We start from the raw sequence: 57,671 nt of genomic DNA on the forward strand, positions 1-57,671 counted from the left end.
GTCGTCATGACAGCTCTATGGCGACCTTTTTCGCTTTGCTTGGTTCCATGAAATCTTTGTTAGCCGCTTCACCGAGTTTCGTCTACGATATTCAATTATCTCCCCTGCAAAAACCAAAAGGAAAGGACACTCCCCAATGAAGTGTCCTTCCCTTTCTGCTATTTAGACGCAACACTGCCCTGAAAAACTCGATTTAATGCATCTGCCGCCTGCTCAATGGATTTTCTTCCCTGCTCGAGAGCTCCCGGCATCCAGAAGAAGCCATGAATCATGCCGTCATAGCGTTTCGCTTCGACTGGTACCCCTGCTTCTTTCAGGCGCTGTGCATAGGCTTCGCCCTCATCGCGGAGCGGGTCGAATTCCCCTGTGAGAACTAATGCAGGAGGAAGTCCGCTTAGGTCTTTTGCTTGCAGCGGTGAGGCATACGGATTCTTTCCGGCCTCTTCATCTTGTAAATAATGGTTCCAGAACCAGACCATGCTGTCTTTCGTTAACAGATAGCCATCTGCATTTTCAGTATAAGACTCAGTTGCATAGGAGTGGTTGGTTACTGGATAGATGAGCATTTGATAAGCAAGTGAAATTTCACCTTTATCTCTTGCCATCAAGGCAACAACCGCTGCGAGGTTTCCGCCGGCACTGTCGCCGCCTACTGCAATCCGGCTCGGATCTACAGCAATCGAAGCTGCATTTTCCGCCACCCACTTGGCTGCTGCATATGAATCATCTGCCGCTGCCGGGAATTTATGCTCTGGAGCCAATCTGTAATCCACTGAAACTACCACACAATTGGCCAGATTTGTTAATAGCCGGCATGGCACGTCGACTGTTTCCAGGTCACCAATGACCCAGCCTCCGCCATGATAGTAAACTAGTGCGGGAAATGGTCCTTCCCCTTTTGGCGTATAAATCCTGACCGGGATGTCTCCGCCTGGCCCCGAAATTTTTTTGTTTTCAACCTTTCCTACTTCCTCAGGCTCTCCTGCCAGCGCACTAAAATCTGTAGTCTGCCTTGCTTCTTCTGGTGTAAGAGAGCTCATTGGCGGCGCACCCATTGCCTCCATTTGTTCCAATAAAAATTTTGCCTGCGGATCTAATGCCATATTCTTTTTCCCCCTTAAATATTTATTAGTTATGGGTAAGGCTAAAGCTTGCCCTATCCATGATTCCCTTAGTTCACAGCGCTTTTCTCTGCGCTAGTCAAGGTGAAACCTTCATAGCCTTTTTCTGCCACTTCATCACAGATGTTCCGGTATGTCCCAACTCCGCCAAGATAGATTTGGAAGCCCCGCGCTTTTCCTTCAATATTTGCACCCATATACCAGGAGTCCGTTTTGGTGAATAGGGTTTGGTCGGCGATTTCCCGGCAATGCTTGCTCCAGGTATTTTCCGCTTCTTCCTTAACCTCAATGACCGCCTGGTTATGGTCGTGTAAATAGTTAATGCAATCGGATACCCATTCCACATGCTGCTCAATGGATACCATCATATTGCTCAGCACGGATGGGCTCTCAGGTCCAGTCAGCATGAACATGTTCGGGAAGCCTGCTGTACCAAGCCCGAGGTATGTCCTTGTCTGGGAACCCCCCGCCCATTTTTCTTTCAGAGAGACGCCATATTTTCCGCGGATATCCATTTTAAACAGCGGGCCGGTCATGGCGTCAAACCCTGTGGCAAACACAATCATGTCAAGCTCATATTCAGCATCTGCAGTCCTCACACCGGAAGCTGTGATCTCCTGGATCGGCGCTTTTTTGACATCAACCAGCGACACATTATCACGGTTATACGTTTCAAAATAATCGGTATCAATAATCGTGCGTTTCGTGCCATAATAGAATCTTGGAAGTAGTTTTTCCGCCACCTCCGGCTTTTGGACTGTTTCCTGGATTTTCGAGCGGATGAACTCAGCCACAATTTCATTTGCTTCTGGAGTTACGGACAAGTCATTATATGTGTAAGTCAGGGAAAGAAGTCCTCCTTTTTGCCAGGCTTCTTCAAACACCCTATGCCGTTTTTCTGGGGTTTCGTCAAACACTGAGATATTTCGAGGGGTTTCAGGTATGCCGGTTATGGAATGACGCATTTTTTCTCTGATTTCACTGTAATTTTTGCGAATATCTTTCAGGTATTCAGGATCGTTCGGCACATTTCTGGCTGGGCTGCTATACTGCGGAGTTCGCTGAAATACTGTGAGGTGCTGCGCTTCCTTTGCAATGACTGGTATGGCTTGTATGCCACTGGAGCCGGTTCCAATAATACCAACACGTTTTCCGTTAAACTCGACTTTTTCATGAGGCCAGTGGCCAGTATGGTACCATTCACCCTTAAATGATTCCAAACCTTTAAATTTAGGTACATTGGACGCTGACAAGCAGCCTACAGCTGTAATAAAATATTGAGAAGATACAGTTTCACCATTATTTAACTGGACATTCCATCTGTTTCTCTTTTCATCAAATTGGGCTGAAAGCACGCGAGTATTGAACTGTACATCTTTACGAAGAGCAAACTTATCTGCCACAAAATTTATGTAGCTCAAGATTTCAGGCTGTTCTGCGTACTTGGCGGACCAGTTCCATTCCTTCAGAAGCTCTTCAGAAAAAGTGTAATTATAATAGATGCTTTCAACATCACAGCGGGCACCGGGGTATCTGTTCCAATACCATGTTCCGCCTACATTATCGCCTGCTTCAAACACACGCGCTGAAAAACCTGCCTCACGCAGACGATAAAGCATATACAGTCCTGAAAAGCCTGCCCCTACGATTACTGCATCAAGATCCGTGAGAGAGTTCGATTTTTGATTGGATGACATACGTTCTACCTCCTCATCTTTTTAAGCGAGCTTGTTTCCACCTTTGAATCGGACATTAAGCAACTCTCATCTTTGTAAGCGATTACATTTTTTCGTGAAACTTGCCAGGTCCTTGCGATCCTCCTCTCTAAGAATAAGTATTGACTCTAGTTAAAGCTTACTACTTTACTTTTAATTTGAATATTCATAATTTTCTATATATAATATCCCTATAAAGAAGGTGATAATATGACAATTGATCCTACCTTTTTGGATAATATCCAGATTTTAGAAGAGGTGGACACGCATGAAGAGAAGCTGTATAAAATTCTTGAAGTTTATATGAATACCTTCCCTGTTAAAAACGCCTATTTATTCAGGTACTCCCCTTTAGGGTTCATAGGAGAAGGAATTATTGCAATCACTTCTATCGGATTAATGCATATCAGGGATATCCGGGATGATATCCGGTCCCTGCCGCTCATTTACTCAGCTCTTTATGAAAGAAAAGCCAAATATTGTTCAGGGCTTGAGTATCTTAAACAAATAAACATTAAATACATAACCACCTCCAATGTGAATTCATTCCTGGCAACCCCCATATGTTTTGGCTCCGTCGCAATCGGATACATTTGTACAAATGAGTTTGACGATGGTGTAAACATAACGGATCAGCTGGTTGCCTCTTTTACCAAATATGGGCGCCAGGTAGGAAAGATACTCGAAAAAACAAATGGCCCGGAAGATCCGCAGCTATTAAGCCGAAGAGAAATGGAAGTCATGAAGAGGATTTCCTGGGGGGAAAGCATAAAAGAAATGGCAGATTCGATGTTTATCAGTGAAGTCACCATCAACCAATATATAAAAACAGCCATCAAAAAATTAGGTGCGCAAAACCGGACACAAGCAATTGCAGAGATGTTTCGGAGAGGGATCATTTCTTAAGGTTACCAATAAAGGGCGGACTAAAAATTTTAATACCTAATTCTTTTTCCAAATAGTTTGTTCTGGCATTACTTCAGTTTTGAGTCCAAAAAAGCCCTAAAAGAGTCAAACTCTTTCAGGACTTTTTGTCATTTTTTTAAATTAAAAGAACTCGTTAGTTTCATAAGAAAGCCATCTTGATTAAAAACCATAGGGTATGGGCCAGGTACCAATAATTCAAATCGATCATTCTTTTTCAACTCGTTCCATAATGCTTCTGAAACCTCAATTTCTGCGAGCTCAAGTGTATTTTTTATCCTAACCATTCTAATTTCATCTGCTTTTTTGGGCTCGACAAACTTTAGAGCCACATCCATAAGCTCCCTATCGTTTTTTAATGTAATCGGAACTTTAGCAAGCTGTGGGAAAGCGGCAGTAATTACATTGGTATATGTATAGTCAAAGTTGATTTTGCCGGTTAGCCTGCGAGTGGTCAAATCAGCATAACCAATGCCTATAGCATTCCCATTCGTTTCTTCAGTCAAATCAAGAACACCTATAAAACGGATATCAGGAGAATCAGGCTCCTCTTGTCCCCTAACATATATACGGCCAATAATATTCGTATCCATCCCGGTCCCGCTTATATTTTTACCCATCTCATCCACTATTAAAATATCAATGTTATCAGATGGAAGGCTGGCCATTAGTTCCTTTGCTGTTAAAAGCAGCTTCTTCTCGGTTTCCAGCAATTTTTCAGCCTCAATCGCCTGTATATAGGCAGTTTCATCATAAGCGTTTTCAATAATAGCAATTCCGAAAGAAATTGGCATTTTTTCAATGAGCACTTGACTCATCTCCGGAATGAGATTCTTCAAACCATAAATACCGAAACTGTGAATATGTGATGCACCTATATGTTTTCCTAAACCGATTGTCAGCATTTTACAGATACCGCTTTCAATTTCACTTTTGAAATTGGTATGCGGTTTAATTCGATTCACAACAATCACGGCATCTGCTTCTGATGCAAATTTATCAATATAGACGGGAATGCTGTCCCGAGTCCTTCCAATTTCAACTACTTCCATAGAAGAACAAATGGGTGCTCCAACCTTTTCAGGAGTAATCCCATAACTGTGCAAAACCTCTTCCTGCCCCTTATCTGTAGCGCCTCCATGACTTCCCATAGCAGGAATAATAAACGGATTCGCACCTGCCTCTTTTACTTTTGTTACTATTGTCCTCACCACTGTCTGTAAATTGGCAATTCCGCGGCTGCCAACCGCAATGGCAACATTTGCACCTGGACGAATACGTTCTGATATCTCTTTGCGGTTTAATTCTTTGGCTGTTTCTGCTTCTGCATTCTCAATTTTTGGAGCGTAAAATTTCTGCCTGATTTTTATTAGATTGGGATATTCCTTCAATTCACTTCATTCCTTTTTAATTTTATTTTTGAAAGACTCTTTTCTAAAAGACTATTGTTCTTGTATAGCAAAAAAGGTTGGTTGATTGGAGCGCAAGGTGCTAATCCCGCGAAAATTCATTCGCATTTCCTTCGTGCAGTGATGATTCGAAGATGCTTATTCAAAGTCCAACGGGAGAAGTGGGACAGGCGAGACCCCACAGGCGCTTTTGTCCAGTGGGAGGCTCACACCGCCCACCCCGCGGTTCGCTGAGCATCCTGGAGCGGAAGTCAACCACTACCAACCACGTTGTAATTAGCAAGAATGTTTGCGGAAACAGCCTTTTGAAAAGATGTTATATAATTCCGGACTTACCCAAAAGCATTACATTATAGAAGCGGCCTTTACACAAAATTCTTTTTGATAAATATTTGCTGAAACTTTTTAACGTGTATAGGCTTATGGATCTAAATGTGTGAAACTTAGTGAACTTATTTTTCCATCATTAATTTCAAAATTAATTCGTCTGTATGATGAGTTCCTTCATTTCCGAGCTTGCAAAAACTTTCGATACTTTTTTCCACATCATCATGAATAAATCCATCTGTGGACTTAATTTCTTGATTGTTTAGTGCAAGCAAAGCAGATTGTACGGCAGCGTTTGAACAGGTGGATACTTTCATGGCGCATCCAGCCTTGGCTCCGTCACAAATCATTCCAGACACGTTCCCAATTGTGTTTTGAATCGCCGCTTTGACTTGCTGCAGGTGTCCATCCAGCAAATAGACAATAGCTCCGCTTGCTCCCATTCCTGCTGCTGTAACACCACATAACGCGGAAAGACGGCCAAACTTTGATTTTATATGAATTGTAATAAGATGGCTGAGTGCAACCGCCCGAATCATCTTCTCCTCCGTAACCTGCAATTTCTCTGCGACTGCAACAACTGGAAGGGTGACGGCTATCCCCTGGTTGCCACTCCCGGTGTTTGCCATGACAGGTAGAGTAGAGCCTGCCATTCTAGCATCTGACCCAGCCGCTGCCAAGGACATCGCGGCAGTGGCAATATCATCTGATAAAATGCCTTTCTTTACATTTTCCCTGATTGTTTTTCCGACCTTTAGCCCGTGCTCTCCCGTAAGGCCTTCTCTTCCTATGATTCTATTTAGCTCAATACTCTTTTTCACAAGAGATAAGCAGCTAAGATCGGTGTCATGAACCCATTCATAGATTTCATCAATTGAGAGAGAGATTAATTCCTCTTCATCCGACTGGATCCCAATATTCTCGCATCCCCCCTGGTAAATTAACTTACCATCAGCCTCTATTAAGGAAATATTACTATGGTTATCAGAAATAACAACTCTTGATGTATGCTTATCTGTTTTAAGACTCACTTCGATATAAAGTCGTTTCGGCGTGTCAGCCTGGCAGGAAACTACTTTGCCATCTTCTATTAGTTTTAGCGCGGTTCGCTCACCTTCAGGGCTAACTCCATTTAAAACCTCAAGCTGTTTATTAGGATCTCCAGCAACCGCCCCGATGGCAGCCGCGAAATCCAATCCGCTCGAAGTCATGCCAGGAATCCCGACGGATTTAGCATTTTTGATAATATTACCGCTGGCTTTTAAGCAAATCTTTATTATTTGCCCTTCTGCATAGCTCCTAGCCGTAGCTGCTGCTAAAGCAATCGCAACAGGTTCTGTACAGCCAAGGGCAACTACTAATTCTTTTTCCAGTATTCTTAATATCTTGTGCTTCGCCATTATGCTCAACCTCTGCTTTATCATATTTAAAATTGAGAACAGACTTTTTGGGAATAACTAATTTTGCAGACCTTATCTTAGTCTAAGCCTGGTCAAATTTTGAAGTTATTAAACTCCATTTATTATAAGGCAATTTAATATAAAAAGAGAGATGCAATATTTCCTATGCAAACGACCAACATAGCGGTCTGCACATTTTCCGGAGCTGAAGCCTTACCCGCCTAAAAATAACTGTCAAAAATCCCATCTCCATGCATATATAGATATAGATGCATTGGTGAGGGAGATGTGATGCGAATGAATGATCGTTATATCGTTCAGCCCGGAGATTCGTTATATACAATAGCGCTAAAATACAAAACAAATATTGATGGCATTAAAAATGCTAATCGCCTATCGACAAATACCATTTATATTGGCCAGTCATTGGCGGTTCCAGTACACAATGAACGAAATACTTATATGGTTCAGCCTGGAGACAGCTTGTACACGATTGCAGCGAGATTTGGTGTTACCATTGAAGAATTAAGAAGAGCGAATCAACTGCGGACTAATATCATTTATGTTGGAGAAAATTTCGTTATTCCAGAAGCAAAAAATGGTGAAGAAAGACAAACGGAATATGTGGTTAAAGCCGGAGATTCTTTATATGAAATAGCCCGGAGGTACAATACCACTGCCGAGAGTATTGTGGTTTTGAATAATTTAGAAAGCGCGGATTTGTCAATCGGCCAAAGACTCAGGATCCCGGTATATTCGGAGGTGGTCGTCAGTGCAGACAACGCGAATGTAAGGCAGCGGCCAGGCACTGCTTTTAATACCATTGCCCAGATGGACCGCGGAGCAAGGCTGCCACTGCTTGGTGTTCAAGGAGATTGGTATAAGGTTGCTTTATTCAATGGGGATCCCGGATGGATTTCCAAAACTGTATCCACCTTAAGAGCATTTGATGGCTCTGAGCCCACTTTACAAATTTTAGGTTATTACACCTTATCAGAAGGCCCTACATTGCCAAGTTCTTATGAGTCCTTTGTGGCAAACACAGCGAATATCTCTCAGAATGGATTATTCTTATTTAGGATCAGCAAAGATAATCCAACAACCATTGAAAAGTTTGGGGAATTCACCGATGAAGAAGTACGGCAGCTAGTCCGAATCGGCCATCGCAATAATGTAAAAATGCTGGCTACTGTCCATAACCTTTTATATGAAGAAGGAGTTGAACTGGCAAAGCAGGTTGTTCATGAACTGGTTTCATCTGAACAGAATATGAATGCTTTTGCTTTAAATTTAGCCAGATTAGTTGAAAGATATGGCTTAGATGGTGTCGATATTGATATCGAGGATGTCCTGGAAGAGGACCGAAATCGCTTAACGCGGTTATACCAAATCATCGGCCGCGTTTTTGATGAACGGGGGTATTTCTTCTCAACCGCTGTACCATCCAAAACAGGACCAGAGGATCCGAGTGTTTTTGCGAAGCCATTTGATTATCCAAATCTTCATAAGCCAACTGATCAATTTGTCATTATGCTTTATAACGAGCATGGCTGGCCTGGAAGCGGTCCGGGACCGGTTGTGTCTATCGGGCGAATGGAGAGAGTCCTGCGCTATGCGATGACCGTCATGCCGAAAGAAAAAATCGTGGCGGCTGTGTCTGTATTCGGTTTTGATTTTAACCTTGAAACAGGCCGTGCTGCCTATGCATCATTTGACCGTGCGATGGCACTGGCGGAGCAATATAATAAAGAAATTATTTTTGATGAAGAAACACAAACCCCGATGTTCGCCTATACAGATGCAAACGGGGTTAATCATGAGGTATGGTTCGAAAATCGGGCAAGTATTAAAGCCAAAGCTGAACTTGCAGACCGCCTTGGCATAAGAGGCCTGGCACTTTGGAGATTAGGAATGGAAGATGAAGGCATGTGGGATATGCTTGAAAATGAAGCAGTCGTTAAAAAGCATGGATTAGAGCAATAAAATCTTTACCAAAACAGATCAGCCCAGGAAAAGGCTGATCTGTTTTTAATCGGGTTACTTTTTTCTGTTTATACAAGCTCTGACAAATGCATGAAAAATGGATATTGACGTACCATCTTTCTTTTGGGTCATGCATTCAGGGTGCCATTGCACACCTAAGACGAAGGTATGCTTTTTACTCTCAAAAGCTTCGATAACTCCATCATTTGATATTGCACACACTTCGAAGTTTACCGGCATTTTTCTAACAGCCTGATGATGATAGCTATTCACCTTAAATTTTTCTTTTTGGGCAATTTTGTACAATAGTGAATCTTTGTTTACATTTACATAATGGGTAGCATGCCATTTAGGAGATTTTTGGGAATGCTGCAGCAGAGTTCCGTCCAGCTGTGTATAGATATCCTGATACATATCTCCTCCAGCAGCAATATTAAGGATTTGACAGCCTCTGCATATGGCTAAAATGGGTTTATCAAGAGTAAGCATTTTATGAATAATGCTTATTTCGAAAGCGTCTCGTTCGGGACAGATATTTCCAAGTTTTTGATGTGGTTCTTCTCCAAAAAGGATCGGATCAATATCCCCTCCCCCAGTAACAAGCAGACCGTCCATTGTTTCAGTTAATTGATCTGCATTCTCTTCATCCAACAGATTGGGAAGCACAATAGGAACAGCTTCAGCGTTTATTAATGAGATTATATTATCCATTGAAAGGGAAAGAAGCTGGTCATGTAAATCAGAAGTAACACCAATTACGGGTTTCATTTAGCACCTCATATCCACTGTTTTTAATCTTTCCTGAAAATGGAGCTAAGATTCTTTAAAGTATACAATCGACCGGCCATCATGAATAAGCTGTTATCATTTCTTTCTACATACTCATCAATAATGCTCAGCCCTTTTTTAAATTGATTCACTAAATAATGCGTGTACTTTTCATCCCAGGTAAACCGATTAATTCTTATCAGCTCATCTGCCAGAATATGAAACTTATAATCCTCCACAATCAGCTTGATTTGATATAATTTATCCCTATCCATAAAAAAGATATTGTTCTCCAAATTTTTATGGATGAAGCCTATAAAATCCTTTATATTTTCCGCCAGCAGATTCGCTTTTTGCATTTCGAAATTCATTGCCCCACCACCCCTGCATTTCTTTAAAAAATGTATGATGTGAGAGGACATTTTAAAACCTGCAGTACCAGAAACTTTATACTGCTTTATAAAAGAGGGCCTAAACGCATGTGCGGTTTAGGCCCCCTTTTATATTTTCATTTCTTTGTTCATATATGATTGGATGCAGCTCCTAACCTTATTGTTTATGATCTCTGGCTGAATCCCCCAAGCTTTGGATCATTTTACTTAACCCAGTCTTAACGCGAGCCGCTTCCTTTTGCCAGAGGCAGCCATTTTGATATAAAGCTGATTCTAGCAAATTCGATTTTTTAGAAGGTCGGAGGATGTGGCCTTTGGGAGTAGAAAGATTTTTCTGAAGCATTTCAGTAAGCAGATCTTTCGTGTTAGACTTCTCTTTCACCCATACTTCACAACCTTGAAATGGATTTGCAGTACCAAGATAGAGATTGCCATTTTCGGAGACAAACAGATTGCGGCATCCATAGTTTTTCGGGTTGCCAAGGCCATTTATCGTAACGGGGAACCAGTGAATACCATCCGGTGATTTCCATAGAGAGAAGCCAAAGGTCAAACGAGTTGCCGGAGAAATTAATGCAAAGAAGATGTCAGACAAACATTCGATCGGTATTAAATTTAAAAGAGGATATTCATTTACGAAGCTTTTGAGCACTTCAGGCAGAAGCGGCGGAATAAGATCTGTCCAGTCCCATGTTCCAAGATAAAGCGAGCCATTATACTCTTTAAGCTGCCAGCAATAGCCATTAGCTATATTGCCAAAGCCTGATGGCCATCCGCTGATTGCCGGACCACGTGTACCTGTTTCCGGATCTGCCGGTTCAACAGGCGCGCTGCCGATGACAAGTTCCCAGTTATCATCTTTGTCAATTCTGATTAAGTCAAATCCCTTTGGAGTTACAAGTCTATCATTCGGGTCTAGGCTGAAGATTCCAAAATAAACTGCTGTTCCAAGGTACAGGTGATTTTTATAGATTTCCAAGCTTAAAGGCACTTCATTCCTCGCATCGCCTGCTCCCTTGTCAACAACTTTTATCCAGCTGTTTGCTCTAGGATTTTCATCTTCTGAGCGCCAGAGTTCGAATCCTTCAGGCAGGGCTGTCCCAATATACAATCTATTATTATAGCTAGTCATGATAATTCCATTGCCTTGAGGATTTCTTTCAGGATCACCTGTTAAATCAATTTGCTCCCAGCCATCTTTCTCAGGATCTTCACTTACATATAGCAGCGTATTGGATATATTCAGCTCATTCCCTGGCAGTGCAGCCAAATATAGCTTATTGTTATGAACGACCATTGTTCTAGTTGACCCGCCCGCTAATAAAGCTGGCAGCGGACGCCAACCTTCCTCATCCGTATACTTCAAAACAAGCAAATTCGGACTAAAAGTGGCACAGCCCGCATATAGAGCTGTTTCTCCTGAAGGTGATTGGTAGGTAATCATAAACCTGAAGCCGATAACACCAAGTGACGGATCTTTAAAGACCCGCTCCCACTTTTCGCTTCCATCTTTCTTATAACGCCAAATCTCACCGCTAAAATCAGGATTCTTTGGGGTCAATTCCTCTGGCACATCAATATCGCCAATTACTGCACCGCTCGAAAGCACAGAATACACTATATTACGGCCTGTCCCAACATAAAGGTATTCTCCAAATTCAGCAACAGACCATGCGTAATTATTTTGCATGGCATTGTCTGGATCGGCCTTATCAAACCCATTTACCGGGGTAATCTTCTTAAACCCAGTTACATTCAAACCCAATATTTAACACCCCTTTCACTTTTATTAATAGATTATGCGAACGCTTATAAAGCGAAGGGGCGTATGACATGGACAAGGAAAGGAAATAGTTTATTGCCCTTTTATATAACAGGTATTTACTAGAATTCCATAAGGAAAACCGTTTGGACTCTTTCCAAACGGTTTCTCCATTACTAATTCAGCAATCCTTCTTTTTCTAAAAACTCTCTGGCAGTTTCTTCAGGACTTGCACCATCAACATTTACTTTATAGTTCATTTCACGCATTTCTTCATCGCTTATTTTCCCGCCAAGCTGGTTTAAGGCTTTTACCAATTTCGGATAATTTTCTGCAGTTTCTTCTCTTAACATAGGTGCACCTTGATATGGCGGAAATAGATTTTTATCATCCTCTAATACAGTAAGGTTATACCTGGCAATTTCACTATCTGTAGAGTAAGCATCCACCAGGTTTATTTCACCTTTTTCAATCGCACCATAACGAAGTTTAGGTTCCATTGTCAGTACGGTTGGAAAATCAAGGCCGTAAAGCTTTTGAATGCCTCGATATCCGTCCTCCCGATCGGAGAATTCAAGTGTAAAGCCTGCTTTAATATTTTGCTCGACAGTCTGAAGATCCGAAATGGTTTGAAGCTGAAACTCACTGGCCATTTGATCAGGTACTGCCAATGCATATGTATTATTAAAGGCCATTGGTTTTAGCAGTTCCATATTAAACTGTTCCTGCATCCCCTTTCTTGCCTGCTCATATACTTCTCCCCGGTCCGTGCTCACGGCTGTTTCTTTTAAAAATTCAGCAATGGCTGTTCCGGTAAACTCGGGATAAACATCGATGCTCCCAGACTTCAGAGCATTAAATACAAACGAAGTCTTCCCTAGCCCAGGCTTTAGCTCTACGTTAAGATCTGTTTCATTTTCAATCAGCAGCTTATACATATTGATAAGGATTTCCGGTTCAGATCCCATTTTTCCGCCTATGACGATATCCTCTTCAGGTTCTTTTGCCAGTAACGGCATGGCTATTAACACTATCATTGCTGCGATGAATACACCCAATGCAGTTAGCGACTTTTTAAAGGACATATGCTCAAATCTGCGCAGAAGCATATCAAAAAGAATGGCCAGTAAGGCGGCTGGTATCGCTCCAAGAATGATAAGGGTTGTATTATTTCTGTCAATTCCAAGCAGTATGAGCTCCCCTAGGCCGCCTGCCCCAATAAGGGCTGCAAGAGTAGCCGTTCCTACTATTAACACCATAGCCGTGCGGATTCCGGCCATAATGACTGGCATGGCTAAAGGAAGCTCTACCTTCATGAGCCGTTTTCGCCTATTCATTCCCATGGCACTTGCCGCCTCTAGGATGGAGGAATCAACTTCCTTAATGCCTGTGTATGTATTTCTTAAAATAGGCAGCAGTGCATATACAACCAGCGCAATAATGGCGGGCACTTTGCCAATTCCAAACAAAGGAATCAGCAGTCCGAGCAACGCTAAAGAAGGAATTGTCTGTAAAACGGCTGTAACCCCAATGATCCCCTCTGCGATTTTTTTCTTTTTTGTTAGATAAATCCCTAGCGGAATCGCTATTAACACGGCGAAAAATAAAGCAATTAAAGAAATTTGAATATGCTCAATCAGAACACTAAAAAGCTGGCCTTTTCTTTCATTAAAAACAGAACTGAGGGTACCCATTTATCTCACCTCTTTTTGCATTTCGCCAGCCAACTGGCGAATGATTGCCTGCCTGTTGATGATTCCAATTACTTTTCCATCTTCTTCAACAACAAGCTCATCATATTCTGCTAATTCTTTAAGTGTCTCATCCATTGAAGTAGATGCGGAAATTGTACGGTCAATTTGAGAAATTTCATTCTCTGATGCTTGCAAAATGAGATTATGTAGATTAAAACCTGACATTGTGATTCCCTGCTCTTCCCCAACGAAATTTCGGACAAATTCATTTACAGGATTGGCAAGAAGGTCCTCTGGAGTACCAATTTGTATGATTTCTCCATCCTTCATCACACATATCCTGTCACCAAGCTTTAAAGCTTCCTTCATATCATGTGTTACGAAAACGATCGTTTTTTTAATTTTCCGCTGAAGATGCAATAGGTCATCCTGAAGCTTTTCCCTGCTCAATGGATCCAGCGCACTAAAAGGCTCATCCATTAGAACAATTGCCGGATTGGCTGCTAACGCCCTCGTCACACCCACTCTTTGCTGCTGTCCCCCAGAAAGCTCGTGCGGCATGCGATCTCGATAGATTTCCGGCTCCAGTCCAACCATCTCCAGCAGCTCATCGATCCGCTTTTGAATTTTATCATGATCCCATTTTTTCAATTCCGGAACGATAGCGATATTTTCCCCAATCGTCATGTGCGGGAAAAGAGCAATCTGCTGGAGGACGTATCCGATATCCCAGCGTAATTCATGAATATCATAATCGCTTACCCTTTTGCCATTGATCAGGATTGTCCCCTCTGTTAGAGGAATAAGCCTATTGATCATTTTTAACGCAGTTGTTTTTCCCGATCCGCTTGGTCCGATAATAACAAAAAACTCGCCTTCCTCTATGTTTAAATTTATTGAATGAACAGCATGAGTACCATCAGGATACTGTTTTGACACATTGTCAAACTGAATCATTACTCCACCCCTTTTTATAAATCACTTCAGAAATATTACCAAAGAACTCTTTGGTAAAGCCATTTTAGATATAGGCTCTTTTCGTATAGATTGTTGTTTTTGGACTATAAAGCTTGCCCGTTGATTTCCGCTCCAGTCACGCAGCGAACCCGCGGGGAGGAACGGGAGCCTCCTNNAATCAACTCAGTAATTAAAACTAGTTTATAAGCATCAAACTTTGCGAAAACAGCCTAGATATATTATTTTTCACAGTTAGACGTGTAACTATAATACATATAGTAAATATGTTTTTCCACTATTTAAGGTTTATGAATGTGCAGGCTGGTCTGATATTAAATAAAGGCGGGGCTTTTATGCAAAATCCTTTTTGAGAAGATGGCATTCTATATGTTTCTTTCCTTTAGACTAAACATAGAGCTGAGCACAAAAAAGGACAGTCTCACTAATACAGAGACTGCCTTTTTTCCTCATTTAAATAACTTCCTATAAAATTGACTTGTCACATTCATTTTTATTTTAAACGCAGCCAGAGGGCAGGTACTAATTTATTGTATAATCCTTTTCAACTGGCAAACTGAACCTTTTTAAATAATCCCGGAAAGTCATTTACGATAATTTTGCGAACATTTCTTATGTCCTTAATAGGGTATGTTTGAACTTTTTGTAAAGTGGAATTAGAATTTCCTTTATATATATTAATGGTCCTTTCAACAAAGCTTTCCTTTTGAAACAGATAATTATCTTTCATTTCAAAAACCTTATTCTCTGTTTGTTCATAAATGATGTAATAGTCTTCCATGATCTCACCACAGAACAATTCCTTGGTTTCAATTACTTCGTATACTTTCATCGTTATCATCCTCCCTTATTTATGGACTATCAATGACCAAACAGGTAATTGACGCAAGCAAGTAATTCTATGTTCGTTCTGGTCCCGATACCAAGCCAGACATCCCAACCGCGGGCGAAAAAATTCTATTATTATTGGTTTACCAAATCACTCTTTAAGATTTCCTTTCGGGCAACTCCTGTTTCCTGGGCAGTCTTCACTACAGCATCTCTAACAGCCGGAACCACTCTACTATCCAGCGGACCCGGTATTACATAATCCGGGGACAATTCACTGCAATCAATTAAACCTGCAATAGCTTCCACAGCAGCCAATTTCATTTCATTATTAATATCGGTAGCCCTTACATCTAATGCACCTCTGAATATTCCTGGAAATGCTAGAACATTGTTTACCTGGTTAGGCAAATCAGAGCGGCCAGTTCCAACAACTGCAGCACCTGCCTCTTTGGCTTCATCTGGCATAATTTCCGGTATAGGATTGGCCATTGCAAAGATGATCGAGTCACGGTTCATCGTTTGCACCATTTCCTTTGTTAATGCCCCCGCAGAGGAAACCCCAATAAATACATCAGCACCTGCAATGACATCCTCCAGCAGCCCTTGGCGTTTCGTTTTGTTTGTGATTCTGGCTACAGATTCTTTAATCGGGTTCATTCTTACTTGCCGGCCTTCATAAATGGCTCCCTTTGTATCACACATAATGATATCCTTTACACCCATAGTTATTAATAGTTTTATAATCGCTATTCCGGCAGCACCCGCTCCATTAACTACTACTTTTTTTTCGCCAGCCTCTTTATTTACCAGCTTTAACGCATTTATTAAGCCTGCGGCGGTTACAATAGCTGTTCCATGCTGGTCATCATGAAAGACAGGTATGTTCATTTCTTGCTTAAGTCGTTCCTCAATGTAAAAGCAATTTGGTGCAGCAATATCTTCTAGATTAATGCCTCCAAAAGATGGCTGCAGCAGTTTCACGGTTTTTATAATTTCATCAGGATCCTTTGTATCAAGGCAAATAGGAACAGCGTCAATCCCCGCGAACGCTTTGAAAAGAGCAGCCTTCCCTTCCATAACAGGCATGGATGCCTCTGGGCCAATATCTCCGAGTCCCAATACGGAAGTTCCGTCAGAAACGACCGCAATTAAATTGCCTTTAATGGTATAATCATAGACTTTCTCAGGAACATTATGAATCTGCCGGCACGGTTCTGCCACTCCTGGGGAATAGGCTAAGCTTAAATCCTTCATACTATTCAGCGGCATTTTCACGTCGATAGATAATTTCCCTTTAAATTTCTCATGCAGTAATAGTGATTCTCTTTGTAAATCCATCTTAACCAGCTCCCTTTATTGTTGATTTGAATATTAATAATTTTCAGTATTCTAATATTGTAGTTTATTATATAATGAGAGTTACCTATAAATGAAATACATATAATCTATATACTTTATTCCTTTTGGTTATAGGGAAAACATAATTAAAGGAGAGAGTTCTGTTGGACATAAGGCATTTAGAGTATTTTGCGGAAGTAGCCCAGCATTTAAGTTTTACAAAAGCATCGCAAACACTGCATGTAACACAGCCTTCTATTAGTAAAGCCATAAAAAATTTGGAAGGCGAATTAGGAGTTCCATTGTTTTACCGGTCATCGAAACAATTAGAATTAACCGATGCAGGTAAAGCGGTTTTAATCAATGCAAAGAAAGTACTTCACGCCTTTAAAAATCTGACTTTGGAGCTAACAGATATTATGGAGCTTAAGAGCGGAGAGATAAGGATTGGCATTCCCCCAATAGTAGGTGCGGCCTTCTTTTCAAAGTTGATCAGCCAGTATAAAGAGAAATTTCCTCTTATAAAGTTTACATTAACTGAAGTAGGAACGAAAAAAATCAAAAAAGGTGTTGAAGACGGTTCTCTGGATATTGGCTTGATTTGCACAGTACCGGCACAAGGCAGCAGTTTTGAAATCATTAATGTCTTAAGGGATCCACTAAAGTTAATTGTGCACCGAGAACACCCTTTGGCTTCACAAAAAGAAGTCCACTTCTCAGAATTAGCAAATGAGCCCTTTATTTTATACCGAAAAGACTTCACACTTTACGACCTGATTATAGAAGAATGCTCGAAAAACAACTTCCAGCCCAATATCGTATGTGAAAGCTCCCAAAAAGACTTCCTGCTGGGAATGGTCGAAGGAAAACTGGGAGTCGCATTATTGCCCAGTAAAATATCCAGTGATATTAACAATAGAGAACTTATTGTGCTCCCTATCTCTGAATCTGCGGTAAATTTGGAGCTAGGCATGATTTGGAAAAAGGATAAATATTTATCGTTTGCAGTCAGGGAGTTTATAGCAGTATCTGAGGATTATTTGGAGAGTGAGGTTTAATGGATGGATCAGCCACGGAATCGGGCTGGTCTTTTTTGTGGATGTAACGAAGAACCACTCTCTCTTTTTTATGTCTTAGGAATAGGTCTTTATTTCTGTTATTGCTGATATTTAACGCATTGGGGCTCAGGCTCAGAACAAGGACATGAAGCGGGTAAAAATGAAGGGCTGCCCTTCAGTCAGATTGACTAACCTTCGCGACAGCCCTTGCATCTTTAGACTATGATTAATATGGATCAGTTTCGTGGCTTTTCTTCACAGCTTCTTTAGTTGCTTCGTTCTCAGCGATTGAACCCTGTCCGTATTTCGATTTTCCAGCTTCACGGCCTGGAATTTTACTTTCAGCGCTCATTTCCTGCAGTTCGTTCATTACTTTTTCGATTCCTTCCTTCACACGGCGGCCATAATCTTCATCAGCTTGTGTGAAGTGCTCAATCATGGCATCTTGAATTCTTTTGTCACATACTGCTTCGGATAAGTTTTTGATTAGTTCATCGCGCTCCCAATCATCAAAGCTGCGGTATGTATGTCCCGCTTGACCGTAGTTGTTTGGGCGATCAATTGGTGCACTCAAGGCTGCCGCATTATACGTTGGATGATGAGGTGAATAGCCTTCTTCAGGAGCTTCCTTAAAGCCGCCTTTCATTGATGGTTCATAGTTAATATGCGGATTCTCTCCAGACTCTTTTGGATCACGAATATCCATTTGACCACGATGCTGGTTCGTGCGAACAGGTGCTTTCGGTGCGTTCACTGGCAGTTTCAGATAGTTAGCACCTATGCGATAGCGCTGTGTATCGGAATAAGAAAAGGTACGGCCTTGCAGCATTTTATCATCAGAGAAGTCCATTCCATCGACTAGAACGCCTGTACCGAATGCGGCCTGCTCAATCTCTGCATGGTAATCCACTGGATTGCGATCAAGTACCATACGGCCAACTGGCAGCCACGGGAACTTATCCTCCGGCCAAAGCTTAGTATCATCGAGCGGATCAAAATCAAGTTCAGGATGGTAATCATCCGCCATGATCTGCACAAAGAGCTCCCATTCCGGATAGTCTCCACGTTCAATGGCTTCAAATAAATCCTGAGTTGCATGACCGACGTTCTTCGCTTGAATAGAGTTTGCCTCTTCCTGTGTTAAGTTACGGATCCCTTGCTTCGGCTCCCAGTGATACTTCACCAGCACGGCCTCACCTTTTTCATTTACCCATTTATATGTATTTACACCGCTGCCTTGCATGTGGCGGTAAGTTGCTGGAATTCCCCATGGTGAGAACAAGAATGTAATCATGTGCGTAGCTTCTGGTGTACGGGATACAAAGTCAAACATCCGCTCAGGATTTGGTACATTTGAAACTGGATCGGCTTTAAACGCATGAATCATATCAGGGAATTTCATCGCATCACGGATAAAGAAAATTTTCAGGTTGTTCCCAACCAAATCCCAATTGCCATCTTCCGTATACATTTTTACTGCAAAGCCACGAGGGTCTCTTGCTGTTTCCGGAGAATCTTTCGCTCCTGCTACGGTGGAAAAACGAACCATTAACGGTGTTCTCTTTCCTGCACCAGAAAAGACTTTCGCCCGGGTATACTTCTCAGCTGCTTCATCTCCAACTTTTCCATACGTTTCAAAATAACCAAATGCGCCAGCACCTCTTGCGTGTACAACACGCTCCGGCACCTCTTCTCGATCAAAATGGGAAATTTTTTCAATAAAATGATAGTTCTCTAATGTCGCTGGGCCTCGGCTTCCAATCGTACGGATATTTTGATTATCTTTTACAGGATGACCCTGCCGCGTTGTCAGTGTTTCACGTTTCGCATCTTGTTCGTTTGAGGAATTCATATCTTTGTTCTCTGCCACAATTAAACCTCCTTAAATTGACTACCCATATTTTACCTCTGTTTTAGAAGTATATATCCGGGTGCTTTCCGTTTTACCATAGCTTCTTTTTTATTTTTGCTTAGTAATCAGGTGGAATAGTTGTCCATATTAACAAATAATTTCCAATGTTATCATACCCTTTGGAAAGGTAATTAAACAAAGGCCTTTCGCAAACTTTGTTGCTTTCAAACAGTAGCGAGGAAAGGTTGATTTCCGCTCCAGGATGCTCAGCGAACCGCGCTGCGGTGAATATCCTTTAATGTAAACAAACCTGCAACAAAAGTCACAACTTGAAAAAACTGCAATGATTATCTTGACTGTCCGAAAATGTCCCTGTTATTCTTAGTCCGTTACAAGGGACACTGCGGACTGGTTTTACGTGGGAATATTCGCATATATAAGACTCGGAGGTTTATTTTGAAACAAGTAAAAAAAACATCTTACCATCAATTCTACTTGTACATCGTTTTGGCACTTTGTATGGCAGCATCGGTTCTATTTGTATATCACAATGAACCTTTCTATGACAGGCCAATTGCTGAAGTGGTAGAAGCTGATCTGATTCACTCGGAAGAGGTAATAGATATTTACGATAATGAGGACAAGCTATATGAACAGAAAATAATAGCCGAATTAAAGAATGGTGAAAAGATGGGGCAGCTGATTCATTTAAAGAATCAATATTCTGCATCTAAAGCTTATGACCAGGAGTTTCATGAAGGGCAAAAAGTATTTGTTTCAATAAGCGAGAATAAAGAAGGTGGAACAGATTTAAATGGAACGATAATAGACCTTAAACGGGATCATTACATATTAATTGTCGGTTGGATCTTTATCCTTATCCTGCTACTTGTTGGAAAAAAACAGGGACTGTTTTCGATTATAAGTTTGGCAGTCAATGCTCTATTGCTCTCTTATGCATTGGATATTTATTTGGTTAATTCTGAAACAAGCCTCTTACTGATATGCAGTGTAGCGGTTATTTTATTTACGGTCCTTTCCTTGCTGCTCGTAAACGGTTTTAATGAAAAGACCTATGCAGCCATTGTCGCAACATTGCTGGCTACATTTTTTTCGCTTTTGGTCACCTATCTTGTCATTTGGGTAACCTCTGGAAAGGGGCTAAGATATGAAGAGCTGCAATTTATCACACGCCCCTATCAAATGGTTTTTTTAGCAGGATTATTTATCGGATCTTTGGGAGCTGTTATGGATGTAGCCATTACCATGTCTTCTTCCCTGTTTAGCTTGTATGAAAAGAATCAAAACATTCCAGTAAAAGCACTTAAGCGTTCTGGAATGGAGGTTGGAAAAGATATTATGGGCACCATGACAAATATCTTGTTTTTTGCCTACATAAGCGGTTCCCTTCCTATGCTTGTTTTGTATATAAAGAATGATTCACCATTAGGGTTTACGCTTTCCATGAACCTTTCATTGGAATTAGCCCGGGCACTGGCTGGCGGCATCGGAATCGTACTAACCATTCCGATCGGCCTTTATATTTCTATATTTTTTATAAATAGAAAGAGGGCAAGAACATGAATGCATTAGTTTTGCTGGCTGCCATATTATTTATTTTGATGACCCTGATCGGCGGAAAAAAAGGAGCAAGATCCTTTTTTGCTATATTCTTCAATTTTGGTATGATTATTTTTGTCCTGTTTTTTATGAACGATCCAAATATTAATCCGATTATCGTCACATTGATTGCATGTGCTGTGATTAGCTGCATCAATCTTTTTTACATAAACGAAGTGAACATTAAAACCAAAACAGCATTTTTGTCTTCGGTCATCACCATTGTAATCTTGATCCTGTTTATTGTCATTGTTACAGAAAAGGCGATGATCCAGGGATTTGGTGAAGAAGAAGTAGAAGAACTGAGTATATTTTCCCTTTATATTGGAGTCGATTTTGTTAAAATTGCCGTATCAGTCATCATCATGAGTACAATCGGAGCCATTACGGATGCTGCCATCGCCATCTCTTCTCCGATGCGGGAAATCCATTATCATCATCCGGACATCAGCAGGAAGGAATTATTTCAAGCTGGCTTAGGCATTGGAAAGGATATCTTGGGAACAAGTACGAACACGTTATTTTTTGCTTTTTTTGGCGGATACCTGGCATTGCTTATTTGGTTTAAAGATCTATCCTATTCTGCAGGAGAAATCGTTAATTCAAAAATCTTTAGTGCCGAGATGCTTACAATCTTTAGTGCGGGAATTGGGGTAACGCTGGTGATTCCAGTCACTGCCTGGATTACTGCAGCATTTTTAGTAAAAAATAGAAATAAAAATGAAACCGTTGAATAGATTTATGAATAACTGCAAACATCCCTTATTTCCATAGTTGAAATAGGGGATGTTTTTTATTCTGGTTCAATGATTAAGTTTGTCTGAAGCCTGTATACTGTCCTTTCTATGTACCAATTTAACGTGAAGCTACTTTTTAATGGTTTAGAAAAGTTTCGTTCATAGTTTGTTAATATTTACGCATTATAATAAGGTTTGTACCCGAAACATCATACAGCCCTTTTTCTTTACCCCTTCAGATCCGGCCGTGTATTTGGCCGGATTTTATATTTTCCCTTTTTCTTTATCCAGGTTTGGTCCTTCCAGAAGCAAAATAAAGAGGAATGCCGACCTCTATTTGATAGAGATCAGCACTTCGTTCATTCGCTATATGATTAACGTGACGCTTTTGGCGGTTGGCACACGTCGCATTTGCGTTGGTTATTATTTTTAAATTTTGTAAATGTTTTTTCAAAATTGCTGCCACATGCACATTTAAATAATAACTTTTGAGAAAAACCGTGATATTCCGTCGTAAGTAATTTACTTTCCGAATTTTTCTCAACAAACTCATTAATTTTGCCGATTGTCCATCGTTTATTCATTCTCTTACACCTCAATTTTTTATCGCTAGGCGGAGGCTTTTCTTGGCATCCGTTTCAAATATGGGCTAAAGTCGTAATTACCTAAGTTTCTCATTATAACATGCAATGGCACACAATTAAAACAGATTGTTATTTTGAACGCTTACTGGGGCTTTTCGAATATTGCATCTACCTTTTTTCTTATATTTCATGAAAAAGGGCCATTAACATTTATAAGAATTGACTGGCATTTATCTTAGCGGAATTTTTTCCCTTAACATGCTTTAACGTCGCCACAATAAGAAAGCTAACAATCACTAATAAGAGCCACGAACTCACCTTTCCTAGATGAACGAGACTCCATGCATCAGTTTGGTTTGGATATTCCCAGGCTCCAAAGAACGTTGCGATATTTTCGGCAATCCATATAAAAAATCCGATGAGCACAAAAGAAAGTGCAATTGGCATACGGTAACTAATCCCATCAACCTCGTATTTGACCCATGATTGCCAAAAGACGATGATGACAAGTCCAGATAGCCACCAGCGAACATCAATCCAATAATGGTGGGTGAAAAAATTCAAATAAATCGCAGCTGCAAGAGGTACAACCACCAAAAACGGAGGCCACTTAACCAGTTCAACCTTTAACCTCCTCCACGCCTGGCAAAGATAACTCGCTACACTTGCGTACATAAATCCGCTAAACAAAGGCACTCCAAAAATCATGAAATAACCTTCCTCTGGATAAGACCAGGATCCCATATGTACCTTAAAAAGTTCTAGAGAAAGTCCAATAAGGTGGAATAATGTGATTACCTTTAGTTCATCCCGTGTTTCAAGCCCGGACCGCACCATCCACCACTGCATCAGAAGGCAGATGATGAGCAGCCAGTCATAACGCGGCAGGAAGGGAAGCGGCATGAATTGTGTAAAAGCCAAAGAAGCAAAAATAACGACAGGAAACAAACAGGATAGGGCCTGGTCCCAGCCAAAACGAACGAGTTGTTTGATTGCTCTTGTGATTTTTGCCTCCAAATTTTGAATGGTTACATTCATATGTAACTCCCCTTTTATCAAAAGTCAGAAAAACCTTTCTTTTCCTATCAATGTTGAATATTCTTGCTTTATTCATCATCACATCGGTATTCTATAATATCTCCGGGCTGACATTCTAATGCTTTGCAAATTGCCTCTAATGTTGAAAACCTTATTGCTTTTGCCTTTCCATTTTTTAAAATAGAAAGGTTCGCCATTGTGATTCCAACCTTCTCAGAAAGTTCTGTTACGCTCATTTTCCTTTTAGCCAGCATCACATCAATATTAATAATAATAGCCATTGTTTTCACCTCAGACCGTTAAGTCATTTTCTGATTTTATATCAATCGCTTCTTTTAACAGTTTTTGAAGAACAGCAGCAAAGACTGCAATCACCATTGAAGCAAAAATAACGACCAATCCGATTACTATAATACCTGGGGCGTCGTCTCTTTCGGCCATAAGATAGAAGAGAGGCATGCCTGCCGCATACAAAATACTGATGGTAATTGCACAATTTTTTATATTCTTTAAAGATTTTACAGATAAGTCCGAGAAGGCTTTATTCTTGTCAATATAGCTTAAAAGTTTAAAGGCTTGATAAAGAGCAAAATAAAAAGGGATCGCCGATGCATACAAATCGATTAAAATGAGATATTTCATATATGCATGTTCCGAATACAGCTCTGCTGCAAAATTTGCTATCTCAGGCACCAAAAAAATGCACAAAGCAAGAATCGGAATTCCAATCAGAATAACAGCTATCTTTAAAAAGAGTGTTGTTCCTTGTTTCATAAAATGCACCTCATTCATTTAATGTATATTGATTATAAAACGATTTTTATCGTTTATCAATAAAAAATTGCTGATTATAATTATATTTTTATCGAGGTTAAAAACTCCCCTTTGTTTTTATGCAATGTGATTGTTTCCATTGATTACAGCGCTATTTATATTTTCTCCCCTCTAACTGAACCCGTTAACATTTTTGCAGGATTTCTTAATACACTTCTTTTAGAGGTGATAAAAATGCCAAGAGTACAATATACAGACAGTGACGTTGCTTTAATGGCAAGGATGATGAGAGCAGAAGCGGAAGGTGAAGGAAAACTGGGGATGCTTATGGTTGGTAATGTAATTGTAAATCGACGAAAAGCTAATTGTCTCGATTTTGAAGGTTTAAGGACAATACCACAGGTGATTTTTCAAGTACAAGGAGGAAATTATTCTTTTGAAGCGGTACAGAAGGGTAATGTTTTTTATAACAGAGCAAGAAGTGTAGAAAAAAGATTAGCCAAACAAACCTTAGACTATTGGAGACAACATCCTTCCAAGTATGCTCTTTGGTATTTTAATCCGTATGCTCCATGTCCACCTACATGGTACGATCAGCCATTTGCAGGACAATTTAAACTACATTGTTACTATGAACCGAAGGCTAATACATGTGAAGGTGCTTATACGTGGTAACAAAAAGAGGGTGTCCCGAAAGTATCGCTTTTGGGATACCTTCTTTTTTCCAAAGCAAATAGCTTAATAGAATTTGCCTCCCCTCACTACTTGTTAAAAAAAGCCACAAAGTTTGCGAAAATAGCTAATATAAATAAACAGGGTGCAAATATCAACTTATCAGCTTGAACACAGCTTTTACATAAAACATATGCAGCAATAATTAATTGTGATTAAATTGAACTAATTAAAGAAAGAGTGGATGAATTGATGGTGTATATATTAAATAAATCTTTTTCGTAAAAGTTTCATTATCCGAGTTATCACCTTTTCAGTACCCCTATAAGCTAGGTGCAACGAAAATAGTTATAAGGAGAAAGCTATGAGATCATTTCAACTTAACGAAATAACAAAAACCTTTTTATCCGCGTACAATCTTTATGAAGAGGATTTTATCCAACAGATTCAGCTGCAGCATCGTTTGAGTTTAGTGGAAGCTTTTAATATTCAAGAAGGAATGCGTGTCCTGGAAATCGGCTGTGGGCAAGGGGACACGACCGCTGCAATAGCAAATGCAGCAGGAGAAAGCGGACATGTAACCGCAATTGATATTGCCAGCCCCGATTACGGATCACCATTAACATTAGGCCAAGCAACAGATCGAATTAAGAAGTCTCCCTTAAGGGAACGTATTACTTTTCATTTTGAAATGGACTTTATGAATTTTTCCGAAACGATTACACCGTACGACATCGCAGTATTATCGCATTCTTCCTGGTACTTTAAGGATCCGAAAGATCTTAAGAATTACTTCCAAAGACTGCGTAAAATGACTAAGCGTATATGCTTTGCAGAATGGGACCTTGATTTTACCAGCATGACTCAGCGTGCCCATTTTTATGCCGTCTCTATTCTAGCGTTGTATTCCAGCTTTGTGAAGAATGATGGAAACATTCAAAACCTGTTTGACAAAACGCAGATTAGACATTTACTTAAACAAGCAAATTTTCAAATTGAGAAGGAGCTTACAGTCGACGCGACATACCTGCAAGACGCACAGTGGGAAAAGGATTATGCAAATATCATCCAAGACGAATTCACTAATACCTCTGCCATGATGCAAACATTAATCAATAGTTACTATGAACTGATGAATCGTTCTAGTGGTAATGAACAATCATTGAATAGTTTCATTCTGTGTGCTAAGTAAACTCGTGAATAATGAGGCATTACTTAACAGCTTATACCTGATATTAAAGAAAATGGGTGCCAGTCCCCTCATTCGCTCATGCCTTAGCGTAACTGGGACTGGCACCCTTGAAAGCAACCCGATAGACTAGCTTTTCTTCTTTAGTTAAAGTTGTATTGCATCATTATCATCCATATTTTGAATGTGGTCTAAGATACTCACGCCGTTCTGTTTGTTCCTATAGTTTACGAGATATGTTATATCCTCTTTAATTAAATTCTTACCCCATGTTCTTTTACTAAAATCTTAGTTTCAATTGATACTCTTTTGACATATTCGGAGGAACGACTACAATAAACGCTTCTTCATTCTCTTTTGAATAACCTTTTTCCAAAACTTTAACGATAGCGGTTGTAGAACTTGTTGTAAGTAAATTATTAGAGATAATGTATAAACTAATTATCGCAATAACTAATAACGACATTACTATTTTTTAATTTCGCATAAAACTCACCTCTTTAATCTCTACAATTTATATCTAGCTTCTTGTAACAGGCAACAAACCTGACCTTTTCTACAACAAATGAAGCCTGGTATGATAACAATGGTATGTAATCACTGGAGACCAAACAGGACTTGTACATCTACATATATAATTTCCAAATAAGCATAATATGAGTAGAATCCCTATTTAAAGGATGAACGTCAATGGAAAAACAACGTATCGAACAATTCGATAATATTGTAAAAATGGGAAAAGAGGGGCAAAAGGCATTAAATGAATATTGGCTCGATTACTTCCTCTACACGTCCTTTGAATATTGGCTGATGGTCTCTTTACTTGTTGTTCCGCTAATTATTCTGTTTTTCCAAATTGATAAAAGTAAAATTTTTTTTATGGGCTTTTACGGGTACAGCATTCATGTTTTATTTGGTTATATTGACCTATATGCAAAAAATTTAGGCTTTTTGCATTACCCTATTCCAATAATTCCAATGATACCAGGATTATCCCTTGATTCGAGCTTTATTCCTGTAACCTTTATGCTTGTATACCAATGGACATTAAATCATAAAAAAAATTATTATTTTTTCTTTGACATCAGCAGTTTTGGCATTTGTTTTTAAGCCCCTTCTTGTAGGTCTGGGACTTTTTAGATTATATGGAAATACAAATTATTTATATCTTTTCTTGGGTATATGATCTTAATCATCTTAGCCAAGTTCATAACTAACGTATTTTTATGGACAGAAAAATATTTTCGTAATAAAGGTACAAAGGCTCCTGTTTAACTGCTACATTCGTTTGGAAAGAAGCTGCAAGTTTTACAGCTGGCTCTTTAATTCCCTTAGTTCAATAATAAAACTTATTTTTTGCTAATTAACCTATATATAAATAAGCCAGAAACTAGAGATAGGGCTAGACCAAGCAAAATCCTAGTAAATGAAACACTAACCGCGTATGTATCATAACTGGTCTGTTCCCCATTAAGAACAGTCCACCAATCAATTTCTGCAGAAAAATAAATAGAGATGAAAAAGCCAAGTGAGAAAGGTTAAAAAAACAAATAAAGTGACAGCTATTTTTTGTTCAAATTTATCCACGTAATTCTCTTGTTTTCTATTTCATTTTTGGAAAGGAAGAGGAGCGTAACCACCCTGGTATAAGCCGATAAATGGAAAGCTCAACTGGAGTATTTACCAGAAGTATTTTCTCCCATTAAATCAATCGTGTAAAGTTCTTATACAGCTCCTTTTCATTAATCGTTATCCTGATCGATAAGTCTTTAGTTCGTAAAACAAAATCTTTAATTCCAATAAATTCGGATTCAGCAATCAAATAAAATTGTGTGCCCTTTTTTAATCCTTTAAAATTATTCTTCAGCTTATATCTCTTCATTATCTTCCCTAGCTACTCCAATACGTTTATTTCAATCTGGCACTTACTGAGGATTTATCGCTTTTACGATTGTGCCAGCTCCATAGTACTGTCTATTACCAAAAATCCCGGTAAAACACTTCACCATCAGCTTCTCATAAAAACCTTTTAAAATCTATTTAAAAAGTGTGCCCACAAGATCAATTATTGAACTTTACAAAAGCAATTCTCAACATGATCCAACTACTATACCAATCAAATGACTGAGGATGAAAACAAATTTTAAAAAATAAACCGCACGAGTGAAAATCACTGTGCGGTTAACTATGAAAAATAGGTGTACTTATCTAACTCACTAATGCTTTAATGAAGTTGGAGGCAGGCACCTATATAAGCTTCTTGAATTAGACCGATCTTCTTCCAAGCCTATAGGACTGCCTAGCGGATTTCATGCTTTCACCAGTCATTGATTTTATTTTGCATTCGCATCTGGCTGATGAATGCCGAAAACATTCCCTTCTGTATCAAGATAGTATCCCTGCCACGCCATTCCGGGCAGAGCATATTTAGGCATGGCGACTTTTCCGCCATTCTCAAGAATCTTTGCTTCTGCTGTATCGTAATCTTCCACTCCCATTGTACAAGCAAATCCATTTAAAGCTTGGTTAGCTTCCGGCGGAGGACTTTGCCGCTGCATCAAAGCACCATTGATCCCTGTTTCATTCTCATCACCGGTCACTGCTCCAAAGTAAGGCATTCCTGCGTAATCACTCCAATCCTGAAATGACCATCCGAATACCTCTCCATAAAACTTCTTTGCCCGCTCCATGTCATCCACATGAACTTCAAAATGAACTAATCTTCCCATGTTTACCTCCTAGTGGTTTATTAAAAATTTTTGCTCTATATAATCGTAATTGTCATGGTAGTCGATTCTTATTTCGACAACTACAAGTAAAAACCTGCCCTATTAGATGAAAAAAAGCCTTCCCTTCACAAAAAATACGGTCAGGCCATTTATGTTTCTATTTATAATATCTAGGTGATGAAAAATATCCTATTCCTTCTCCTGAAATCCTGGATATTGGGTCATGTCTCTATCATCGTATAACGTTTCTCCCCCAAGCTTATTGCTGACAAATACAATACTTCCCTATGAAACCGCTGAACTAGGGCTAATAAAATTCCTGTCATTATATGTACCCCATTTTTTGGATTTTAGGAAACGGTAAATATATTTTTAGATTGGGCAACGGTGAAAGTTTATTCCTCAAAGTAATTATTAGACCATTTGTCGTGAAAATTTATGCGGAAACCTTTGTTCTTAAGCAATAAGCCATAGGATTTTAAGCCTTACAAATATTTCAATATAATAATTTATCGCACAATTTTAAATATTTGTGTTAAACTATCTGATATTGCTGTTGTCAAAAACAGTGATAGGCCATTTTATCTTTTTATCTACTTATTCTAAAGAATTTCGGAGGGTACTTTTATGAAAAATGCAATTCGGAAGTGGAACCAAATTAGCCTTGTCAAACGGATCCTTATAGGTATTGTAATCGGTATTGCCCTGGCTTTAACGGTTCCGGATGCAGCAAAATGGGTCTCAGTTTTTGGTTCATTATTTGTAGGTGCATTAAAGGCGGTTGCACCTGTACTAGTTCTGTTCTTGGTTATGCATGCGATTTCCAAACACAGAAGCGGCCACAAAACAAATATGAAATCCATTGTAGCCCTTTATGGAATTAGTACATTCCTGGCCGGGTTTGTCGCAGTTGTCGCAAGCTTCCTTTTTCCGGTTACCTTATCACTTGCACCAGGTGCTGAAGATGTGACTCCTCCAGGCGGAATTGTGGAGGTCCTTCAGACGCTGCTCTTCAACATTGTGGACAACCCGATCAATGCCCTGTTGAACGGCAACTACATCGGGATCCTGACATGGGCGGTTCTTCTTGGCATCGCCTTAAGAAATGCAGCTGATACGACAAAAAACATGCTGGGCAACATCTCGGATGCGATCTCAAAGTTAGTAAAATGGGTCATTAACTTAGCTCCGATTGGGATCATGGGCCTAGTATTTGAAGCGATAGTCACAAACGGTCTTTCCGCTTTGCTCGACTACGGCAAATTGCTTGCTGTTCTGCTCGGATGCATGTTCTTTATCGCACTTGTTATAAATCCTATTATCGTGTATATCAATATTCGCCAAAACCCTTACCCGCTTGTTCTAAGATGCTTAAGGGAAAGCGGAATTACAGCATTCTTCACACGCAGCTCTGCTGCAAATATCCCGGTAAACATGAGCTTATGTGAAAAACTTGGCTTGGATGAAGATACGTATTCCGTTTCAATCCCATTAGGGGCGACCATCAATATGGCAGGCGCAGCTGTTACGATTTCTGTCTTGACGCTTGCAGCCGTTCATACACTTGGCATTCAAGTGGATTTTGGAACTGCATTGATTCTTAGTATTTTAGCTGCAGTATCCGCTGCCGGGGCATCCGGTGTAGCTGGCGGTTCCCTGTTGCTCATTCCTTTGGCATCCAGCTTATTCGGAATTCCAGATGACATTGCCATGCAAGTGGTTGGAGTAGGCTTCATCATCGGTGTCCTGCAGGATTCTTGTGAAACGGCACTTAACTCTTCATCGGATGCGCTTTTCACCGCTACTGCGGAATATGCTAAGAAGCGTAAGCAAAACAAGGTTGTAAAAATGACTGCATAGATCTACCTTACCCGGCCATATGAAGTGGCCGGATTTTTTATTCCAGGTTTGGCTCTTTTCACTTTTCCTAAAGTTTAATTACCCTCCGTGCTTGCAGCTTTAACAAAAAGGGTTCAGAATGAGACCATTCTAAACCTCTTTTGTCGACAAATTGAAAACCGCATCGCTAAACATTACCGTGCGGTTTTTAAAATACTATTTCAATACGGGTTGCTTGCGTTATCCCTCAATTAAATAATGGGCATTCCGTGGCGTTCTAATGCAGCAGCTTCTAAGATAGACATCCCTTGTTTTTCTGCGAATGCAGCCAGCTTATCTGAAACAGCAGGAGCAAAGGAGGCTGGTGGAGCTGCATAGCTCATCGTCCGCTGGCGTGCAGCATTTCTTCGCGCGAAAGGACCGGTGATCGCAAGCGTAATCCCTGGGCTTTGTATATTAACGAATAGTGTATTGCCATCTGGTGAAAATGCAGGTCCTGCAAATTCAGAACCATTTAATGTATTCTCTGCAAACGTGTAGACATTTCCTTCAGGAGTAAGGCCAATAATTCGGTCATTTCCGCTTCCATCTTCAGCAATCCATAGATCTCCCCAAGGAGTAATCGTTATATTATCCGGCATCTCCAAGTCGTCGGAAGCGGCAGATTCATAGAACAGCTCCAGTGTATTAGTCGCTGGATAGTACCGATATACACGTCCAAGTTTTCCGGTGCCCGCACTGGTATCGTCAAACCAAAGTGTGCCTGCTGCAAACCAGGCTCCTTCTAAGCGGCTAAATCGAATACATCCCATATCACGTGCATCTTCTTTCGCACGCTCTGGATTAATTTTCTTCCAAACGATCCCAAATCCTTGTCCATTACTGAAGGAACTGGCTGATGAAGAAGGCAATTCATCAATCGCTGCCGCTTCAAGAATTCCGCCCTTTTGCAGAGAACCAAGTTTTTGGCTTCGGTCATTTGGAGTAAAACGATATAAAAAGCTTGGATTGCTATCCTCCGTTAAGTACCAAATACCAGTTGATGGATCGACCGCACATGCTTCATGGGAAAAGTAACCCATATCCCGAATAGGAGTTTTTGACATAGCATTTTCGGGATCATGAGCATTTACCTCAAAAACAAAACCATGTCCAAGCTCCCGAGTCTCCTCGCATGTTAACCATGTACCCCATGTGGAAGGTCCTCCTGCACAGTTCCTGATGTTTCCTGAATTCGTCACATACTCGCTAATAACCTCGTTATTTTGTCCAACAACCAGAGCAGTTGTTCCGCCTGCAGCCCCTTTGCTCCATGGATTCTTTCCGTTAACAGGGAAATCAGCATTCGTTCCGAGTTCATGATTCCTCACAAGGACCGTTGTATTTTTTGGACCTTGAAAGGCTGCCATACCATCAAGATTGCCCGGAACCAAATCTCCGTTAGACATTCGATCTCCTGTTTTAGAAATGATTTTGTATTTAAATCCCCGAGGAAGATCCAGAATACCCGCTGGATCTTTGACTAAGGGACCGTAGCCTCCGAAACCGCCAGCAGGATTTGGTGCTGCAGCAAGCGCACTGGAGGCTTCGCCCAATGAAAAAAATCCAGTAGACCCAAGAGTGACTGCCAATGTACTCATTCCGCCAATTTTTAAAAAATCTCTTCTGTTAAGATCCCTGCTTCCAACTAACATAAAATATACCTCCTATTTTTTTGGAGCTGTCTTTCTGCTGAGCTTTTCTATCAAATAGGTTAACAGAATATTCTTAAGAAGAAGTTAACACTTTGTAAAATAAGCATTAACAAAAAAAACAGGAGTTCAGTAGGAGGTTTATTAGCTTGTTAACAGCAAAGATGCAATGTTTATCTAGCTTCTGACCTCTTTAAGAGTAAGATCTTAATAAAAAACGATAAAAGACGGGACTTTGGAACTGCAAGTTTATTTCGGTTCAAATAATAAACGATTATAATTTTATAAATTCTTAATAAGTTTTTTATGACTAAATTTACATTTTTACATATTGTTCACCATATCCTCTATAAGAGAATTTCATAAGAGATTTTAGCCTTTCCTTAGTAGCTATTAATTCTCTAGAGACATCCTTAATACGCTTAATAATGCGTAAGTTAAATGCTTCCGTTTATTAAACCCAACCTTTACCAACATATTAACAAAAAAAGGTGCCTGTCCCTAGCTCACAGCCTTTATAGCCAGCAGGAATCAGACACCTTTAAGTTATATTACACCAGGGACTATACGGATTATTATTGTTCAAGAATGGCTTTGATTTTTTTCAAATCCTTCATGTTTGCTCTTCTCATCATTGGAGCCATGAAAAGGGACATGATCCTACTAAAGCCATTTGGGTTCCCTATATTTCTTAAAGTCATACGAGTATGGTTTTCATTGATAGCTTCCCATTTATAGATGGTCTCCATTGGAAATGGCCCATTAGCTGTTTTCATCACAAATTTCTTTTCAGGAATAAATTCGGCAATTTCATAGACATATGCTAGTTCCCGGCCTAGAAACTCCGCCCTGAAAGCTATTTGGGAACCTAATTTGAGTGGTTTTGGTGTTTTCCACTCAACTGACTTTATATTTTCATACCATTCAGGAGCATGATCAGGGTTTGCTGCATATTCTGAAACTTGTGAAATAGGGCTTTTAATTGTTATTCCTGTTAAAACATCTACCATCTTGGCCTCCTATTTACTTTCCACGTATTTTTTCAGCAGGGTTCCAAGCAGATACTCCCAGCCCTTAGAATGGTCCTCTTCCCATTGCTTCTGAATAACACCAGAGGCTGTATGGGAAAGCTGGAGCAGTGTTCCTCCTTCTTTTTCAAGAAGTCGATACGTATAAGCACTGTTTACCGCTCCCTGCATGCCAAGATGGCCATGCATGCGAATTTCTTCAGGAGCATTTACAAAATAAACATTTCCCCAGATTGCCCCTTCTTTTTCTCCCCATTTTTCAATAAATTGGCCGCCCGGGACAGGATCAAAAGTAAAGTGGGATGTTACTCCATTTGGAGCTATCCGAAACTCCCACCAATCTTCCACCTTTTCGGTTAATGCTTTGAATACTTCTTCGCGTGGTGCATCAAGAAATAACTCCTGTTCAATTCGAAAATCCTTTGTTGATTCCATCGATTCTCCTCCTTTTTCTTCTACAGCCCTCCGTAAATTCAATAGCGAGCTGGCAGTGGATTGCATATATTTACCCACCCAGCGCTCATGCATTTCCTGAAGCGGCACTGCATTAAGAAAATGCCTTTTATATTTTCCTTCTCGCCGTACCACGACTAAATGGCCTTCCTCTAAAATATTTAGATGCTTCATAATGGCATACCTTGTGACTTCAGGAAATTGGTCGTTTAGTTCTCCAGTCGTTTTTGGTGATATCTTTAGAATATCGAGAATTCCCCTTCTGATCGGATGTCCCAATGCTTTAAAAACGGTGGATAGTTCGTCGCCCATTACATCGACCCTTTCGTTAATATGTGACTAAAAAGTAACGTGTTTTAGATGTGACCTTATGGTAACATATCGGTTGTTACCGGTCAAGATTATTAGTTTTTACCTCCATAAAAAAAGGTGCCTGTCCCCTTACATTCGCTAACACTTTACACAGCCGGGGTCAGTCACCTTTCTTTTGTTATTTCTTCTTCTGCCGATACAAATCAACTGACTTATACCCTTGCGATAAAATATCGACCATTTGTGCTTGGCGTTTATCACGTGTTTTCTGCTGCTTAACAGAAAAGATGTAGCGAGCCCAATCCCTTTGATAGCCTGGCGTAAGTTCCTGATAAAATGTTAATGCATTTGGATATTCTTCTAAAATCTTTTCTATATCCTTCACGTTATCTTCGTAATCAGCCACACATTGACTGGGAGCAGATGACTTTTTCTCCTTCTTCTTTTCACGCTTCAATCCAACAACCGTAAAGACATCATCCATACTGACCATCCGCGAGAACTTCACATCACTATGATCCACATACCCATCTTCGCCCACTTTCATCGTTGGGAAAATATCATCTCTATGAACGAAAGAATCATACCGTTTATTTCCTTTTTTCGGATAGGCTAAAAATAAATAGCCTTTTTCAAGCAGCTGTTCCTCATCAATCACTTTTCGAGTATGCTTTGCCATTTCATCTATGGTTTCTACAAAGATGAAAATTGCATCATGCTCGCCTGATAACGTGGTCTTATATCCATTAAATACATCATAATCACTTGGCTGGTTAAGTACAGCCATATTTTTATATTTATTCAGTTTTAATTTTTCAATGATTGTCATAACATACTCCTTTGTTAAACCCTTTATTCTAAAAATATATCACTTAAGAATTGTTAACTGATAAAAATACTACTATACAACCTAGACAATATCTATTTGTCATTGACTTGTATATAACTTATACTTCTAATTAATTCAAACAACATTTTTTGAAACGAGAGGATGATTTAGATGAGTAAGGAACAACAACATACATCGGAGCTCACCCTTAAAGAGAAAGCAGTTTCTTTTCTGCAGCTCGTAGCCTCTGGGGAAGTTCGTGATGCATATCAGCGTTACATTGGCCCTAGCTTTTCCCACCATAATCCCTTTTTCCCTGGCGATGCAGATTCACTCATGATTGCGATGGAAGAGAATGCAGCCCAAAATCCAAACAAGATATTGACCGTTAAACTCGCTATCCAAGAGAATGAAACCGTTGCCGTTCACTCCCATGTGAAGCAGAATCCCGAGGATCTAGGAGGAGCTGTTGTACATATTTTCCGTTTTCAAGATGGCCAGATCGTTGAACTATGGGATGTAGGGCAGCCTATACCAGAGGATTCCCCTAATGAAAATGGAGTTTTTTAAAATACTTCCTATAATGCCAAAAAGGTGCCTCCCCTTTTTACATGTTAACGTAACCGGTCACCTTACTATGGAAACAGCGTCAATCCGGATACAAAAATGGATAAAAAGGCTGAACGTCCTGCGCTAAAGATCATGATTTATCTGTTTGAATGTAACCTTTAGTCTAAAAGAGAGCTCGAAAGAGTGGCAATATCTTAAAGCATGATTAATAGATTTTACTATCGATGTTCTTGTGCGAGCCGTCACAGTTGGGCTTTTTTTGAGATAGTCCACAAGTGCAATCCTTTAGTCCCTTTCCATCGAGAATTTTCGGCATACATTTTACAATCCTTGATTCTCGGGTTTTGGATTGTTTGGGCTGAGAAAAATGAAGAATGTATGCTCTTTGCCGCCCTGGCGTCAATCCTTCAAAAGCAGTTTTCAAGGCAGGGATTTCATTGAGCTTATTTTGAAGTTCATCAGGAATTATGTATTCTTTATGCTCTTTAGTTTTCACTTCCAAACCGGCTTTTTCAACGTCAATGGCTTCATAAATATAGGCTTTCAAGATACTTTCCATTTCAGCAATTTCCTGGACATTGGTGAACCGAATTTGGCGCGCAGCCTGTACATTCTCCGTTTGCTGGATTAGAATCCCATGGGCATCCTTTAACAACGCACCTTTGTGAAACAGAAGCGCACAATAATCTTTAAATCCATGAATTAAAACGATGTTTTTATTCTCAAACGTGTAACAGGGATGCATCCACTTATACTCTTCGGTCAACTCACAGTCAAGAACGATTTTTCTTAACTTCTCATATTCTTCTTTCCACTTTTCGGCTTTATTTAAAAATTCATCAACTTCAGGATTCAATCTGCTAGTTGTCATCAAGAACACCCCACTTCAATTTTTCGATCCGCTGAAAGTTAAGAATGATCATTCTCAGGTTCACCAATTCTTTTGGTCACTTTTTGGCTTTGTTTGAGTATTCATCAACCCTGAATCATTTACCATGATCCGCTTGGCAAGAAACGACGCTCCCCAGTCTGCGAATCCCCTCTGCAATTTCCTTTTCATCCTCAAAACTAAAGGAAAGCCGAAGAAATTCCGTCCCATCCGATTGGTCCAAGAAAAAGTATTTACCAGGAATAAAAGATACCCCCTCCGCAAGCGCCTGCGTCAGCATTTTCGATGTATCGACACCAGGAATCTTCATCCAAACGAAGTAACCGCCTTCTGGCACATACCAGGAAGCTGATTCAGGAAGGTACTGTTCCAGTGCCGAGAGCAGGACGGCGCATTTGGACCGGTATGTGTCTCTCAAGGTTATGAGTCTCTCCTCAAAATTGGTGTTTGTTAAATATACAGCCATGGTGGCTTGAGCAAATGGATGGTTCAGATCTTTTTTAAACCAGTCCGATGCATGAATGATTTCCCTTGCTCCTGCTATCCATCCAATACGCATTCCTGGTGCCACGATTTTGGATAACGAACCGACATGCAGAACTCTAGACTTTTTATCCATAGCTTTCAATGTTGGCACATTTTGATTAAATGATAATTCCCCGTAGGCATCATCCTCAACTATTAAGAAATCATAGCTGTCGGCCAGATCTAATAGGTGCTGCCTGCGTTCTTCTGTCATTGTCGTTCCTGTTGGATTTTGAAAAGTTGGAATCGTATATAGAAAACGCGGCTGAGCTAGCCCTCTTCGTTTCCTTTCTGCTAAAATTCCTTCTAGTACATCAGTTTGAAGTCCATGCTTATCTACAGGAATACTGATTTTACGCTTAGTATAATTTTGAAAAATTTCTAAAGCCTCCATATAGGTGGGAGACTCTACTGCCACGATTGACTCCTCATCCAGGAGAATGCGGGCAATTAAATCGATCGCCTGGCAAGCGCCTGAAGTTATCAAAAGCTCTTCTTCCGAAACAAAAATATCCCGCTCTTTCAATCTTTTTAAGATCTGTTCCTTTAGCTTTAATATTTTGGGACTTCCAATATAGTGGAGCGGCAAATCCTGCTCCTCTTCTAATAGACTGGCAACAGCTGCCTTTACCTCCTCAGCCGGAACAAGGGCAGGTGCTGGATAGCCGCAATGCAGTCGTATACAATCTTCAGGAATCTCCGGAATCCACTCCCCAGGAGGATTATTCTGGAGAGCCCTTTTGATATTCTCAGGAAAAAAAGAAGCAGCATTCACTTCTATCCACACCTTTCTAGTAGCTTTTACTATCGATTATAAACTTCTTGCCTGGGATGCTCCACCAATTCAACAATACCTTAATAAAGCAAGCGTTCTTCGAATTGTCTTTTTACTTTGTCCCACTCTTCCTTTATGACACTATATAGGACAGTATGACGGATAGTCCCTTCTTTTCGTATCATATGATTTCTAAGGATGCCTTCTTTAACCGCACCGATTCGTTCTATCGCTTTTTGCGAACGGATGTTTTTATGTCCGGTTTTAATTTGTACACGGTTAAGGGAAAGTTCTTCGAAGCAATATTTCAATAATAAATATTTACAGTTTGTATTAATATTTGAGCGCCAATAAATAGGGTTCACCCAAGTTGAGCCGATTTCAAGCCGTTTATGTTGGTTTGAAATATCGAGAAACCAGGTTGCACCGATGATCTTCCCTGTATTTTTATTTACAATGACATAAGCAAAATCGGTGCCTTGCTCACGTTTTTGTATAGCATCCTCAACATATTGAATAACCCTCCTTTTGTCAGTTAAATCGACAGACATATGCTCCCATATGCGTTTATCCTGAGACGCTTCATAAATCCCTTCTATATGCTCAAGTCCCATTGGAATTAACTGTACAAAATTGTTTTTAATTTTTTCATAATATCACTCTCCTTGAATCTATTAAAATTGATTTCTGGTATGATTTAAATAACCAAAAATGAATTTTAATATAATACCAAGGAGTGATTATATGGAACTTCAAATTCTGCTTTCGGATCATAAAACAAAATATAAGCAAATCTATGAACAAATACAAAAAGCGATTTTAGATAGAAAATTGCCAGCTCATGCTAAACTTTCTGCAAAGCGGCGTTTGGCTGAACAATTAAACGTAAGCATCATGACTGTTCAAATGGCTTATGAACAATTGCAGGGTGAGGGATACTGTTATTCAGTGGAACGCAAAGGATATTTTGTTTCGGAAATTCAGGATGAATGGCACTATAGTGAGAATGATACAGCTACTTTTGAGAAAAGAGTTCAGGATGAGTATCTTATCAATTTTAAAAATGGGCAGGTTGATGCCTCTGCCTTCCCCTACAAACATTGGAACAGACTATATCGAAAAGAGCTTAGTGAATCCAATGGCAGCAATGCACCGTGGCAGGGAGAATATTCTTTCCGTGTACAAATTGCACAATACCTGCAACAGGCTAGAGGGCTGGCCTGCCAGCCTGAGCAAGTGTATGTATTCAGCGGTTTTCAGCAGCAATTACTAAACGTATGTTTGTTTTTTAACCGGAGAGCCATCGGAACAGAGGATCCTGGTTTTATTCGGGCAAAATCTGTTTTTGAACAATTACAGCTGTCATGTCATCCGATTTCTGTGGATGAAGAAGGATGCCGTGTGCCTAATGAGCCAGTAAAACTATTATATTTGACACCAGCTCATCAATATCCGACCGGCACGATAATGTCTATTGCTAGAAGGGCTGAGTTATTAAATTGGGCAGATAAAGAGGATGCTCATATTATCGAGGATGACTATGATTCTGAATTTCGCTACAAAGGAGCACCTATCCCGACATTATCCCATCTGGATTCAAAAGACCGTGTGCTTTACTTTGGCACCTTTTCAAAAACATTGCTGCCGTCCCTTCGAATAAGTTATCTTGTTATGCCAGCTTCTCTTCAACAAGACTTTGAAAAGTTTAATACTTATCAAAAATCGACTGTTTCAAGAATCGACCAGCGGGTTGCTGCAAATTTTATGGAAGAAGGAAATTATACATCTCATATAGCAAAAATGAGAACTCTATACCGAGGCAAAAGAAACTGTTTAATAGAAAGCCTATCAAACCATTTGGGAGAACAATTTGAAATCATAGGGGGTACAGCAGGCTTACATATCACCGTGACATTACCCGAAGGATTGAATGAATCAAAAGCAATCGAACTGGCAAAGGCAAGAGGAGTTGAAATTGATGCTGTTTCACCTATGTATCTGCTTCACAAGCCAAACCATCAAGTGATGCTTGGATATGGTGCACCCACTATGCAGGAAATTCAGAGAGGGGTCCATTTAATCGCTAATGTATGGCAAGATTACTTAAGTAATTAGGATTTCTTACGATTCTTAAAAAAAACCCCGAGGCATAAATTCAAATATTTTCGCCCTTTTTAATTTATTAAAACCAAAACCTAAGTTGAAAAGAGCGCTTATCTTACAGGATAATGCTCTTTTGTTGAAGTGGAAAACAAGCACATCTTTTCCTTAACAGCTACCATAAAATCAAACATATTCATGCCCTGAATTTGCTGGAATTTGTACAAGTCTTGGTTATAGTACAAATGAATATGCTTTCCTGTGATTCCTCTTTTTTCTGAAAGGGAAGCGATATTCCTATACTCAAATTCTTCAACAAATTCCTTGTTTGTTTCTGATACCTGGATTCCACAGAATAGCAGTCTTTTGTTCGTTGCCGCAAAGAAGCCTGCCTGCGGTGCTAAACAGTAATGTGCTACTAATGAACAGCTTAAACATTCAATAACGCTTTCACCCTCATGCAGTACATGTTCAACCTGATTTTTCACAAGATTCATGAACGATCCCCCAATTCTAGTGATAATTTCATTCTATAAATTAACCCCAGTCTTAACTGCCAATATCAGCCCGGTAGACCAATCTAATTCTGTAATGTCCAGGTCAGGTCTGTCCTGCAAAGTTTTTAAGAGTTTAGTTGCTTTGATTCTATATTTTTCTGGTAATTTCGATTGCGGAAACACATTATGAATCACATAAAATCCGCCAACATTTAAATGGTCCAACGTTTTGTCCAGCAGCTCGAATTTTCCCGGCCACGTATCTGCAAAAATAAAGTCAAACCGTTCTGATAGTTTTTGAATAAAGGCTGCTCCGTCCTCGCAGCAAAATGATACTCTCCTGTCATTCCCCAGGTGCCTTCTTGCGATGGACTGAACTCTTGAATCAATGTCAACCGTTGTAAGCGTGCTGAATTCATCCATTCCATCGATGATCCAGGCAGCAGACGCTCCTGTACCTGTTCCCAGCTCTAAAAAGCTGCCCCCTGGTTTTGAGGCAGCCAAACCCTTTAGTAAAAAACCTGTTTTTCGATCACATGACTGCTCAAAGCCGAGCAATTGTGATTCCTGTAATATCTTTACGTAAGCTTCCGGTACCTGTATAACGCTGCTTTCCATTATGTCCATTCCTCCTCTTTTATAGGTCGTATCTTTAAATCAAATAAATCACATTCTTTTTTATGGCTGTTTTCTAAATAATTGTTTTTTGAGCTTGAAAATGATATCCGTTGATTTCCGCTGCAGGCACTTGCTTTCCGCGGGGAGGAATGAGAGCCTCCTCGGCTTTGCCTGTGGGGTCTCTCACCCCCTCTCCTCCCGCAGGACATTGAATAAGCTTCCTCGAATAGACACCGCACGATGAAAATGCGACAGCATTTTCGAGGATCAAGTGCCCTCCGCTCCAATCAACTCAGTGGCTAAACTCATTTAATCGCTTAAAAGCAACTAACTTTACGAAAATAGCCTTTTATAAAAAGGCAACAAAAAAGACCTCTTATTACAAGAGGCCTTTATACTTTAAAAACGACCTCTCATCTCCCAGAGCGTTAACTCTGTTGGAATTAGCACCTTCCTGAAATAATCAGGGGTTGCTGAGGCTTCGCAGGGCCAGTCCCTCCACCTCTCTGGATAAGAATTTGATTATAATATTGATTTTTCAAACAAGTATTGCATAGTTTCAGAAAAATGGCAACTTGAATATCTTCCTTTATAAAATTTTTTTCCTTTTTTTGCAGGCCCGAAATATGAGTATAAAGTTTACTATAAAAAAGCTGCTGAATACACAAAAGTCCTGCTAAACAGCAAGACTGATGTGAAAACATCCATAACGCTACTTACAAAGAGCTTCTTCATTACAATAAAGAGCTCTTAAGTGTTTTATTTTCTTCATTATTAAATGGTCCAGTCTCAGGAAACAGTTTTCTTGTTAACCGGGGGACATACATCGCTAAAAAGACGGAACGCCCTGCACTGAAGATCAGAAAGGACAGCCATAATCCATGGTTTCCGGCGATCGGCACCACCAGAAAATAAACAAGTAAAAAAATGGATAAGGCAAGGAGCATGGAATCCCGAATAGGTGCGGCTTCGGTTGCACCGGTAAAAACTCCATAAAGAATAATACCAAAACTTATCGTAAGGGGAAACACGATAATCCATATTTCATAGCTTTGGGCCGTTTCTATGATCCTTGGAATATTTGTAAATAACCTGAGAATATAATCATTCAGCAAATAATAGACACTGGCTATTATAACCGATGAATATATTGCCCACTGCCAGGATAACTTGAGCGTCTGCTGATACAGTGTTTTATCTTTTGAGCCAATTGCTTTTCCTGTCATAATACTGGATGCATTGGCAAAACCATCATAAAAATAAGCCATGATGTAATGGATTTGGAGCAGGATTGCATTGGCAGCCAATGTTTCTGTTCCAAAGGAAGCACCCTTGGCAGTAAATAAATTAAAAACAATTAACAAACAAACCGTCCGAATAAACAAATCCCTGTTCACTTTCATCATTTTCTTGAACGATGACGAGTCTATCACTTTATGAAAAGATGGAAATGTTCCTTTGAATGGAGAAGCTTTCCAAACAATCACTAATCCGATGGCAAAAGCCGTTATTTCAGACAGTAAAGTCGCTGCTGCTACACCGGAAACACCCCACGAAAAGCCAAATACAAAGAGGATATCCAGGACAATGTTCATGAGGTTCATCAACACTTGCACTAACAGCGATATTTTGATCATAGACATTCCCATCAGCCAGCCCAGAATGACATAGTTTAAGAGAGCAAAGGGCGCACCCCAAATCCTGATCTGCAAATAATCATCGGCAAGTGACTGTACATGAGGATCCGGGCTTAACAGCGGCAAGAACACTTGCATAATTGGCAACTGAAGGGCAATTAAACTAATTCCTGCTATAACAGCGATAAGGAAAGGACGGGCGATTGCCAGCATTCCGCCTTCCGTGTCCTTTGCACCATGAGCTTGAGCGGCAAATCCGGATGTGCTGACCCGCAAAAATCCAAACAGCCAGTACAATGTATTAAATATAATCGTACCTACTGCAACTGCAGCAATGTATGAAGGATCCTGCATCTGGCCCACCACCGCTGTATCAACTGCCCCTAATAAGGGAGTGCTTATGGTTGAAATAATGAGTGGAATAGCCAAAGTGAGATATGCCTTATGATTCATGATGATCCCCCTTACCCTTCAAAAACATACAGCAATTCCTTTGTATATGGATGTCTTTTCACTGAAAATAAATCATATTTGCTGAATTCATCTACTACCTGGCCTTGTTTCATCACCATGATCCGGTCGCTCATGAAGTTCACTGCAGCCAAATCATGCGAAATAAATAGATAGGACACGCCTAAATGCTGCTGAAGGTCTTTTAATAGATTCAAGACTTTGGCCTGAACCGAAACATCAAGACTCGCTGTGGGTTCATCCAGAATGATAAGCGAAGGTTCAATACTTATGGCTCGGGCGATCGTGACCCTCTGCTTTTGACCTCCGCTTAATTCATGGGGATAACAGGAAAGATATTTGGATGGAAGCTCCACCATCTCAAGCAGCTGTTCTGCTGCCTTTTCTCGCTGCTGCCGAATTCCTTTTAAAAAAGACGGCTGGATATTCTTTTGAAAATCCAATGGTTCCATCAGCGAATCGATGACTTTCAGTTTCGGATTCAGAGAGGCGGCAGGGTTTTGAAAGGCTGCCTGGACTCCCCTTCTAATTGAGCGAAGGTCCTCTTTACTGGCCGTATGCAGCGCCTTGTTCTTAAACCAGATTTCACCTTGATCTACTTTTTCCAATGCAAGGAGACACCTCGCTAATGTGCTTTTCCCGCTCCCGCTCTCCCCAACAATGCCCAGACATTCGTCTTTCTTTATGACAAGAGATACTTGATCGACCGCAATTTGCCCAAACGAATACTGCTTCGTAATATTTTTTGAAACCAGTACCTCAAGTCCAGCCGTATTCATTTATTCACCCGCTTCTTTAAATCAAATTTTTTATCGTTACCAGTCGTTCTTTCGTCTGCTTCAAAGAAGGAATGGCAGCTATCAAAGCTTTCGTATAGGCATGCTTGGGATTCATTAATACCGCCGTTTTCATTCCGGACTCGACAATCTCTCCCTTTCGCATGACAGCCATTTTATTGGCGAATTTCCGTACATGCCGCAAATCATGAGTAATAAATAATACTGCACAGTTTGTTTGCTTTTGCAGCTCAGCAAGCAGCTGAAGAACATGGACTGCAGTAATGCTGTCAAGAGCGGTTGTCGGCTCATCTGCAATGAGCAATTTCGGCTTAAGTATCGTCGCCATGGCAATGGCAGCCCTTTGCAGCTGCCCTCCGCTTAGCTGAAATGGATAGCTTTGATAGACCCTTTCTCCAGGCAGATTTACATTGTTTAAACACTCCAAAGCCCTTGATTTTCTTAGTTGTTTCGAATCATTCAAATGTGTTCTCAGCATTTCATCGAATTGAGCACCGATGGTCATAAATGGGGTGAAAGCTCCCTGATAATCCTGAAAAATATAGGAAATGGCTTTCCCGCGATAGGTGCGCCATTCTTTTTCCTTTAAGCTGGAGAGATTTACACCGCCATGATGGATGCTGCCAGACGAAATGATGAGCTCACGCGGCAGCAGGCCTCCAATGGAGGAAGCTGTTACACTTTTCCCGCTTCCGCTCTCACCGACTAGCGCCACCCAATCCCCTTCATTGATGGATAACCCGATATTTTGTACCAGGGTTTCTTCCCTATGTTTTATGGTTAAATTCGAAATGGTTAAAACAGACATCATCTGCCTCCGTTCTGGTTTTTCACATCATAGTAATCTCTTAAATAATCACCAAACAAATTAAAAATAAGGACAATCACCATAATGGCTAAACCGGGAATGAGCATTAAGTGTGGAGCATTATAGAAGAATGCCTTTGCTTCATTCAGCATCGCCCCCCACTCTGGAGTCGGAGGCTGAGCCCCTAATCCAATATAGGAGAGAGAAGCGATCATTAAAATGATTTTTCCGGCATCCAGGGTCGCAAGAACCATCACATTCCCTAAAACATGAGGAATCATATGTCTGCGCAATATATTCATCGAGCCAACACCATTTACTTTAGCTATTAAGATATAATCCTTTTGTTTTTCCGTCAGAACGGTACTCCTGGCTAATCTGGCATATCCGACCCATTTCACCATGACAATGGCAAAGATTAAATTGAATATCCCCGGTCCCAGCAGGCCGCTCAAAATTATCGCGGCAATATAATCAGGGAACGCCATAAAGGCATCGACCACCCTCATGAGAATACGGTCTAATCTTCCTCCGATATATCCAGAGACGAGGCCAATTGGAACACCAAGAAGCAATGAAATAGCCAATATCAGAAAACTTGTACCAACTGTCGTTTGGGCACCAGACAAGATTCTGGAAAAAACATCTCTCCCTAAATGGTCAGTTCCCAAAAAATGTTCCAAACTCAATGGCTTTAACCGGTCGGCCATATTCACCTGATTCGGGTCAAATGGAGCAATAAAAGGAGCAATGATGATGGCAATAAGAAAAAGACCCATTAATAAAATGACCGAATTTGTTGTTCGCAAACGATTTATCATCCCTTGTCCCCACCCCTCAATCGGATTTCCGGATTCAGGTATCGATACGAAAGATCAACCAATAAATTAATCATCACGACAAACAGCCCCATGAAAAGAATATACCCCTGGATAACCGGATAATCCCTTCTAACGATTGCTTCTACCACCAGTTTGCCAACCCCAGGATATGCAAAAAGAACTTCAATAATAACTGTTCCGCCAAGCAAACTCCCCAGACTTACCCCAAAAATAGTTATAACCGGGGTAAGGCAGTGGCGAAAAGCATGAAAGAAAAAAATTCTTTTTTGTGAAAGCCCCCGTGCCCTCGCAGACTTGATAAAATCCTGTCCCAGGCTTTCCAGCAGACTGGACCTCAATAGCCGAACATAAACAGCAGCCATCGCAATTCCCAATGTTAGGGATGGCAGCAGCAAATGAAGAAAAGTACCTTTTCCCATAGCAGGCAGAATTCCCAGTTTAACAGAAAACAGCTGCATAAAAAGCAGCCCCAGCCAGAAGCTGGGTACTGAAGCACCAATTAAAGCAAAAATCCTGCTGAGGTGATCAATCCATTTATTCTTATACAAGGCAGCAAGAGTTCCTATCGGTGCAGCTATCAGCATCATAACCGCCATTGATGAAAAAGTTAAGGAAAGTGTGGCAGGAACTTTGTTAATCAGCTCCTGCAAAACTGGCTGTTTCGTCATATAAGATTCCCCCAAATCAAACTGAAAGAATCGGATCAGCCAATTCCAATACTGGACATAAATGGGTTCATTAAAGCCAAGCTCTTTTCTAAGCTCTTCAACCTGTTCATCTGTAATAGAAACGTCATCAATATTCAGCATATACCTTACAGGGTCACCAGGAGCTGCCTTCATGAACACAAAACTTATAAAGGATAATATAAACATGAAAAGCACAAGCTCAAACAGTCTTTTACCAGCCTGTTTCATTTTGTCCTCACATCTAGATCCTTAGTTAATGCGTAGTATTCACTTGTACTGGTCTGCCAATTTAGGACGTAATCCTTATATGCAACAAAATTATTGGGATGAACAAGAAAGGAGTGCAGTTTTTCCTGATCAATGATCTTGATAGCTGCTTTTGATAGTTCATTCCGTTTTCCATTATCAGACGTTTGATTCAGCTCTTCTATTAGCTCTGTAAGCTGATCATTCTGAATTTGCCCTGGATTAATTGCTCCCCCTGCCATATACGCGGAATTAAGGAAATAGCTCGCATCTCCCCTTGGAGCAGTAATCAAACTGTATGTGGCTATATCCCAATCCGTTTTCTCTGCCAAATATTCATCAATATTTTCAACCTGCTGAATTTCAATGGCAATTCCTAGTTCTTTTGCATTGGATTGCAGCAATTGGGAGATTAATGGCAATTCAGGACGATAGGAATAGGTCATGAGCTTAAGAGTAAGCGGCTTTCCGTCTTTTACCATCTTTCCGTCTTTCATCTTATATCCTGCTTCTTCTAAATATTTTTTGGCCATTTCCATGCTAAAAAATTTCTTTTCATAGTCTGGTGAGTACGGTGACTCTGCCAGGAATGGCCCTTCGGCGACAGTCGCTTGCCCCGCCATAATATCATCTGCAACCACTTGACGATCAATCAAGGCGTCAAACACTTTTCTTACATTGACATCCTTAAATGTTTCTTTGCCTGAGTTGTACATGAGAAGATGCGTACGAAGACTGGAGACCACATCCGTTTTGATCGATTGATCACTTTTAAGAATCTCAATGCTTTCAATGGCCGGGCGATAAACAATATCTGCATCTCCCGACTGAAGCGCCGTTGTCCGTGCATTCGCATCCTCGTTAAAGGTCATCGTTGCTCGATCAAGCTTGACCTCCCCGTCCCAGTATTCTCTATTCATTTCCAGTTCCAGCTTGCTGTTCGGTTCAAAAGAAACAACTTTGAAAGGGCCAGTTCCGATTGGTTTTTGTTCCATGTTCTCCACGGAACTATCCACTATAGCGGTGTTGGGATGAACAAGCTCGGAAGGAAACTGTGGCAATTTCTGTTCAGTTGTAATGCTCAGGGTTTGTCCATCCGCTTCCATTGTTTTGATTTTTAATGCCGTTTTCATGGCTTCGCTCACTTGTATGTTTCGTTCTAAAGAAGCTTTTACAGCGGCTGCATCTACTTTCTTTCCATTTTGGAAGGTAATGTTATTTCTGATTTGAAAGGTCCATGTCTGACCGCCAACACTTGTATCCCAGCTTTCCGCAAGCCATGGTTCAAGCTCTTGATCCTGATTGACTTTCACCAGTGTTTCGGTTATCCCTGCCCTGACAGCGGTATAGTTCAGGTGCGGATCAAGCGTTTCACTTGGAAAATTGGAAAGGAACGTGACTTCTTTCTTTTTTTCTTCTCCATTTTTTTCCCCAGATGGGTTGGAGTTTTGTGCGGAACAAGCTGTAAGCAGCATCAAAAGCACTGCCAAGACTAAGCTAATGTGTGTATTCTTATTCAATGACCTTCCCCCTCAATTAAAATCATACTTTGTCCCGCTAACCTGCAGCGGGATGGCTAATTCTCTCTTTATTTAGGCATAAACTTTTCAGTATAAAATCTGCTAAACAATTAGGTGGTTATTTTGTTTCCCTATGTAATGTACGTTTTTTTAAACGTGGTGAATATTTCATTAATTCAATGCGGTCAGGGTTATTCCGCTTATTTTTTGTAGTAATGTAATTGCGGTCTCCTGTTTCAGTGCATGCTAATGTAATTTTTACTCTCATATTGAATTCCTCCTGTATTGTTTTTTATTAAGCGCCATTGATGGCATTCTTTTTTTCTCACAATTGGTTCATGAATAATTAGTAAAGTTGTTTTGGTTGAACCTAAATAACTACAGTAACTGGCAGTTTTTTTATTTCTCACCTCATTCTACCAAATCAAAATCATTACGATTTATAAGTTATAGATGGTCCTCTTGCTCTCTTATATGTTTGTCACCATTTAAGCAATTTCCACCTTTGTCCTATCTTTTCAACTATTCATCAAATCGTAACAATTACGATTAAAATCTTACTCAATTTTTTTCTCAAATGCAAGTTTTTTTATAAATAACGTTCAATAGTCCTTTCCCCGAATTTTCATAGTTAAAGATTCCAAAAATAAAAGATTCATAAATTCATTTACAAATTCATAGAGTTAATTTAGAATGTAAAACGAAATAATTACGATTTACTATAATAAAATAGATTGGAGTTAAAAAATGAGAATCAAGCAGTTAGCAGCCACTTCAATTCTGACCTGCAGCCTTATTCTAGCCGGCTGTGGAAGTTCAGAAACAGCCAGCGAAGGGGCAGACAAAGAAAATAAAGAAGCTTTAAAAGTCTATACGACCATTTATCCTCTGGAGGATTTCACCCAAAAAATAGGCGGTGAGTTTGTTGAAGTGCAAAGTATTTACTCGCCAAATGTCGATGCCCATTCTTACGAGCCTTCCACAAATGACATGATTAGCCTGGCAAAATCAGATTTATTTATCTATACAGGAGTCGGCATTGAGGGGTTTGCAGAGAAAGCCTCTAAAGCATTGGAGAAGGAAAGTGTAAAAATACTAAAAGCCGGAGAAGGAATTGAACTTATTGAATCCGCCCATGATGAGCACAATCATGAAGACGAAGAAAATCATTCAGAAAACGAAGGTCATGAGGGTGAACATGGGCATTCAGAAAGCGAAGATCATGAAGATGAACATGGCCATTCAGAGGGTCATGAAGGTGAAGAAGCTGAATCACATGAACATGACGAACATATTCATAGTGATAAGGATCCCCACGTTTGGCTAGATCCAATTCTATCTATTGATCTTGCGAATACGATCAAAAATTCGTTAATTGATCTGATGCCAGAGCACAAATCTGAGTTTGAAGCCAATTTTAATCAGCTGAAAAGCGATTTAGAAAAACTGGATAAGGAAATTGAAACGACGATTGACAGCTCCAAAACGAAATATATATTAGTCGCCCATGCGGCCTACGGTTATTGGGAAGAGCGTTACGGCATCGAACAGATTGCCATTGCTGGTTTATCGCCAACACAGGAGCTCTCTCAGAAGGAACTGCAAGCAATTATCAACGAATCATCTGAGCATAACCTTAACTATGTGATTTTTGAACAAAATGTATCCCCAAAGGTGGCAAAAATAATCCAAAAAGAAATCGGGGCAAAATCACTCTCTCTTCACAACTTAGAGGCTATTACTGAGGAGAACATAAAGGAAAATGATGATTACTTCAGTATCATGCGTAAGAATTTAGAAACGCTTAAGACTGCTTTAAATGAGTAAAAAAGTTATGAAAAAGGCAATAGCTGATTTGCTATCGCCTTTTCTATTGATTCCGCAATTCGAAGTTTCATCAGTTGTGTAGTTTTATATTTTTCAAACACTCCTATTAAAGAGCCTCCTCCCCCTGATAAATACGAAACGCCGGAACAATCGTATCCGATACGATCTCTTTCCCTTTTTCCCGAATAAAGTCCAATTTATAATACGCATCAAACCTCTGGCTGATTTCTGTTTTCACCAGTTCAGGGGGCGTGACGACGATGAATTGGAATTTCAGTTTATCGGCTACAGCGAAGATTGGGTCAAGCACATGGGCCGATGCCGCCTGGCCAAACGGATTATCACAGACTAACGGAACCCAGCTTTGGTCGGTTTCACTCTTAACAGATAGAAGCATCATCATCATGACCATTCGGGCAGATAGCTTTTGGCCGCCGCTGCCATCGGATTTTGTTTTCGAACCCTGGTTGATCGTCTGCCAGGTTGAATAATGTTCGCGCTGTGGCTTACCATACATAAAGGCATTGTCTGTACGCATGTTATAAACCAAAAGCTCTGGGTATCGATTTCTGAGGGAGACAAATAGTATCTGCTCATCACTGATGAGCTGCTTGATTTCCTGATCCAGCTCCAGATTACTGTCGTCAATTATCTCGAATCGCTTCGTAATCTTGTTAATGGCTGAAACAAAATGCTGTTTCAGCAGCGGTTCGACCTCTTCCGCTTTTTTAGGCAGGATGTCTTCTTTTAGCTGAACAAGCGGGAAAGATCCCCGGTCATTTTTCAGCTTCATTTTCGCAATCATGGAACGAATCGCTTCTGCAATGCTCATCACCTTCATGCTTGCACGGCTTGCCCAGAAGTTTTGCGCTTTTTCTGCCCGTTCTTTGTCACGTTCCAACTGCTCTAAGCCGCTCTGTGAAAAACGCTTCATGTTTTGAACGACACTTTGAATATGAGCATAATGCCTTGTATCCATATGATCAAGGGTGGTTAAAACTTCATTCTTAAAACGGACCTCCCAATCCTTTCCTTCAATTGAAAGCTTTAAATTGCGCAGGGATTGTTCAATTTTCGCGTGCTTCTCCTGGCCTTCTTCCTGAATATCCTGATGTTTTTCACTCCAGAATATAATACTTTGCCTTCCTTGGCTCTTAATTTTCTCGACATCTTCTTCCGTAAAGGCAGCCGGTTCCTCTTTCAGAATAACGGACAAAGTTAACAGATCGCCTTCGAAACCAGCAGTGTTTTGTTCGGTTTCTTTTTTGCGCTCTTCTGTTTGCTTCATTTCTGCCTTCGCCTGTTTTGTCTGGTCGTTAATTTCAACCGTCTTTACTTCCAAATCAAGGTCTTCCCATTCTTCCGGCTGTTTGTCATGCTTGTCCACTTTTTTAGCAGACTTTTTACGCTGATCAGTTGCATGCTTTAATGACGTTTCTGCAACGGTTACGGCCGTTCCCTGTTCACGTTCCTCTTTCTCCACTGCCTTTGTTTCCTTTGCAGCCGTCTGGACCATGTTTTCTAAAATGCTCATTGGTTCATCCGGTTCCGAAGCATCCTTCCACTCTTCATTAAGAGCTTGAAGTTTTTTCTCCAGCTTCTTTTGCTGCTTCTGTTCGGAATCTCTTGTCGCTTGAATGGCCAGTAATTCACTGGCTTGCTCTTCTTTCGATTTTTGGAGCTGTTTTAGTTCATCGATACTTCCGTTGATCTCTTCCAACATGTGCGAAGATAAACGCGGTACCTCTTCAGAAGCTTCAGCTTTCTCTGCTGCAGGAAAGACAGCACTTTCAATAAAAAAGCTGATCTCCTTAATATTTTGCTCGGTTGATAGCTTCCATTCCAGATACGTTTGACTCCACTTTTCCTGCAGGTCAACAATCGTTTGGTGCTCGCTGCCAATCTCTTTCTGGGCGGCAGCAAATGCTTCCTTTTGTTTCTCTTTCTCTAGCTTTACCCGCTTATTTTCCTGAAGCAGCGCCTTTTCACGGTTAAATCCCTCTAATGTTTCCACATCTTTTGTGAGCTTTTCAATCTTTTCCTTTGTCTTCTCCAGCTGCTCATTAAGTCCCAGCTGCAGTTCTTTTTCTTTTTGCTCCTGCACGATAATTGCCTGCAATTCCGTCTTCTTGGCAATCATCGCTTCCTGTTCCTGATTCAGCGTACGATCAATCTCACTGGCCAGCTCATTAGCAAGGAAGCGGTCGACTTCTTTTAAAATTCGCCGTAATGAGGTTTCCGTTTTTTCGATCTCTGCAAGTGTTTCTTTCTTTTCTTCTATTTGTTTCGCAATCTTAATTTTCCAGTTAGTGAATTGGTTTTTATCGGTCAGCAAATCCTTCTCCGTGCCGGTAATCATCACAAAGGAATCCTGCTGATTTTCGCTCGCCATTTCCTCCCGCATAAAAATCGGTACCGGGCTTTTAAACATTCTTCCTGACAAAACCTGCTGATTTATTTTCTCCCATTGCGGCCTGCTGACCACTAAACCATAAGGAAGGAGCGGATGCGTAAGCAAATGATTCGCCATTTCGTCAGGTTTTAAAGATTGAAGAAATTGGGACCCGTAAAACACGTCAATGCCCGTCTTCTCATCAATCCATTCTTTTAATTCCTTCACGTCATTGTTCGCAATCCAGAAGTGCTCATCATTCAAGGCATAATCCAGCTGTGTCTCCCAAAGCGCTTTTTTAATTTCTTCCCCCTGCTCCCGATTCTGAACTAGGAGCTCCTCCACTTGTAAAGCATATTTTGATAAAAGTGCGTTCGTGAACGGAGCTGCGACTTCATCCAATAACCCATGCAGCTTATCGGCCAGCTTCGCTTCTTTGCGATGCTGCTCTTCACTTTTGAACATTAACTCTTCACATTTTTCTTCAGAAAACTGAATGGATTGAGCGAGCGTACCATGTGCAGATGCAAGCTGATTCTGCTTTTCATTCGATTGTTTATCCTTTGCTTGCAAATCTTCCAAACTAGCTTTTTTGACTTCAATCTGCTTTGACAAATTCTCGATAAAGCCCTGCAGATCATAGGTTAAGCGATCGCCGAATTCTTTGATGAGCTTTTCTTCTTTCGCCTCAAATTCATGAATTTGCGTATACAGAAAATCAATTTCCGTATGGAGCTGGGCGATTTCTTTTGTTTTTTGTTTATCCTGTTTCGAGAGATCGTTCGCTTTTTTCTTCAGGAATTTTTGATACCCTGCATACTGTTTAACCGCTTCCCCAATGGCTGCAGAAGACTTCTCCCATTGCAGCTTCGCTTCTTGTTTGACTTCTTCCATTCTTTGATTCACTTGCTCTAAGCCGCTGTTTTGCTCCAATTTCGCAATCTGCTGGGAAAGCGCGCGAATGCTCTGTTCCCCTTCATGCCATTCTTTTAATAACAGCTGGAAAGCCAGCTTGTCTTTTCGCTCCTGCTTTTCCTTTACAGCTTCCTGCAGGATATTATGCTTCTTCTGTTCTTCTGCTAATTTCTTCTCCCAATCCATCACTTCCCGATGGGCTTTTGCATAGTCGAGGTTGTCTTTCTGAAAGCGCAAATCCACCTGCTTACCGGTTAATTTTTCGATTTCCTTTTCCAGCTCAATTAGTGTTTCTTCTTCCGTTTTCTTCAAATGTTCCAAAGCGCCAAGCAGCTGCCTTCCCACCTTGATGCTGTCCTCAACGATCTCTTTATGCTTGACACCCTTTGCCAGGCTTTCTTCAAAAGGAAGAATATCTTCCAGGAACTCCTTGTGGGCCTGCTCTCTTTTTAACAGAACAGGCAGGTCCTTCGCGATGCTTGCCTGACTTTTAAAAATCTCCACCAGATCGTTCTTTTGATGCTCTGTCCGGTGCAGGACCTGACTGACAGTAGGAATAATTCGCTTCTGGAACAAGGAATGATCATCCTCAGCGCCTTCAAAGAATTTTCCAACGCCGCCTTCATCTTTGTTAATATCTTTCATAATATCCCAGTCTTTGCGGTTAATGCCGTATGTATCAAGGATGCGGTAGTGCTTTTTTGTATCCCGGTAAACATCATATCCATTCCATTTTAAATAATCCTTCAGGACTTCCGTTTCAGCCAGTTCATCATCTTCATAAAGTGGAATATGATCAAGTGATGCTTCTTCTTTCCGTTCAAACTCCCTTGTATAAAATGTAATATTCGGGACAATCTTCGCTTCCTGTTCAAGCGTTTTGCTTTCTCCGCTTTCCTCGTTCATGGAAATCCGCTGTTCAGCCGAAAACATCCCGCCTGTCACTAAGTGCCTGCGGTCAGCATCGTCGAGCTCCCATTGAATGAGCACATGAAAGGTATAAGGAATGAACTGTTCTTTATTATTAAAAAAGAATTGCTGATAATAGCGATTGTTCTGTTTTCCCCATGCCGTTCCAGGCTTGAGGATCTGGAAGATGGTTTGCAGGAATACCCCTTTTCCTCCTCCATTCATCATAGAAATGAGGCCGTTTGTAGAGGTTTCCTCATTATGGAAGTTAAATGTGGTGTCCTTATACTGTTTTTGCATGCCATCATATTTCAGGCCGGCAATTCTAATTCGATGGATTTTCGGCATGCTGATCCTCCTCTGTCTTCATTAATTCCTTGAACATTTCATAGCGGTCATAATCGTGATACAGGTATTCAATCCGCTCAAATAACTCCTGTTTCGGGATCGCCTTCGGAATATCCTCCCGGTCAAGAATCACAATCAGACCCTCTGTTTCCAATAAACGCATGCTGCTTGCAATCAAACCGATACGCGTCCGGCGGTTTGCTTTTCTGGCTCCATAATCATCGGTGTCGACCTCCATGTACTTCCACGTTGTCACGACATCCTTCATATCAATTTTTTCATCTTCCCCATAAGCGGGATTTGCCTTAAGTATGTGATCCCAGTTCATGATCACATCATTGACTTGCCGCTCCAATGAGTAGAAGCTGATTCCTTCCCGCTTCGTGCGGATTTTAGCCGCCTGGTTGCGGTCGATGCTTGCCAAAAAGGCCATAATGACAACGCTCATCAAGTGAAAATGTTTCTTTGTCTCAACCTGCTTATGCTTGTCCTTCATATGAGTAAAATTCGTAGCAAAAACAGAGCCGGTCGGCTGCACAACGAGCTGAATCCGTTTTGGCGACTCAATGATATAGGTACCGGATTCATCTGCCAATAAAAGAACCGTCTGCCTCACATCGGGATCAAAATACACCTGAAAGTGCTCGCTGTTTTCGTCGATGACTTTGTCTTTTAAAAGGGTAAAATAAACAGCTGAGGCTTTTTTGATACTTTCTCCACTCATCATTTCTCCTCCTGTACACAAATTTTAAACGGGGTGATTTTCATTTGATACCAGAGGAAAGGTTCCGCCCGATGATCAAACTCGGTATAGATCTTCAGTCCTTCAAACACCTGAAATTGCGGATACTCCTGCATAAGCTTATAAAGAAGAATTTCCCGTTCATCGCTTAACGCCTCTTCCTTCCGATGCAGCACCTGGACCTTCAGCGGCTTTTTATCAAACATCATCCATAAATCAATCGTTTCCGATTCTTCAAACCATAGATCCTGAACTTCGAGCGGCAGTGCTGATAAATCGGCCAATGAAAACTCTCCATATGTCTGTATATATTGAAACACATAGCTCCAGGCCTTGATGACAGAATCCCAGTTCGTTACCCGCTGATGGGTAATGCCCACATCTTCCTCTTCTTCTTCGATTGCCTCTGTCAGCTGTTTTTCATCAAATTCCTGTTCGCCCCAAACCCAGTCCAAGGGCAAAATAAATTCATTCTTTGGCGAAAATAAAGGTGATAACAACTTTTCCACCGTATCGAAAGAAAAAACGCCTTCCTTCACGAACCAGTTTTCATAAATATGTTCCCGAAATGAAACCAGGCTGGTTTCCCAAAACAGCGATGGGTTTTCCGCTTTTAATTTCATTTCATAGGAGATATTTTGAATAACAAGCTTCGCAAAACGGTCATGCAGCTGCCTTGTATGGCCAATCTTCTCCTGGAGAAGGATTAATTCCTTTTGAATAAGATCATCTTCTTCATTTCTTCGTTTCGTTTTCTCAATCATGCTGCTGATGGTGCGGAAGTGAATTTTCTCTTCTTCGAATTGCTTTTCAATTTCCGAACGGTTATCAGCCCTTTGCATTTCTTCTTCCATCAATAAGATTTTGGGGTTGTTGATCATTTCTTTTTGAAAGGAGAATTCTTTTGCCATTAAGCGGTTTACCCGTGAAATGAGGTGATCGAGGTTTCGCGTGGCTTTGCGAAAATTGCCGTTTTTAATCAGCTGCATACTGTAAAGCTGTTCAATCGTTATTGAAAATTCCTCTGCCATTTCCCTGCTCATAAAAATCATTTCCTGTGAGATATCGGTGAGCTTGTAAACGATGGATCCGCCCATCTCCAGGTTTGTATATAATTCATCCATTGTCACGTAGCGGAAAACCTGAGTCTCCCATGACTGCCTGATTTCATCGTAATAAAGGGCCTCAAACGGTCTACTGTACTCTTCTTTTCCCTGATATAGGAGCCCGCTCGTAATCCGTTCAATCTGCTTATCATCGGCTAAAAGCTTCATTTGCTTTATCGAGTCCTCGACCATATACTTGATATCCGATTTCCTCCGATGATCATCATCATTCAACTCCCGATAAAAAATGGTGAGGAGCACCTGCATCAGTATTGTTTGGATATGAGGCTTCAGCTCTCCAACTTCCATTCCTCTCCCAAGCTCAAACAGCGGGTTTAATCGCTGCATCCGCTGGGCGAACCCTTCCCATGATTCGTTCAAATCCATCTCCTCCATGTTTCAATAGTTAAGACTTCCTGAGGAATTCGTTTATTTTCCTGCCATAATTGCCTTAATACTTCCTGCTCATCTTCTGTAAACCACTCTATGAACGCATCGCGATATTTCAGATTTTGTATCTGACTTGATTTCTGTTCATTCCTTTGGTCCATACAATCGAGCATTTTACGATATATTTTTAATGCAGGCTGAATGCAGCAATCTGGATATTTTTCGATCAGCCGGGTTATGATCCCGTATCCTGCCGCATCGAGATCTCCTGCATAATAGAATAAGTATGATTTGGTCGGGAACATTTGAAAGAAAAACGAAAAGCTCCGTTCAATTTTAGTGCCTTCCCCATATATGATCAGTTCAGGATCGTAATCAAGCTGATCCGCTTCCAATAATTGAATGGCAGTATGAAAGAAAGATAGGTTTTCCAGAATTAGTACTCTCTGAACATCTTTAATTTCTTTCCCCTGCTTCATCCAAAATACAAAAGGCTCCCCGTATTTCACCACTTTAAGCTGCTCTTCCGATACGCCGATTCGAGCTAGAAAGCCTTTTCCATCGGGAAAGCTAATCCCATCCAGCAAAAAATTTTCATGGCCAAACAGCTCCAGGCTTCTTTCCTCGAGTGAAACGATTTCCCGCTCCTGGCTGGATTGGAGAAAAGCATATAAATTCAGGATCCGGCGCCATTCCTCTTTCGTCTGCCATTCCGGATGCCGTTCATAAAACGAAAAATCAAACCGGTCACTTAACTTCATCATCTCAAGCCGGTCCCATTTGTCCGCCTGAACCTTCACGTTAACCCAGTAATATAAAGGCATAGACGGTATTTTGCCATTGAATTGACTATTATGTATAGGAGTCAGCTGCCCTTCATTTTGCAATGATTCGATGGCTTCATAAAACAGCGAATAACCATCCATTTCGTCATAATCATCTAACAGCTTCCGCAGCTGAAATTCTAAATCGTTTATATTTAATTTCTTTCTTTGCTTCGGGTGTTGAATATCT

General features: G+C 40.5%; 50 protein-coding genes and 1 riboswitch (1 of these 51 running past the window's edge). Of the genes, 12 read left to right on the plus strand and 38 right to left on the minus strand.

The window, feature by feature from the left end; translation table 11 throughout:
* Positions 1–158: 158 nt before the first annotated feature.
* Both J7I93_RS14395 and J7I93_RS14400 read right to left on the minus strand, forming a co-directional pair.
* Complete coding sequence (locus J7I93_RS14395; RefSeq protein WP_214726560.1) at positions 159–1,103, minus strand: alpha/beta hydrolase; 945 nt, start codon at positions 1,101–1,103, stop codon at positions 159–161.
* A 68-nt stretch (positions 1,104–1,171) separates the two neighbouring features.
* Positions 1,172–2,818, minus strand: a complete 1,647-nt coding sequence (locus J7I93_RS14400; protein WP_214726561.1) for a flavin-containing monooxygenase — start codon at positions 2,816–2,818, stop codon at positions 1,172–1,174.
* 228 nt (positions 2,819–3,046) lie between these two features.
* Between J7I93_RS14400 and J7I93_RS14405 the strand changes: the two genes are divergently transcribed.
* Positions 3,047–3,742, plus strand: a complete 696-nt coding sequence (locus tag J7I93_RS14405; protein WP_214726562.1) for a response regulator transcription factor — start codon at positions 3,047–3,049, stop codon at positions 3,740–3,742.
* Between the two features lie 128 nt (positions 3,743–3,870).
* Here J7I93_RS14405 and J7I93_RS14410 read toward each other — a convergent pair whose 3' ends face one another.
* On the minus strand, positions 3,871–5,151 hold the full coding sequence (locus J7I93_RS14410) for a nickel pincer cofactor-dependent isomerase, group 22 (protein ID WP_214726563.1): 1,281 nt from the start codon (positions 5,149–5,151) through the stop codon (positions 3,871–3,873).
* 470 nt (positions 5,152–5,621) lie between these two features.
* Positions 5,622–6,896 (minus strand): L-cysteine desulfidase family protein, encoded by a 1,275-nt coding sequence (locus tag J7I93_RS14415; protein WP_214726564.1) that lies wholly within the window; start codon positions 6,894–6,896, stop codon positions 5,622–5,624.
* Between the two features lie 297 nt (positions 6,897–7,193).
* Here J7I93_RS14415 and J7I93_RS14420 point away from each other — a divergent pair, with 297 nt between their 5' ends.
* Positions 7,194–8,879 carry a LysM peptidoglycan-binding domain-containing protein gene (locus J7I93_RS14420; RefSeq protein ID WP_214988481.1) on the plus strand — a complete coding sequence of 562 codons (1,686 nt, stop codon included), beginning with the start codon at positions 7,194–7,196 and terminating at the stop codon, positions 8,877–8,879.
* Between the two features lie 54 nt (positions 8,880–8,933).
* Here J7I93_RS14420 and J7I93_RS14425 read toward each other — a convergent pair whose 3' ends face one another.
* From J7I93_RS14425 to ystJ, 7 genes are all read right to left on the minus strand, one after another.
* Positions 8,934–9,647, minus strand: coding sequence for a gamma-glutamyl-gamma-aminobutyrate hydrolase family protein (locus tag J7I93_RS14425; RefSeq protein ID WP_214726566.1), 714 nt, complete (start codon positions 9,645–9,647; stop codon positions 8,934–8,936).
* Positions 9,648–9,670: 23 nt separating this feature from the next.
* Positions 9,671–10,018: a hypothetical protein gene (locus J7I93_RS14430; RefSeq protein WP_214726567.1), complete on the minus strand. Its 348-nt coding sequence runs from the start codon at positions 10,016–10,018 to the stop codon at positions 9,671–9,673.
* A 178-nt stretch (positions 10,019–10,196) separates the two neighbouring features.
* On the minus strand, positions 10,197–11,804 hold the full coding sequence (locus J7I93_RS14435; RefSeq protein WP_214726568.1) for a Kelch repeat-containing protein: 1,608 nt from the start codon (positions 11,802–11,804) through the stop codon (positions 10,197–10,199).
* 173 nt (positions 11,805–11,977) lie between these two features.
* Positions 11,978–13,495, minus strand: coding sequence for an ABC transporter permease/substrate-binding protein (opuFB, locus tag J7I93_RS14440; protein ID WP_214726569.1), 1,518 nt, complete (start codon positions 13,493–13,495; stop codon positions 11,978–11,980).
* Positions 13,496–14,452 carry an ABC transporter ATP-binding protein gene (locus J7I93_RS14445; protein WP_214726570.1) on the minus strand — a complete coding sequence of 319 codons (957 nt, stop codon included), beginning with the start codon at positions 14,450–14,452 and terminating at the stop codon, positions 13,496–13,498.
* A 562-nt stretch (positions 14,453–15,014) separates the two neighbouring features.
* Positions 15,015–15,302, minus strand: coding sequence for a hypothetical protein (locus J7I93_RS14450; RefSeq protein WP_214726571.1), 288 nt, complete (start codon positions 15,300–15,302; stop codon positions 15,015–15,017).
* A gap of 131 nt (positions 15,303–15,433) precedes the next feature.
* The gene (gene ystJ / locus J7I93_RS14455; protein WP_214726572.1) at positions 15,434–16,639 is read right to left on the minus strand and encodes an NADP-dependent malic enzyme; all 1,206 of its coding nucleotides are present in this window, start codon (positions 16,637–16,639) and stop codon (positions 15,434–15,436) included.
* A gap of 164 nt (positions 16,640–16,803) precedes the next feature.
* On the opposite strand from ystJ, the gene J7I93_RS14460 reads away from it, so the two are divergent.
* Positions 16,804–17,697, plus strand: a complete 894-nt coding sequence (locus J7I93_RS14460; RefSeq protein WP_214726573.1) for a LysR family transcriptional regulator — start codon at positions 16,804–16,806, stop codon at positions 17,695–17,697.
* Between the two features lie 226 nt (positions 17,698–17,923).
* Here J7I93_RS14460 and J7I93_RS14465 read toward each other — a convergent pair whose 3' ends face one another.
* On the minus strand, positions 17,924–19,567 hold the full coding sequence (locus J7I93_RS14465; protein WP_214726574.1) for a catalase: 1,644 nt from the start codon (positions 19,565–19,567) through the stop codon (positions 17,924–17,926).
* A 408-nt stretch (positions 19,568–19,975) separates the two neighbouring features.
* Between J7I93_RS14465 and J7I93_RS14470 the strand changes: the two genes are divergently transcribed.
* Positions 19,976–21,133 carry a YibE/F family protein gene (locus tag J7I93_RS14470; protein ID WP_483297137.1) on the plus strand — a complete coding sequence of 386 codons (1,158 nt, stop codon included), beginning with the start codon at positions 19,976–19,978 and terminating at the stop codon, positions 21,131–21,133.
* Positions 21,130–21,906: a YibE/F family protein gene (locus J7I93_RS14475; protein ID WP_214726576.1), complete on the plus strand. Its 777-nt coding sequence runs from the start codon at positions 21,130–21,132 to the stop codon at positions 21,904–21,906. The genes J7I93_RS14470 and J7I93_RS14475 overlap by 4 nt, the downstream gene beginning before the upstream one ends.
* Before the next feature lie 374 nt (positions 21,907–22,280).
* On the opposite strand, the gene J7I93_RS14480 is transcribed toward J7I93_RS14475, so the two are convergent.
* The 4 genes from J7I93_RS14480 to J7I93_RS14495 form a co-directional block, all read right to left on the minus strand.
* Entirely contained in the window at positions 22,281–22,490 is a 210-nt protein-coding gene (locus J7I93_RS14480; RefSeq protein WP_214726577.1) for a hypothetical protein, read from the minus strand.
* A 210-nt stretch (positions 22,491–22,700) separates the two neighbouring features.
* Positions 22,701–23,528 carry a DUF817 domain-containing protein gene (locus J7I93_RS14485; protein ID WP_214726578.1) on the minus strand — a complete coding sequence of 276 codons (828 nt, stop codon included), beginning with the start codon at positions 23,526–23,528 and terminating at the stop codon, positions 22,701–22,703.
* Between the two features lie 68 nt (positions 23,529–23,596).
* Positions 23,597–23,809: a helix-turn-helix domain-containing protein gene (locus J7I93_RS14490; protein ID WP_214726579.1), complete on the minus strand. Its 213-nt coding sequence runs from the start codon at positions 23,807–23,809 to the stop codon at positions 23,597–23,599.
* 10 nt (positions 23,810–23,819) lie between these two features.
* Positions 23,820–24,302 (minus strand): DUF2975 domain-containing protein, encoded by a 483-nt coding sequence (locus tag J7I93_RS14495; RefSeq protein ID WP_214726580.1) that lies wholly within the window; start codon positions 24,300–24,302, stop codon positions 23,820–23,822.
* 234 nt (positions 24,303–24,536) lie between these two features.
* On the opposite strand from J7I93_RS14495, the gene J7I93_RS14500 reads away from it, so the two are divergent.
* From J7I93_RS14500 to J7I93_RS14510, 3 genes are all read left to right on the plus strand, one after another.
* Positions 24,537–24,977 carry a cell wall hydrolase gene (locus J7I93_RS14500; RefSeq protein ID WP_214726581.1) on the plus strand — a complete coding sequence of 147 codons (441 nt, stop codon included), beginning with the start codon at positions 24,537–24,539 and terminating at the stop codon, positions 24,975–24,977.
* Between the two features lie 361 nt (positions 24,978–25,338).
* Entirely contained in the window at positions 25,339–26,166 is an 828-nt protein-coding gene (locus J7I93_RS14505) for an SAM-dependent methyltransferase (protein WP_214726582.1), read from the plus strand.
* 687 nt (positions 26,167–26,853) lie between these two features.
* Complete coding sequence (locus J7I93_RS14510; protein WP_214988477.1) at positions 26,854–27,273, plus strand: hypothetical protein; 420 nt, start codon at positions 26,854–26,856, stop codon at positions 27,271–27,273.
* 592 nt (positions 27,274–27,865) lie between these two features.
* Here J7I93_RS14510 and J7I93_RS14515 read toward each other — a convergent pair.
* Complete coding sequence (locus tag J7I93_RS14515) at positions 27,866–28,045, minus strand: hypothetical protein (protein WP_214726583.1); 180 nt, start codon at positions 28,043–28,045, stop codon at positions 27,866–27,868.
* A gap of 451 nt (positions 28,046–28,496) precedes the next feature.
* Positions 28,497–28,892, minus strand: a complete 396-nt coding sequence (locus J7I93_RS14520; RefSeq protein WP_214726584.1) for a VOC family protein — start codon at positions 28,890–28,892, stop codon at positions 28,497–28,499.
* 627 nt (positions 28,893–29,519) lie between these two features.
* Between J7I93_RS14520 and sstT the strand changes: the two genes are divergently transcribed.
* Positions 29,520–30,752 carry a serine/threonine transporter SstT gene (sstT, locus tag J7I93_RS14525; RefSeq protein WP_214726585.1) on the plus strand — a complete coding sequence of 411 codons (1,233 nt, stop codon included), beginning with the start codon at positions 29,520–29,522 and terminating at the stop codon, positions 30,750–30,752.
* Between the two features lie 230 nt (positions 30,753–30,982).
* Here the strand turns inward: sstT and J7I93_RS14530 are convergent, their stop codons facing one another.
* From J7I93_RS14530 to J7I93_RS14545, 4 genes are all read right to left on the minus strand, one after another.
* Positions 30,983–32,425 (minus strand): alkaline phosphatase PhoX, encoded by a 1,443-nt coding sequence (locus tag J7I93_RS14530; protein WP_214726586.1) that lies wholly within the window; start codon positions 32,423–32,425, stop codon positions 30,983–30,985.
* 572 nt (positions 32,426–32,997) lie between these two features.
* The gene (locus tag J7I93_RS14535) at positions 32,998–33,432 is read right to left on the minus strand and encodes an SRPBCC family protein (RefSeq protein ID WP_214726587.1); all 435 of its coding nucleotides are present in this window, start codon (positions 33,430–33,432) and stop codon (positions 32,998–33,000) included.
* Positions 33,433–33,441: 9 nt separating this feature from the next.
* Positions 33,442–34,215 (minus strand): SRPBCC domain-containing protein, encoded by a 774-nt coding sequence (locus J7I93_RS14540; protein WP_214726588.1) that lies wholly within the window; start codon positions 34,213–34,215, stop codon positions 33,442–33,444.
* Positions 34,216–34,393: 178 nt separating this feature from the next.
* On the minus strand, positions 34,394–35,044 hold the full coding sequence (locus tag J7I93_RS14545) for a YdeI/OmpD-associated family protein (protein WP_214726589.1): 651 nt from the start codon (positions 35,042–35,044) through the stop codon (positions 34,394–34,396).
* A 171-nt stretch (positions 35,045–35,215) separates the two neighbouring features.
* Between J7I93_RS14545 and J7I93_RS14550 the strand changes: the two genes are divergently transcribed.
* Complete coding sequence (locus J7I93_RS14550) at positions 35,216–35,614, plus strand: nuclear transport factor 2 family protein (RefSeq protein ID WP_214726590.1); 399 nt, start codon at positions 35,216–35,218, stop codon at positions 35,612–35,614.
* Between the two features lie 205 nt (positions 35,615–35,819).
* Here J7I93_RS14550 and J7I93_RS14555 read toward each other — a convergent pair whose 3' ends face one another.
* The 3 genes from J7I93_RS14555 to J7I93_RS14565 form a co-directional block, all read right to left on the minus strand.
* On the minus strand, positions 35,820–36,485 hold the full coding sequence (locus J7I93_RS14555) for a DUF1801 domain-containing protein (RefSeq protein ID WP_214726591.1): 666 nt from the start codon (positions 36,483–36,485) through the stop codon (positions 35,820–35,822).
* Between the two features lie 115 nt (positions 36,486–36,600).
* Positions 36,601–37,803, minus strand: coding sequence for an aminotransferase-like domain-containing protein (locus J7I93_RS14560; RefSeq protein ID WP_214726592.1), 1,203 nt, complete (start codon positions 37,801–37,803; stop codon positions 36,601–36,603).
* 80 nt (positions 37,804–37,883) lie between these two features.
* Positions 37,884–38,417: a GNAT family N-acetyltransferase gene (locus J7I93_RS14565; protein ID WP_214726593.1), complete on the minus strand. Its 534-nt coding sequence runs from the start codon at positions 38,415–38,417 to the stop codon at positions 37,884–37,886.
* A 130-nt stretch (positions 38,418–38,547) separates the two neighbouring features.
* Here J7I93_RS14565 and pdxR point away from each other — a divergent pair, with 130 nt between their 5' ends.
* Positions 38,548–39,918: a MocR-like pyridoxine biosynthesis transcription factor PdxR gene (pdxR, locus tag J7I93_RS14570; protein WP_214726594.1), complete on the plus strand. Its 1,371-nt coding sequence runs from the start codon at positions 38,548–38,550 to the stop codon at positions 39,916–39,918.
* Positions 39,919–40,016: 98 nt separating this feature from the next.
* Here pdxR and J7I93_RS14575 read toward each other — a convergent pair whose 3' ends face one another.
* From J7I93_RS14575 to rpmG, 9 genes are all read right to left on the minus strand, one after another.
* Positions 40,017–40,400 carry a PH domain-containing protein gene (locus J7I93_RS14575; protein ID WP_214726595.1) on the minus strand — a complete coding sequence of 128 codons (384 nt, stop codon included), beginning with the start codon at positions 40,398–40,400 and terminating at the stop codon, positions 40,017–40,019.
* Positions 40,401–40,433: 33 nt separating this feature from the next.
* Positions 40,434–41,018 carry an O-methyltransferase gene (locus tag J7I93_RS14580; RefSeq protein ID WP_214726596.1) on the minus strand — a complete coding sequence of 195 codons (585 nt, stop codon included), beginning with the start codon at positions 41,016–41,018 and terminating at the stop codon, positions 40,434–40,436.
* 410 nt (positions 41,019–41,428) lie between these two features.
* Positions 41,429–41,535, minus strand: a riboswitch (SAM riboswitch).
* A 217-nt stretch (positions 41,536–41,752) separates the two neighbouring features.
* Complete coding sequence (locus J7I93_RS14590) at positions 41,753–43,108, minus strand: MATE family efflux transporter (RefSeq protein WP_214726598.1); 1,356 nt, start codon at positions 43,106–43,108, stop codon at positions 41,753–41,755.
* Between the two features lie 11 nt (positions 43,109–43,119).
* On the minus strand, positions 43,120–43,905 hold the full coding sequence (locus J7I93_RS14595; RefSeq protein ID WP_214726599.1) for an ABC transporter ATP-binding protein: 786 nt from the start codon (positions 43,903–43,905) through the stop codon (positions 43,120–43,122).
* Between the two features lie 16 nt (positions 43,906–43,921).
* A complete protein-coding gene (locus J7I93_RS14600) occupies positions 43,922–44,734 on the minus strand; it encodes an ABC transporter ATP-binding protein (RefSeq protein WP_251025846.1) in 813 nt (270 codons plus the stop codon).
* Positions 44,731–45,552 (minus strand): nickel transporter permease, encoded by an 822-nt coding sequence (gene nikC, locus J7I93_RS14605; protein ID WP_214726600.1) that lies wholly within the window; start codon positions 45,550–45,552, stop codon positions 44,731–44,733. Before nikC ends, J7I93_RS14600 begins: the two co-directional genes overlap by 4 nt.
* Positions 45,549–46,490: a nickel ABC transporter permease gene (nikB, locus tag J7I93_RS14610; protein ID WP_214726601.1), complete on the minus strand. Its 942-nt coding sequence runs from the start codon at positions 46,488–46,490 to the stop codon at positions 45,549–45,551. Before nikB ends, nikC begins: the two co-directional genes overlap by 4 nt.
* Complete coding sequence (nikA, locus tag J7I93_RS14615) at positions 46,487–47,983, minus strand: nickel ABC transporter substrate-binding protein (RefSeq protein ID WP_214726621.1); 1,497 nt, start codon at positions 47,981–47,983, stop codon at positions 46,487–46,489. Before nikA ends, nikB begins: the two co-directional genes overlap by 4 nt.
* A gap of 163 nt (positions 47,984–48,146) precedes the next feature.
* Positions 48,147–48,296 carry a 50S ribosomal protein L33 gene (rpmG, locus tag J7I93_RS14620; protein ID WP_117325841.1) on the minus strand — a complete coding sequence of 50 codons (150 nt, stop codon included), beginning with the start codon at positions 48,294–48,296 and terminating at the stop codon, positions 48,147–48,149.
* A 479-nt stretch (positions 48,297–48,775) separates the two neighbouring features.
* Between rpmG and J7I93_RS14625 the strand changes: the two genes are divergently transcribed.
* Positions 48,776–49,855, plus strand: a complete 1,080-nt coding sequence (locus tag J7I93_RS14625) for a metal ABC transporter solute-binding protein, Zn/Mn family (RefSeq protein WP_214726602.1) — start codon at positions 48,776–48,778, stop codon at positions 49,853–49,855.
* A 106-nt stretch (positions 49,856–49,961) separates the two neighbouring features.
* On the opposite strand, the gene J7I93_RS14630 is transcribed toward J7I93_RS14625, so the two are convergent.
* The 4 genes in view from J7I93_RS14630 to J7I93_RS25550 are tightly spaced (each overlapping or abutting the next) and all read right to left on the minus strand, a layout consistent with a single transcriptional unit that may run on beyond the window.
* The gene (locus J7I93_RS14630; RefSeq protein WP_214726603.1) at positions 49,962–54,419 is read right to left on the minus strand and encodes a coiled-coil domain-containing protein; all 4,458 of its coding nucleotides are present in this window, start codon (positions 54,417–54,419) and stop codon (positions 49,962–49,964) included.
* Positions 54,397–55,146, minus strand: coding sequence for a DUF6063 family protein (locus J7I93_RS14635; protein ID WP_251025847.1), 750 nt, complete (start codon positions 55,144–55,146; stop codon positions 54,397–54,399). Before J7I93_RS14635 ends, J7I93_RS14630 begins: the two co-directional genes overlap by 23 nt.
* Positions 55,143–56,654, minus strand: a complete 1,512-nt coding sequence (locus tag J7I93_RS14640; protein WP_251025848.1) for a hypothetical protein — start codon at positions 56,652–56,654, stop codon at positions 55,143–55,145. The genes J7I93_RS14635 and J7I93_RS14640 overlap by 4 nt, the downstream gene beginning before the upstream one ends.
* Positions 56,645–57,671, minus strand: the 3' portion of a protein-coding gene (locus J7I93_RS25550; RefSeq protein WP_214726605.1) for a Wadjet anti-phage system protein JetD domain-containing protein. Its footprint extends 47 nt past the window's final position; only the last 1,027 of its 1,074 coding nucleotides appear in the window; its start codon lies off the right edge, out of view; it ends in the stop codon at positions 56,645–56,647. Before J7I93_RS25550 ends, J7I93_RS14640 begins: the two co-directional genes overlap by 10 nt.

It is taken from the genome of Bacillus sp. ISL-47 (genome assembly GCF_018613175.1).
Classification (GTDB): Bacteria; Bacillota; Bacilli; order Bacillales; family Cytobacillaceae; genus Cytobacillus.

Bases quoted from the DNA above. Each gene is read 5' to 3' on its own strand.
- J7I93_RS14395 (WP_214726560.1), bottom strand. From the start codon at position 1,103: ATGGCATTAGATCCGCAGGCAAAATTTTTATTGGAACAAATGGAGGCA.
- J7I93_RS14400 (WP_214726561.1), bottom strand. From the start codon at position 2,818: ATGTCATCCAATCAAAAATCGAACTCTCTCACGGATCTTGATGCAGTA.
- J7I93_RS14405 (WP_214726562.1), top strand. From the start codon at position 3,047: ATGACAATTGATCCTACCTTTTTGGATAATATCCAGATTTTAGAAGAG.
- J7I93_RS14415 (WP_214726564.1), bottom strand. From the start codon at position 6,896: ATGGCGAAGCACAAGATATTAAGAATACTGGAAAAAGAATTAGTAGTT.
- J7I93_RS14420 (WP_214988481.1), top strand. From the start codon at position 7,194: ATGAATGATCGTTATATCGTTCAGCCCGGAGATTCGTTATATACAATA.
- J7I93_RS14425 (WP_214726566.1), bottom strand. From the start codon at position 9,647: ATGAAACCCGTAATTGGTGTTACTTCTGATTTACATGACCAGCTTCTT.
- J7I93_RS14430 (WP_214726567.1), bottom strand. From the start codon at position 10,018: ATGAATTTCGAAATGCAAAAAGCGAATCTGCTGGCGGAAAATATAAAG.
- opuFB (WP_214726569.1), bottom strand. From the start codon at position 13,495: ATGGGTACCCTCAGTTCTGTTTTTAATGAAAGAAAAGGCCAGCTTTTT.
- J7I93_RS14445 (WP_214726570.1), bottom strand. From the start codon at position 14,452: ATGATTCAGTTTGACAATGTGTCAAAACAGTATCCTGATGGTACTCAT.
- J7I93_RS14450 (WP_214726571.1), bottom strand. From the start codon at position 15,302: ATGAAAGTATACGAAGTAATTGAAACCAAGGAATTGTTCTGTGGTGAG.
- ystJ (WP_214726572.1), bottom strand. From the start codon at position 16,639: ATGGATTTACAAAGAGAATCACTATTACTGCATGAGAAATTTAAAGGG.
- J7I93_RS14475 (WP_214726576.1), top strand. From the start codon at position 21,130: ATGAATGCATTAGTTTTGCTGGCTGCCATATTATTTATTTTGATGACC.
- J7I93_RS14480 (WP_214726577.1), bottom strand. From the start codon at position 22,490: ATGAATAAACGATGGACAATCGGCAAAATTAATGAGTTTGTTGAGAAA.
- J7I93_RS14485 (WP_214726578.1), bottom strand. From the start codon at position 23,528: ATGAATGTAACCATTCAAAATTTGGAGGCAAAAATCACAAGAGCAATC.
- J7I93_RS14490 (WP_214726579.1), bottom strand. From the start codon at position 23,809: ATGGCTATTATTATTAATATTGATGTGATGCTGGCTAAAAGGAAAATG.
- J7I93_RS14495 (WP_214726580.1), bottom strand. From the start codon at position 24,302: ATGAAACAAGGAACAACACTCTTTTTAAAGATAGCTGTTATTCTGATT.
- J7I93_RS14500 (WP_214726581.1), top strand. From the start codon at position 24,537: ATGCCAAGAGTACAATATACAGACAGTGACGTTGCTTTAATGGCAAGG.
- J7I93_RS14505 (WP_214726582.1), top strand. From the start codon at position 25,339: ATGAGATCATTTCAACTTAACGAAATAACAAAAACCTTTTTATCCGCG.
- J7I93_RS14510 (WP_214988477.1), top strand. From the start codon at position 26,854: ATGGAAAAACAACGTATCGAACAATTCGATAATATTGTAAAAATGGGA.
- J7I93_RS14515 (WP_214726583.1), bottom strand. From the start codon at position 28,045: ATGAAGAGATATAAGCTGAAGAATAATTTTAAAGGATTAAAAAAGGGC.
- J7I93_RS14520 (WP_214726584.1), bottom strand. From the start codon at position 28,892: ATGGGAAGATTAGTTCATTTTGAAGTTCATGTGGATGACATGGAGCGG.
- sstT (WP_214726585.1), top strand. From the start codon at position 29,520: ATGAAAAATGCAATTCGGAAGTGGAACCAAATTAGCCTTGTCAAACGG.
- J7I93_RS14530 (WP_214726586.1), bottom strand. From the start codon at position 32,425: ATGTTAGTTGGAAGCAGGGATCTTAACAGAAGAGATTTTTTAAAAATT.
- J7I93_RS14535 (WP_214726587.1), bottom strand. From the start codon at position 33,432: ATGGTAGATGTTTTAACAGGAATAACAATTAAAAGCCCTATTTCACAA.
- J7I93_RS14540 (WP_214726588.1), bottom strand. From the start codon at position 34,215: ATGGGCGACGAACTATCCACCGTTTTTAAAGCATTGGGACATCCGATC.
- J7I93_RS14545 (WP_214726589.1), bottom strand. From the start codon at position 35,044: ATGACAATCATTGAAAAATTAAAACTGAATAAATATAAAAATATGGCT.
- J7I93_RS14550 (WP_214726590.1), top strand. From the start codon at position 35,216: ATGAGTAAGGAACAACAACATACATCGGAGCTCACCCTTAAAGAGAAA.
- J7I93_RS14555 (WP_214726591.1), bottom strand. From the start codon at position 36,485: ATGACAACTAGCAGATTGAATCCTGAAGTTGATGAATTTTTAAATAAA.
- J7I93_RS14565 (WP_214726593.1), bottom strand. From the start codon at position 38,417: ATGGGACTTGAGCATATAGAAGGGATTTATGAAGCGTCTCAGGATAAA.
- pdxR (WP_214726594.1), top strand. From the start codon at position 38,548: ATGGAACTTCAAATTCTGCTTTCGGATCATAAAACAAAATATAAGCAA.
- J7I93_RS14575 (WP_214726595.1), bottom strand. From the start codon at position 40,400: ATGAATCTTGTGAAAAATCAGGTTGAACATGTACTGCATGAGGGTGAA.
- J7I93_RS14580 (WP_214726596.1), bottom strand. From the start codon at position 41,018: ATGGAAAGCAGCGTTATACAGGTACCGGAAGCTTACGTAAAGATATTA.
- J7I93_RS14590 (WP_214726598.1), bottom strand. From the start codon at position 43,108: ATGAATCATAAGGCATATCTCACTTTGGCTATTCCACTCATTATTTCA.
- J7I93_RS14595 (WP_214726599.1), bottom strand. From the start codon at position 43,905: ATGAATACGGCTGGACTTGAGGTACTGGTTTCAAAAAATATTACGAAG.
- J7I93_RS14600 (WP_251025846.1), bottom strand. From the start codon at position 44,734: ATGATGTCTGTTTTAACCATTTCGAATTTAACCATAAAACATAGGGAA.
- nikC (WP_214726600.1), bottom strand. From the start codon at position 45,552: ATGATAAATCGTTTGCGAACAACAAATTCGGTCATTTTATTAATGGGT.
- nikB (WP_214726601.1), bottom strand. From the start codon at position 46,490: ATGAAACAGGCTGGTAAAAGACTGTTTGAGCTTGTGCTTTTCATGTTT.
- nikA (WP_214726621.1), bottom strand. From the start codon at position 47,983: ATGCTGCTTACAGCTTGTTCCGCACAAAACTCCAACCCATCTGGGGAA.
- rpmG (WP_117325841.1), bottom strand. From the start codon at position 48,296: ATGAGAGTAAAAATTACATTAGCATGCACTGAAACAGGAGACCGCAAT.
- J7I93_RS14625 (WP_214726602.1), top strand. From the start codon at position 48,776: ATGAGAATCAAGCAGTTAGCAGCCACTTCAATTCTGACCTGCAGCCTT.
- J7I93_RS14630 (WP_214726603.1), bottom strand. From the start codon at position 54,419: ATGCCGAAAATCCATCGAATTAGAATTGCCGGCCTGAAATATGATGGC.
- J7I93_RS14635 (WP_251025847.1), bottom strand. From the start codon at position 55,146: ATGATGAGTGGAGAAAGTATCAAAAAAGCCTCAGCTGTTTATTTTACC.
- J7I93_RS14640 (WP_251025848.1), bottom strand. From the start codon at position 56,654: ATGGATTTGAACGAATCATGGGAAGGGTTCGCCCAGCGGATGCAGCGA.